Annotated in this window: 44 protein-coding genes, 1 tRNA gene and 1 pseudogene (1 of these 46 running past the window's edge); 28 read left to right on the forward strand and 18 right to left on the reverse strand. The window is 59.5% G+C overall.

Annotated features, from left to right (window positions below):
• Positions 1-333, forward strand: the end of a protein-coding gene (locus ACN0SW_RS07545; RefSeq protein WP_417727304.1) for an alpha-hydroxy acid oxidase. It extends 834 nt beyond the left edge of the window; 333 of the gene's 1,167 nt are visible here — the last part of the coding sequence; the start codon falls outside the window, past its left edge; it ends in the stop codon at positions 331-333.
• A gap of 35 nt (positions 334-368) precedes the next feature.
• On the opposite strand, the gene ACN0SW_RS07550 is transcribed toward ACN0SW_RS07545, so the two are convergent.
• Positions 369-1,397, reverse strand: a complete 1,029-nt coding sequence (locus tag ACN0SW_RS07550; protein WP_417727305.1) for a hypothetical protein — start codon at positions 1,395-1,397, stop codon at positions 369-371.
• A 241-nt stretch (positions 1,398-1,638) separates the two neighbouring features.
• On the opposite strand from ACN0SW_RS07550, the gene ACN0SW_RS07555 reads away from it, so the two are divergent.
• From ACN0SW_RS07555 to ACN0SW_RS07565, 3 genes are all read left to right on the forward strand, one after another.
• Positions 1,639-2,265 carry a 50S ribosomal protein L25/general stress protein Ctc gene (locus ACN0SW_RS07555; protein WP_417727306.1) on the forward strand — a complete coding sequence of 209 codons (627 nt, stop codon included), beginning with the start codon at positions 1,639-1,641 and terminating at the stop codon, positions 2,263-2,265.
• 178 nt (positions 2,266-2,443) lie between these two features.
• The gene (gene pth, locus ACN0SW_RS07560; protein ID WP_417727307.1) at positions 2,444-3,130 is read left to right on the forward strand and encodes an aminoacyl-tRNA hydrolase; all 687 of its coding nucleotides are present in this window, start codon (positions 2,444-2,446) and stop codon (positions 3,128-3,130) included.
• A 79-nt stretch (positions 3,131-3,209) separates the two neighbouring features.
• Complete coding sequence (locus ACN0SW_RS07565; RefSeq protein ID WP_417727308.1) at positions 3,210-4,373, forward strand: serine hydrolase domain-containing protein; 1,164 nt, start codon at positions 3,210-3,212, stop codon at positions 4,371-4,373.
• A 9-nt stretch (positions 4,374-4,382) separates the two neighbouring features.
• Here ACN0SW_RS07565 and ACN0SW_RS07570 read toward each other — a convergent pair whose 3' ends face one another.
• The 3 genes from ACN0SW_RS07570 to ACN0SW_RS07580 all read right to left on the reverse strand — a co-directional run bounded on the left by ACN0SW_RS07570 (position 4,383) and on the right by ACN0SW_RS07580 (position 9,381).
• Entirely contained in the window at positions 4,383-5,330 is a 948-nt protein-coding gene (locus tag ACN0SW_RS07570; RefSeq protein WP_417727444.1) for a hypothetical protein, read from the reverse strand.
• Positions 5,272-8,244 (reverse strand): isoleucine--tRNA ligase, encoded by a 2,973-nt coding sequence (gene ileS / locus ACN0SW_RS07575; RefSeq protein WP_417727309.1) that lies wholly within the window; start codon positions 8,242-8,244, stop codon positions 5,272-5,274. Before ileS ends, ACN0SW_RS07570 begins: the two co-directional genes overlap by 59 nt.
• Before the next feature lie 321 nt (positions 8,245-8,565).
• Positions 8,566-9,381 carry a methyltransferase domain-containing protein gene (locus ACN0SW_RS07580; protein WP_417727310.1) on the reverse strand — a complete coding sequence of 272 codons (816 nt, stop codon included), beginning with the start codon at positions 9,379-9,381 and terminating at the stop codon, positions 8,566-8,568.
• 478 nt (positions 9,382-9,859) lie between these two features.
• Here ACN0SW_RS07580 and ACN0SW_RS07585 point away from each other — a divergent pair, with 478 nt between their 5' ends.
• Both ACN0SW_RS07585 and ACN0SW_RS07590 read left to right on the forward strand, forming a co-directional pair.
• Positions 9,860-10,270 (forward strand): group III truncated hemoglobin, encoded by a 411-nt coding sequence (locus ACN0SW_RS07585; RefSeq protein ID WP_417727436.1) that lies wholly within the window; start codon positions 9,860-9,862, stop codon positions 10,268-10,270.
• Between the two features lie 181 nt (positions 10,271-10,451).
• Positions 10,452-10,718 (forward strand): hypothetical protein, encoded by a 267-nt coding sequence (locus ACN0SW_RS07590; protein ID WP_417727311.1) that lies wholly within the window; start codon positions 10,452-10,454, stop codon positions 10,716-10,718.
• 21 nt (positions 10,719-10,739) lie between these two features.
• On the opposite strand, the gene ACN0SW_RS07595 is transcribed toward ACN0SW_RS07590, so the two are convergent.
• Positions 10,740-11,363: a helix-turn-helix domain-containing protein gene (locus ACN0SW_RS07595; RefSeq protein WP_417727312.1), complete on the reverse strand. Its 624-nt coding sequence runs from the start codon at positions 11,361-11,363 to the stop codon at positions 10,740-10,742.
• 66 nt (positions 11,364-11,429) lie between these two features.
• On the opposite strand from ACN0SW_RS07595, the gene ACN0SW_RS07600 reads away from it, so the two are divergent.
• From ACN0SW_RS07600 to ACN0SW_RS07610, 3 genes are read left to right on the forward strand one after another with little or no spacing between them, the layout of a single operon-like run.
• Positions 11,430-12,956: a class I adenylate-forming enzyme family protein gene (locus tag ACN0SW_RS07600; RefSeq protein WP_417727313.1), complete on the forward strand. Its 1,527-nt coding sequence runs from the start codon at positions 11,430-11,432 to the stop codon at positions 12,954-12,956.
• Positions 12,943-13,578, forward strand: a complete 636-nt coding sequence (locus ACN0SW_RS07605; protein WP_417727314.1) for a DsbA family oxidoreductase — start codon at positions 12,943-12,945, stop codon at positions 13,576-13,578. Before ACN0SW_RS07600 ends, ACN0SW_RS07605 begins: the two co-directional genes overlap by 14 nt.
• A gap of 4 nt (positions 13,579-13,582) precedes the next feature.
• The gene (locus ACN0SW_RS07610) at positions 13,583-13,960 is read left to right on the forward strand and encodes a potassium channel family protein (protein ID WP_417727315.1); all 378 of its coding nucleotides are present in this window, start codon (positions 13,583-13,585) and stop codon (positions 13,958-13,960) included.
• A 31-nt stretch (positions 13,961-13,991) separates the two neighbouring features.
• Here ACN0SW_RS07610 and ACN0SW_RS07615 read toward each other — a convergent pair whose 3' ends face one another.
• The 4 genes from ACN0SW_RS07615 to ACN0SW_RS07630 all read right to left on the reverse strand — a co-directional run bounded on the left by ACN0SW_RS07615 (position 13,992) and on the right by ACN0SW_RS07630 (position 16,705).
• Positions 13,992-14,876 carry a DMT family transporter gene (locus ACN0SW_RS07615; RefSeq protein WP_417727316.1) on the reverse strand — a complete coding sequence of 295 codons (885 nt, stop codon included), beginning with the start codon at positions 14,874-14,876 and terminating at the stop codon, positions 13,992-13,994.
• Positions 14,877-14,956: 80 nt separating this feature from the next.
• On the reverse strand, positions 14,957-15,841 hold the full coding sequence (locus ACN0SW_RS07620; protein ID WP_417727437.1) for a cation diffusion facilitator family transporter: 885 nt from the start codon (positions 15,839-15,841) through the stop codon (positions 14,957-14,959).
• A gap of 25 nt (positions 15,842-15,866) precedes the next feature.
• Entirely contained in the window at positions 15,867-16,283 is a 417-nt protein-coding gene (locus ACN0SW_RS07625; RefSeq protein ID WP_417727317.1) for a Fur family transcriptional regulator, read from the reverse strand.
• An 83-nt stretch (positions 16,284-16,366) separates the two neighbouring features.
• On the reverse strand, positions 16,367-16,705 hold the full coding sequence (locus ACN0SW_RS07630) for an SMR family transporter (RefSeq protein ID WP_417727318.1): 339 nt from the start codon (positions 16,703-16,705) through the stop codon (positions 16,367-16,369).
• Positions 16,706-16,920: 215 nt separating this feature from the next.
• Between ACN0SW_RS07630 and ACN0SW_RS07635 the strand changes: the two genes are divergently transcribed.
• From ACN0SW_RS07635 to ACN0SW_RS07660, 6 genes are all read left to right on the forward strand, one after another.
• Positions 16,921-17,616, forward strand: coding sequence for a M48 family metallopeptidase (locus ACN0SW_RS07635; RefSeq protein ID WP_417727319.1), 696 nt, complete (start codon positions 16,921-16,923; stop codon positions 17,614-17,616).
• Between the two features lie 195 nt (positions 17,617-17,811).
• Entirely contained in the window at positions 17,812-19,128 is a 1,317-nt protein-coding gene (locus ACN0SW_RS07640) for a glutamine synthetase family protein (protein ID WP_417727320.1), read from the forward strand.
• 47 nt (positions 19,129-19,175) lie between these two features.
• Entirely contained in the window at positions 19,176-19,871 is a 696-nt protein-coding gene (locus ACN0SW_RS07645) for a type 1 glutamine amidotransferase (RefSeq protein WP_417727321.1), read from the forward strand.
• Entirely contained in the window at positions 19,855-21,222 is a 1,368-nt protein-coding gene (locus ACN0SW_RS07650; RefSeq protein WP_417727322.1) for a glutamine synthetase family protein, read from the forward strand. The genes ACN0SW_RS07645 and ACN0SW_RS07650 overlap by 17 nt, the downstream gene beginning before the upstream one ends.
• A 48-nt stretch (positions 21,223-21,270) precedes the next feature.
• Entirely contained in the window at positions 21,271-22,575 is a 1,305-nt protein-coding gene (locus ACN0SW_RS07655; RefSeq protein ID WP_417727323.1) for an NAD(P)/FAD-dependent oxidoreductase, read from the forward strand.
• Positions 22,576-22,701: 126 nt separating this feature from the next.
• Positions 22,702-23,910 (forward strand): DegT/DnrJ/EryC1/StrS family aminotransferase, encoded by a 1,209-nt coding sequence (locus tag ACN0SW_RS07660; protein WP_417727324.1) that lies wholly within the window; start codon positions 22,702-22,704, stop codon positions 23,908-23,910.
• Positions 23,911-23,976: 66 nt separating this feature from the next.
• Here the strand turns inward: ACN0SW_RS07660 and ACN0SW_RS07665 are convergent, their stop codons facing one another.
• Positions 23,977-24,552: a YceI family protein gene (locus ACN0SW_RS07665; protein WP_417727325.1), complete on the reverse strand. Its 576-nt coding sequence runs from the start codon at positions 24,550-24,552 to the stop codon at positions 23,977-23,979.
• A 126-nt stretch (positions 24,553-24,678) separates the two neighbouring features.
• Positions 24,679-25,194: a hypothetical protein gene (locus tag ACN0SW_RS07670; RefSeq protein ID WP_417727326.1), complete on the reverse strand. Its 516-nt coding sequence runs from the start codon at positions 25,192-25,194 to the stop codon at positions 24,679-24,681.
• Between the two features lie 229 nt (positions 25,195-25,423).
• Between ACN0SW_RS07670 and rpsF the strand changes: the two genes are divergently transcribed.
• The 5 genes from rpsF (at position 25,424) to ACN0SW_RS07695 (ending at position 28,492) form a co-directional block, all read left to right on the forward strand.
• Complete coding sequence (rpsF, locus tag ACN0SW_RS07675; RefSeq protein ID WP_417727327.1) at positions 25,424-25,831, forward strand: 30S ribosomal protein S6; 408 nt, start codon at positions 25,424-25,426, stop codon at positions 25,829-25,831.
• 29 nt (positions 25,832-25,860) lie between these two features.
• Complete coding sequence (gene rpsR, locus ACN0SW_RS07680; RefSeq protein WP_008282293.1) at positions 25,861-26,088, forward strand: 30S ribosomal protein S18; 228 nt, start codon at positions 25,861-25,863, stop codon at positions 26,086-26,088.
• An 11-nt stretch (positions 26,089-26,099) separates the two neighbouring features.
• Entirely contained in the window at positions 26,100-26,708 is a 609-nt protein-coding gene (gene rplI, locus ACN0SW_RS07685) for a 50S ribosomal protein L9 (protein ID WP_417727328.1), read from the forward strand.
• Positions 26,709-26,853: 145 nt separating this feature from the next.
• Positions 26,854-27,555: an autoinducer binding domain-containing protein gene (locus ACN0SW_RS07690; RefSeq protein ID WP_417727329.1), complete on the forward strand. Its 702-nt coding sequence runs from the start codon at positions 26,854-26,856 to the stop codon at positions 27,553-27,555.
• A 136-nt stretch (positions 27,556-27,691) separates the two neighbouring features.
• Positions 27,692-28,492, forward strand: a complete 801-nt coding sequence (locus tag ACN0SW_RS07695; protein ID WP_417727330.1) for an acyl-homoserine-lactone synthase — start codon at positions 27,692-27,694, stop codon at positions 28,490-28,492.
• A 117-nt stretch (positions 28,493-28,609) separates the two neighbouring features.
• On the opposite strand, the gene tig is transcribed toward ACN0SW_RS07695, so the two are convergent.
• The 4 genes from tig to ACN0SW_RS07715 form a co-directional block, all read right to left on the reverse strand.
• Positions 28,610-29,941 (reverse strand): trigger factor, encoded by a 1,332-nt coding sequence (tig, locus tag ACN0SW_RS07700; protein WP_417727331.1) that lies wholly within the window; start codon positions 29,939-29,941, stop codon positions 28,610-28,612.
• Positions 29,942-30,720: 779 nt separating this feature from the next.
• Positions 30,721-31,077, reverse strand: coding sequence for a MerR family transcriptional regulator (locus ACN0SW_RS07705; RefSeq protein WP_417727332.1), 357 nt, complete (start codon positions 31,075-31,077; stop codon positions 30,721-30,723).
• Positions 31,074-31,988 (reverse strand): DnaJ C-terminal domain-containing protein, encoded by a 915-nt coding sequence (locus ACN0SW_RS07710; protein WP_417727333.1) that lies wholly within the window; start codon positions 31,986-31,988, stop codon positions 31,074-31,076. The genes ACN0SW_RS07705 and ACN0SW_RS07710 overlap by 4 nt, the downstream gene beginning before the upstream one ends.
• Positions 31,989-32,403: 415 nt before the next feature.
• Positions 32,404-32,487, reverse strand: a tRNA-Leu gene (locus ACN0SW_RS07715).
• 174 nt (positions 32,488-32,661) lie between these two features.
• Here ACN0SW_RS07715 and ACN0SW_RS07720 point away from each other — a divergent pair.
• Positions 32,662-33,159, forward strand: coding sequence for a Hint domain-containing protein (locus tag ACN0SW_RS07720; protein ID WP_417727334.1), 498 nt, complete (start codon positions 32,662-32,664; stop codon positions 33,157-33,159).
• Here the strand turns inward: ACN0SW_RS07720 and ACN0SW_RS07725 are convergent.
• Positions 33,156-34,772 carry an NAD(P)H-hydrate dehydratase gene (locus tag ACN0SW_RS07725; RefSeq protein WP_417727335.1) on the reverse strand — a complete coding sequence of 539 codons (1,617 nt, stop codon included), beginning with the start codon at positions 34,770-34,772 and terminating at the stop codon, positions 33,156-33,158. The two genes, ACN0SW_RS07720 and ACN0SW_RS07725, sit on opposite strands and share 4 nt — an antisense overlap.
• Positions 34,773-34,944: 172 nt before the next feature.
• On the opposite strand from ACN0SW_RS07725, the gene ACN0SW_RS07730 reads away from it, so the two are divergent.
• The 5 genes from ACN0SW_RS07730 to ACN0SW_RS07750 all read left to right on the forward strand — a co-directional run bounded on the left by ACN0SW_RS07730 (position 34,945) and on the right by ACN0SW_RS07750 (position 39,496).
• Positions 34,945-35,283: a P-II family nitrogen regulator gene (locus ACN0SW_RS07730; RefSeq protein WP_008282302.1), complete on the forward strand. Its 339-nt coding sequence runs from the start codon at positions 34,945-34,947 to the stop codon at positions 35,281-35,283.
• Positions 35,284-35,313: 30 nt separating this feature from the next.
• Positions 35,314-36,720, forward strand: a complete 1,407-nt coding sequence (gene glnA, locus ACN0SW_RS07735; protein WP_417727336.1) for a type I glutamate--ammonia ligase — start codon at positions 35,314-35,316, stop codon at positions 36,718-36,720.
• Between the two features lie 192 nt (positions 36,721-36,912).
• Positions 36,913-37,788: a hypothetical protein gene (locus ACN0SW_RS07740; protein ID WP_417727337.1), complete on the forward strand. Its 876-nt coding sequence runs from the start codon at positions 36,913-36,915 to the stop codon at positions 37,786-37,788.
• A 93-nt stretch (positions 37,789-37,881) separates the two neighbouring features.
• The gene (locus ACN0SW_RS07745; protein WP_417727338.1) at positions 37,882-38,700 is read left to right on the forward strand and encodes a lytic murein transglycosylase; all 819 of its coding nucleotides are present in this window, start codon (positions 37,882-37,884) and stop codon (positions 38,698-38,700) included.
• An 85-nt stretch (positions 38,701-38,785) separates the two neighbouring features.
• Complete coding sequence (locus ACN0SW_RS07750; RefSeq protein ID WP_417727339.1) at positions 38,786-39,496, forward strand: hypothetical protein; 711 nt, start codon at positions 38,786-38,788, stop codon at positions 39,494-39,496.
• 25 nt (positions 39,497-39,521) lie between these two features.
• Here the strand turns inward: ACN0SW_RS07750 and ACN0SW_RS07755 are convergent, their stop codons facing one another.
• The gene (locus tag ACN0SW_RS07755) at positions 39,522-40,256 is read right to left on the reverse strand and encodes a heme-dependent oxidative N-demethylase family protein (RefSeq protein ID WP_417727340.1); all 735 of its coding nucleotides are present in this window, start codon (positions 40,254-40,256) and stop codon (positions 39,522-39,524) included.
• 9 nt (positions 40,257-40,265) lie between these two features.
• Complete coding sequence (locus ACN0SW_RS07760; RefSeq protein WP_417727341.1) at positions 40,266-40,706, reverse strand: DUF6314 family protein; 441 nt, start codon at positions 40,704-40,706, stop codon at positions 40,266-40,268.
• A 370-nt stretch (positions 40,707-41,076) separates the two neighbouring features.
• Here ACN0SW_RS07760 and ACN0SW_RS07765 point away from each other — a divergent pair, with 370 nt between their 5' ends.
• Both ACN0SW_RS07765 and ACN0SW_RS07770 read left to right on the forward strand, forming a co-directional pair.
• Positions 41,077-42,618, forward strand: coding sequence for a type I secretion protein (locus ACN0SW_RS07765; protein ID WP_417727342.1), 1,542 nt, complete (start codon positions 41,077-41,079; stop codon positions 42,616-42,618).
• Between the two features lie 480 nt (positions 42,619-43,098).
• Positions 43,099-44,135, forward strand: a pseudogene (locus tag ACN0SW_RS07770) (type I secretion protein); the annotation flags it as partial.

Below are 44,135 nucleotides of genomic sequence, written 5' to 3' on the forward strand. Positions count from 1 at the left end.
CGACAGCTTGACGGCGCGCTCTCGGCCATCCGCGCCCTGCCCGCGATCATGGATGCGGTGGGAGACAAGATCGAAGTGCATCTCGACAGCGGCATCCGCTCGGGTCAGGACGTGCTCAAGGCGCTCAGCTTGGGGGCCAAAGGCACCTATATTGGCCGCGCCTTTGTCTACGGTTTGGGCGCGATGGGTGAGGCGGGCGTCACCCGCGCACTGGAAGTGATCCACAAGGAACTCGACAGCAGCATGGGCCTCTGTGGCCGCCGCGATGTCAAGGATCTGGACCGCGACATCCTGATGGTGCCCGAGGATTTCACCGGCCGCTGGATGGTCTGAGGCAGCTAACGCGCGCCTCTCGGGCGCGCGTTGACTCACCCCCGAAAGAGCCGCCGGAAAAAGCCCGGACGCGATCCCCCGTCCCGTGCGGAAACTGCGGCGGCCTGTGTATGCCACACCTCGAGCACGGCGCGGGCTTCTTCGTCCAGTGGCACCTCTGACGCCGGGTCCTGATCAATCTCGACATCAAACGCCAGATGATGCCCCGCCCGCCGTTCCAGATCGCGATTGCTGTTCTTCCAGCGCTCCACCAGTTGTTCGCGCTCCGCAAATGGCAACAGAAACCGCCGTTTGGGCACCTCGACCACGCCCGGCGCTTCGGCAAAGAACCGGTTCAGCGCCGCATCGATCTGCGCCACAGAGCATCCGGCGGCTCGCATCTCTTGCTTGAGCAGGCGCGCAGGCTCAATCAGACCCGTGGGCGGGCTGACATTGGCCATCGGCACAGCCGCATCATCAGCATAGCACAGGTCCGCCGCACCGATCTGCTCCAGCACGAAATTGACCGGATAGCGGCGCGGACTTCCTGGTAAGATCACGGTACTGAACACCCTGTCCCGCCCGACATATTTCGACCAATAGAGCGCGAAGAGCGCATAGTTCAGCACGTCTTGCTGAAGGCGTTTCTCCAACAGCTCCCCGATGCTGCCGCTCCAAGTCTGCCCGCCTTTGACATGCTGCTTGAAATCTGATTCCAGCCAATGGTCCTGCCTGCGAAACACCGCGATCACATAGACCTCAGCACCGCGCGCCCGCAAATCTCTGACCAGATTGATCGCCACCGCCGATTTATAAAGCCCCGAGAGACCTTCGGCGCTCAGCACCACATCCCCCTCACCGCGCAGGAAAAAATCCAGCGCCTCCGAGACCGCCTGCGACCGTTCGCGATAGGCTGCAATCGCCAGATCTGCGGCATTGCCCTGAGACTGCGCCAATTGGACCGCCGGCATGTCATACGAAATCCCAAGATCCCGCAACCGGTCCTGCTGTCGAAACAAAACCGCCTGAATGGTTGTGGTCGCGCATTTCGGCATGCCGACATGCAGGAAAACGCGGCGTTGCATGTCAGTCCTGCTCCTTTGTTATGACGGGGCCCTTCGGATCCGTCGACTGTGCTCGACATCTATCGCAGACGGCGCTATGGGCAACCAGCCCCGAAAGCCGGCGGAATCGACGGATAGGTCACGCATCCCACCCGATCAACAAGATTCCGCTTTTCAATTCGGCAAAATCCGTCTAGTAGCGCAGCTTCACGCGGGGACTACAGCCTTGGAGGAGCCCCGCCCTAACATATGGAGAATTTAAATGGCTGGAGAAATTCCTGATCTTCAAGCCCAGGAACGCGCGGGGACGGGCAAGGGCGCCGCTCGCGCAGCTCGTCGTGCGGGCATGGTTCCGGGGATCGTATTCGGTGGCGACAAAGAGCCGCTGGCGATCAACATTCCGTTCAACACGCTGCTCAAGCGCCTCAAGAAGGGCCGGTTCAAGTCGACCCTGTTCAACCTTCAGGTCGAAGGCCAAGATGATGTGCGCGTGATCTGCCGCGATGTTCAACGCGACGTGGTCAAGGATCTGCCGACCCATGTCGATTTCATGCGCCTGCGCCGCACCACCCGCATCAACCTGTTCATCCACGTTGATTTTATCAACGCGGACGATTGCAAGGCTCTGCGCAAAGGTGGCGTGCTGACCGTGGTGCGTCCCGAGGTCGAACTCAACGTACTCGCAGGCGACATTCCTGATCATGTGACCGTGGATCTCTCGAAAATCGAGAAAATCGGCGATGTCGTCACCATCTCGATGGTCGATCTGCCTGCAGGCGCAGAACCGGTGATCAAGGACCGCGATTTCGTGATCTGCAACATCTCCGCCCCCTCTGCGCTGCGCTCGCAGGGTGAGGACGACGAAGAGGAAGAGGGCGACGAGGAGTAATCCTCGCGCGCGCCCCCGCTTTGACAGAACGCGGCCCCATTCGGGGTCGCGTTTTTTTACGTCCTTCCCCCCGGCGCACAATCCTGACGGTGCCGCTTGGGGTATCCGCGTAGGCCCCCGTTGATTCCGCAGGCCCAAGGCCCTAGACCATCCTCAATCAAAATTGGGGGCATCGACCATGCAGATCTTTGTAGGTCTCGGCAATCCGGGCGCGAAATACGAGCGGAACCGCCACAACATCGGCTTTATGGCGCTCGACCGGATCGCCGGGGAACACGGCTTTGGCCCGTGGCGGTCCAAGTTTCAGGGCATGCTCTCTGAGGGCGCCTTGGGCGGTGAAAAGGTCGTTCTGCTCAAACCCATGACCTTTATGAACCTCAGCGGGCAATCGGTGAGCGAGGCGCTGCGGTTTTACAAACTGACCCCTGCCGATGTCACCGTCTTTCACGACGAACTCGACCTCGCTCCGGGCAAGCTGCGCTGCAAGCTGGGCGGCGGCCATGCAGGGCACAACGGCCTGCGCTCGATCCATCAGCATATCGGCGAGGCCTATGCCCGCGTGCGCCTTGGCATCGGCCATCCGGGGCACAAGGACCGCGTGGCGCAATATGTCTTGCAGGATTTTGCCAAAGCAGATGCTGATTGGCTCGATGATCTGCTGCGCGGCATCGCCAAGGGCGCGCCGTGGCTGGCGCAGGGCAAACCCGACCGCTTTCAGAACGCCGTGGCCCAGGCCTTGACCCCCGTCGCCCCCAAGCCCGCACGCAAAGACACAGCACAGACCGAACGACCGCCAAAGCAAGCAGAAGAGCCGCAGGACGAGACCCGCTCGCCCCTGCAAAAGCTGGTAGACAGGTTTCGCTGATACCCCATGTCCCCAACGTCATGCTTGATCTGTCGCACCCGCGCTGCTCAACTCAACACAGGCAAAACGGAGCCTCGGAATGCGAAACGGATTAAAATGGCTTGGGCGGGTCCTGATCATTCTGCTGCTTGCAACCGCAGCGGTGGGGTTTTGGAAACGCGAGGCCATCGCCCGCCTCTGGGCGGTCAACAGCCTGTTTGACGCAGAGCACATCGTCGGGAATTTCTCGAACATGGACCGCGCGTTTCTTCACATACCGGTCTCGCGCGGCGCGGGTCCTGTCTCGCCGCTGCCCGCAGGCCCCGCCATGACCCTGCCCAAGGTGGCGACGGATTGGATCGCCGCACGCGACGTGACCTCGCTCATGGTGCTGCACCGGGGCGCTGTGGTGCATGAGAGCTATCACCAAGGCACCCGCCCCGAGGACCGCCGGATCAGCTGGTCGATGGCCAAGAGCTTTCTGTCGGCCCTCTTTGGCGTGATCATGGCCGAGGGACATATCGCCTCGCTCGACGACCCGGTGACGCGCTACGCCCCCAGCCTCACCGGCAGCGCCTATGAGGGCGCGACAATTCGCAATGTGCTCCTGATGATGAGCGGCGTGGCCTTTGACGAGGATTATCTCGACTACGAGTCAGACATCAACCGCATGGGCCGTGTGCTGGCGCTTGGCGGGACGATGGACGGCTTTGCCGCCGGCCTCACCGCGCGCGACGCCGATCCCGGCACCCGCTGGAAATATGTCTCGATTGATACGCATATCCTCGCCATGGTGTTGCGCGGCGCCACCGGGCGGAGCCTGCCAGACCTCTTGTCGGAAAAGATCATTCAGCCCCTCGGGTTTGAGGCCGAACCCTATTACCTCACCGATGGCGAGGACGTGGCCTTTGCGCTTGGCGGGCTCAACGTGACCACCCGCGATTACGCCCGCTTTGGGCTGATGGCCGCCAATCTGGGCCGCTACAACGGCCAACAGGTGGTGCCCGAGGAGTGGATGCGCGCCGCCACCACGCCCACCGCCCCCACCGCGCCGGGCGATCTGAAATATGGCTTCCAATGGTGGATGCCCCGCGATGCACAGCCCGGCGAGTTCTTTGGCCACGGCATTTACGGGCAATATATCTACATCGACCGCGCCCGCGATGTGGTGATCGTCGCCACCTCTGCCGACCGCGCCTTTCGCGAACCCGGCGTCAAACATGACAATATCGCAGTCCTGCGCCAGATCGCCGGGGCGATCTGAAGGGCCGGCTCAGCCCCCGAACCGCTGGCGCAGCCGCGCATCCAGACCGGGCGGATAGCTGATAACCTCACCCGTTGAACGCAACCGCCAGCCCCCGTCCCCGGCGCGCAGGCTGTTGCTGCGCCCGTCCAGCCTGCCCTCGCGTTCAAGCGCCTCAACCACATATCCCAGATCGCGCCCACCAACAAAGCGCCCCATTTCCAGAATGCTGGCAACCGGGTGCTCGGCCAACCGCTCGAGCGGCATGACAAAGACATTGGACGGCCCGAACGCCTCCTCGAACACGCGCATGACATGGTCCGTGTCGATCCAGCGTTGCCATGGCTTCAATTCGTCGGACAAGAGCGCCTCGGCACGCTGCGCGAAATCGTGGTTGCAGAAGCTCGCAAAATCCTTCGACGACTCGGCATAGCGCGCGGCAAACCAGCTATCGGGCTTCCGGGTAGTGAGGATGATCCGCACCCGGCCCCCGCCCCAATAGCGGTCCATCGCGGCCAGTTGCCCGGCCACCTGCGCGGGCGTCGCCGCCCGCCCGTTCCAGAACCCGTCGCTGGTCAGCGATATATTCTCGCACGACAACAACCGATCCTCGCCCTCGGGTTGCACGCCGAAAAGGGCATCGAACCCTTGCCGCAGGCCCGGGCGCGGCGGCTCCGGGCGCGCCCGTCCCAACAGTCGCGCAATCCGGCCCCGCCAGCCACCGTCGCCGGCGGGCTTGGTCCCGTGATCCTCATGATGCAAGGCCCGCAGGATGCGGGTGATCTCACGCGCGGTTGCCTCACCACTGACGCGATGAAAGAACGTGATCCCCTGCATCCTGCGAAAGACCAGATGCTGCCAATAGGTCGTGCCCGTCTTGGGCAGACCTATGTGCAGGTAAATCCGCGTCACGGGGTGTTCACCCCAAGGCCGCGTCACAGCGCCCGCAGGTGCCGGGATGCGCGTGCCGCCCCACATCCGGCAAGATCTTCCAGCAGCGCTGGCATTTCTCGCCCTCGGCGCGCTCGAAGACCACGCCAACGGTTTCAACCTCCGGCAGGCGGAACGCCTCGTCTGGGCGCGGATCGCCGGTCAGCATCAAATCCGAGGTGATGCAGATATCCGCAAAATCCACCGATTTCAGCGCCGTCAGCATCTCGGCATCGCGGATATGCACCACGGGTGCGGCCTCCAGACTTGCCCCGATCACCTTGTCGGTGCGCTGCACCTCCAACGCCGCCGTCACCACCCGCCGCGCCTGCCGCACCATCGCCCATTTCGCCGCCAGCGGCTCATTGAGCCAGTCGGCCGGCGTGTCGGGAATATCCGTGAGGTGGATCGAACTATCCTCGCCGGGGAAGCGCGACAGCCACACTTCCTCCATGGTGAACACCAGCACCGGCGCCAGCCATGTTGTCAGCCGGTGAAACAACAAATCGAGCACGGTGCGCGCCGCGCGACGCCGCGCGGTGTCACCATCACAATAGAGCGCATCCTTGCGGATATCGAAATAGAACGCACTCAGATCAAGCGTGCAAAAGTTAAAGATTTGCTGGAAAACCCCTTGGAAGTCATAGGTTTCATAGCCTTTCTTCACCTTATGATCCAGCTCTGCCAGACGGTGCAGCACCCAACGCTCCAACTCGGGCATATCGGCGGGATCAACCCGGTCCGCCTCGGTGAACGGGGCCAGCGCCCCCAGCATGAACCGCAGCGTATTGCGCAGGCGGCGATAGCCATCGGCGACGCCTTTCAGGATTTCCGGCCCGATCCGCAGGTCGGCGGTGTAATCTGCCTGCGCCACCCAGAGCCGCAGAATATCCGCGCCATATTGCTTGACCACTTCCTCGGGCGCCACGGTGTTGCCCAAGGATTTGGACATCTTGTTGCCCTTCTCATCAAGGGTAAAGCCATGCGTCAGCACCCCCCGATAGGGCGCGCGGCCGCGCGTGCCGCAGGCCTGCAACATCGACGAATGGAACCAGCCGCGATGCTGATCCGTGCCCTCAAGGTAAAGATCGGCCAAGCCATCCTCGGACCCGTCTGCGCGGTCGCGCAGCACAAAGGCATGGGTCGAGCCGCTATCAAACCACACATCGAGAATATCATCGACCTTGCGCCAGTCCTCCGGGTTGACGATGCCCGACAGGAACCGCTCCTTGGCACCGTCTTTGTACCACGCATCCGCACCCTCGTCCTCAAAGGCCGCGAGGATGCGGGCATTCACCTCTTCATTCCGCAAAAGATACTCAGGATCGGTCGGCTGCGCACCAATTCTGACAAAACAGGTGAGCGGCACACCCCAGGCGCGTTGGCGGCTCAGCACCCAATCGGGCCGCGCCTCGATCATCGAATAGAGCCGGTTACGACCGGTCTTGGGCGTCCATGTCACCAACTCGTCAATCGAGCGCAACGCACGTTCGCGAATGGTGGTGCCATAGTCATCCTGCCCGTCCCCCACTGGCCGGTCAATCGCGGCGAACCACTGCGGAGTGTTGCGATAGATCACCGGTGCCTTGGAGCGCCAGCTATGCGGGTAAGAGTGCTTGATCTTGCCACGCGCCAGAAGCCCGCCCACCTCGGCCAATTTATCAATCACCGCCTTGTTGGCATTGCCCTCCTTGCCCTTGCGATCAAGGATGAACTTGCCGCCAAAGAACGGCAGGTCGGGCCGGAAAGAGCCATCTTCCAGCACGTTATAGGTGATCACCTGCTCCAGCATGCCCAGATCGCGGTAAAGCTCGAACTCCTCCATCCCGTGCGAGGGCGCGCAATGGACGAATCCGGTGCCTTCCTCGTCGGTGACGAAATCGGCGGCGCGGAAATCGCGCAGATCATCCCATTCGCCATTGCCGCCCTCTGCCCCGGCGAGCGGGTGTTGCAGCGAGAGGCCTGAGAGTTCGTCCGCCGTCACATCGCGCACGCGGGTATACATGCCCTCTTCAAGACGGGCCCGCGCCATCACATCGCCCGCCAGCTTGTCAGCCAGAATAAAGCGGTCGCCGACCTTGGCCCAGCTTTCCTCGGGGGTCGAAGTCACTTCATAGAGACCGTAGGCAAAGCTTTCACCGTAAACCACGGCCTTGTTGCTTGGCATAGTCCAAGGGGTGGTGGTCCAGATGACGACATAGGCACCAAACAAATCACGATTTTGAAGCTTCGCATCGTCACCGGCGATCGGATCTACAACCTTAAACTTCACCCAAACCGTGAAACTTTCCTTGTCGTGATACTCGACCTCCGCCTCGGCCAGCGCGGTTTTCTCGATCGGCGACCACATCACCGGCTTGGAGCCTTGGTAGAGCACGCCGGTCATCAGGAACTTCTGGAATTCCTCCGCGATGATCCGCTCGGCGCGGAAATCCATGGTCAGATACGGCCGATCCCAACAGCCGGTGATGCCCAACCGCTTGAATTCCTCGCGCTGAATGTCGATCCAGCCCTCTGCGAACTTGCGGCACTCCTGCCGGAAATCGACAACGTCGACCTTGTCTTTGTCCATGCCCTTGGCGCGGTACTGCTCTTCGATCTTCCACTCGATTGGCAGACCGTGACAATCCCAGCCGGGGATGTAGCGCGCGTCGCGGCCCATCATCTGCTGGCTGCGCACCACCATATCCTTGAGGATCTTGTTCAGCGCGTGGCCGATGTGCAGATGGCCGTTGGCATAGGGCGGGCCGTCATGCAGGGTAAAGGGCTTGCGGCGTTCCTGATTTTCGCCCGTCCGGGCGAGGGCCGCGTTCTCCCGCAGCTTTTCATAAACCCCGATCCGCGCCCAACGCGCCAGCCACTCGGGCTCGCGTGCGGGCAATCCGGCGCGCATCGGGAAATCGGTTTCAGGCAGATTGAGCGTGTCTTTGTAATCCGGCGTCTGGGTCGTGTCGGCGCACATGGTTTGCGTCCTTGTCACTGGTCTGGAAATTGGGGGGTGCAGCGGCGCGGTAGCCCATACGCCTTGTCCCGGCAGCTCGATTGTCTCAGAGCGCCGGGCATGTAATTCGAATAATGATCGCGGTGCGTCTCATCATGCCCGCCTTATAGGCGCGCGCCCGCCAAGCGTCCAGAGGGCGGGGGCCCGCTTTCTTGAAAAGAAAGCGCTCCGAAATCTTTTCAAGATTTCGCGCCGAACGCATGACAGGACCAGAATGCCTCGGGCCGTCACCCGCCGGTGGCCGGTTGACGCCACTCGCCGCACACGACAGCCTGCCTGCTGTCAGACCTTGACCAGAACCGCAAAGAATTCCGTCGTGTTGCGTCGGGTCGGAAACAGCGACAAAACCTCGAACGGCAGATGTAATTCGGCCTTGATCCGGGTCAGCATGTCGATGAATTCCTGATCCGAGAATTTCCAGCAGTGCACATCGTGGTATCCCGTCTTGGTCACCAGTTTCCGGAGGATACTCAGCGCTCCGGTCGAGCCATGCACAGATGGCGCATTGTCCACATTCAGCCTGCCGTCCCAGATTTCTGCAGGTGTGACCTTGCGGCTGTTCAGGATGTGGTCGCAGATCTGGGTGAAATTGGGTTGCGTGCGTTTCTCGAAATAGGCGGCAATCACCTCGTGAAAGCTGGTCGGTTGTTTGGCCATGTCAAAGCAAAAGCGCCGGTCGGGAAAGGCCAGCGCGATCCGACCCCCCGGTCGTAACAGCCGCAGATTGGTTTCAAGCCAGCCGATGAAATCCGGCACATGCTCCAGAACATGCGACGCGATCACGAAATCAAGGCTGTCATCCGGCACAAAGTCAGAAATGAGCGCCCCACCCGTCACGATGTCGATCTCTGGGATCAAGGACACATCGACATTCGGATCGTTCATGTAATGCGCGGCAAGTTCGTCCCGCGATTTGTAGTCCACATAGCGGACTGTCTTGCAGACCGACCGCGGCATGATGGTGCGGTGCAAAGGGCCGTATTCGATGCCAGACGACTCTGGATCAATTCCGGCAGTGATCCGCATGCGGCGCAGGGATTGGGGGTCGAGGGGGGCCGGCTTGTTCAACTGCGCTCCCATTCGCTCTGTGTCATTCATCCGTATTTTTCCCAATTTTCAAGCGCAGCCCTGACACAGGATTGTCTTTTCGGCCAGATCATTTGCCGTCTGGCATAGCGCCATTCCCGAATTCGCAGAGGGTCTTATCCTCTTCGTCGCCGCCAGGCGCGCCGCCCTTTTTCAAGCGGCCTTCAGGCTGGTCGAAAGATCGCTTAATCCCGCCCTCGGATCAAGCGCTTTTCCGCCTGAGGGCGCGCCGGTTCCCGGAAACGGGCGTGGATCAGGACAATCGCGCCCCAACCGCAGACCAGACCCGATCCGCGCGCGCGCCCTGCACCCTCTGGACGATTCACAAAACCGGTCCCTCGCGGTCATCAACACTATGATTTATCGACAAAAATCATCAAATTTTGGCCACATAACCAACCAGACATCAGCGGAGCACAGGATCATGATGTCGCCCCACCCTGCCACGGGAGGGATTGCCTCGGCCCCTCTGCCACGCCACATAAGGACCATGAACACCGCCCTGCCCCCACGTTTCCCCATCACCCGCCCCGAGATCGAGCGGGTCGTGACCGAATTCTACGCGGCGGTGCGCGCGCATCCGGGGCTTGGGCCGATCTTTGCGGCGCATGTCACCGACTGGCCCGCGCATGAGGCCAAGGTGGCCGATTTCTGGGCCAATTCGATCCTGCATGACCGCGTCTACGACGGCAGCCCGATGGCCGCCCATGTGAATGCCCGCAATGTACAACCGGGCATGTTCTCGACCTGGCTCGCCCTCTTCGATGCGGTGCTGGCGCGCGAACTCTCGCCGGATCAGGCCGCCGCTTGGTCAGCGCTGGCGCATCGCATCGGCCGGTCCTTGCGCGCCGGCGTGGTCGACCGCAGCACCCTGCCCGGCGGCATCCCCAAACTGCGCTGAATCCGGCCTCGCGCGGCCAAAACGCGGCACGGCCACCGGCAATATCGGGGCGACGGCGGAAACCTGCACGCCATCTCATGCCAAAATGGCAAAAACACGCCCGAAACCGCAGTGCCCGGCTCTGTGATCAGCAGGCCCCCCGGTTCTGGTGTATGATGGCGCGACAGCAAAGGAGAACCGCATGCACACTCCCAATGGCGACAGTCACCGCGCCAGCAACCGCGACCTCAACAGATACGACACCCGGCGCCCCGATGCCGGGGCCACCACACGCGGCGGGCTAACCGGGCTTTTAGCTCTGGTGGTCCTGATGGGCGGTCTGGTGGCGTTCAGCATGCTGCGCCCCTCGCTCATCGGCCAGAGCGCCCCATCCGCCGATGATACAGCCCCGCAGAGCGTCATCGACGGCGCGGCCTCGGGCCAAACCCCAGCGACCCCCGTCGAGTGATCCGGGGCGAATACTCCCCGCTCAATCGAGCGAGGTCACCCAGAGGATCGTCGCATCCTCGGGGCTGACCGAAATCACATTGTGACCCATGGTCGCGTCATAATAGGCGCTGTCGCCCCGGCGCATTTCGATGGGCTCATAGAACTCGGTATAGAGCCGCACCACCCCGGTCAGCACATAAAGAAATTCTTCGCCGTCATGGCGCACCCAGCCGCCGAATTCCTCGACCGTGCGGGCGCGAATGCGCGACCGGTAGGGCATCATGCGCTTCTGGCGCAGGGTATCGGCCAAAAGGTCATGCTCATAGGTGGTGGTCGCCTTGGGCGTGCCCTCACCGGCCTTTGTCACCGCCATGCGCCCGTTGATCCGGTCGCGCGACGGCGGGGTAAAGAGCTGCGGCACCGAGATTTCCAGCCCCAGTGCCAGCTTCTTGAGCGCCTCATAGGTGGGCGACATCTGGCCATTCTCGATCTTGGACAGGGTCGAACGGGCCAGCCCGGCCTGCTTGGCCGCCTGCTCCAGCGTCCAGCCGCGCGCCTTGCGAAGACCACGCACCCGCACTCCGAGATCCAGAGGTTCGGGCGCGGCATCAACGCCGGTCTCGCGCGTGACGCGCAGCAGGGGGTGCAGGGCTTGATCAGTCATTGACCAAAGCTATAAGCAGGCGCAGAGCCACTTGCAACCGCCGCGCGGCCCGCCTAAGCCACCCCTATGAACGCTATATTCGATCAGGGGCCAAGCGCCCCCTGCCCCACCCCTTTCAACCTTGCGGCCCATGTTCTGGGCCGGGCCGGGTCGCAGCCCGACAAGATCGCGCTGGCGGTTCTGGGCCTGAGCAAAGCCGAACGCTGGAGCTATGGACGCCTGCTCGCGGCCGTGCGTGGCACCGGCACAGGTTTGTTGCGCGCAGGTGCTGTCCCCGGCGACCGGGTGCTGATGCGGCTGGGCAATACGGTTGAGTTTCCTATTGCCTATCTGGGCGCGATCGCCGTGGGCCTCGTGCCCATTCCCACCTCAAGCCAATTGACCGAACCCGAGGTGGCGGGCATCCTCAAGACCACCCAACCGGCCCTGATCCTGCGCGCGGCGGACGTGGCCTGTCCCGAAACCGATATTCCCATGCTGGAGGAATCCGCCCTTGAGGCGATGCGCGATCTGCCGCCCGCACCCTGGGATATGGGCGATCCGGACCGCCCCGCCTATATCATCTATACCTCAGGCACCTCGGGCATTCCACGCGCGGTGCTGCATGCGCATCGCGCCATCTGGGCGCGGCAGATGATGTTTGACGGCTGGTATGGCCTGACCTCCGAGGACCGGCTCTGCCACGCGGGCGCGTTCAACTGGACCTTCACCCTTGGCACCGGTCTCATGGACCCTTGGACCATGGGGGCGACCGCGCTTATTCCGGCCCCCGGCATCAGCGCCGAACAACTGCCCCTATTGCTCAAACGCCATGACGCTACGATCTTTGCAGCAGCCCCCGGCGTTTATCGCAAGATTGTCACGCCCGGTCAGCGCCTCGCCCTGCCGCATCTGCGTCACGGGCTTGCGGCGGGCGAAAAACTCTCCGAGACCATCCGCCAGCATTGGCAAGAGGCAACCGGCACGCCGATCTATGAGGCTTACGGCATGTCCGAATGCTCGACCTTCATTTCCGGCAGCCCGGACCATCCTGCGGCCCCCGGCACGCTCGGTCGGCCTCAGGCCGGGCGCCGCGTGGCCATCATGGGGGCCACAGGCCCGGTGCCACTTGGCACCGAGGGCACCATCGCCGTGCATAAATCCGATCCCGGCCTGATGCTGGGCTATCTCGGGGCCCCCGAGGCGACCGCCCAGAAATTCAACGGCGACTGGTTCCTGACCGGCGATCAGGGCATGATGGACGATGCGGGCCATATCACCTATCTGGGGCGCGCCGACGACATGATGAACGCTGGCGGCTACCGCGTCTCTCCGATGGAGGTCGAGACGGCGCTGAGCGCCCATCCCGGCATCACCAGCGTCGCCGTCACCGATATCGAGGTGAAAGAGGATGCGCGCGTCATCATGGCATTCTATACTGGCCCCGAAACCCTCGACCCCACCGCCCTCGACACCTTCGCTCGGGCGCGGCTTGCGGGGTACAAAGCCCCACGCGGCTTTTTCCACGTCGCGGCCCTGCCCACAGGGGCCAATGGCAAAATCCTGCGCCGCGCCCTGCGGCCGATCTATGAGGACCTTCATGGTCAAGCTTGACATCATTTCCGATCCGATCTGCCCGTGGTGCTACATCGGCAAAACATTGCTTGATCAGGCTCTGGCACAGCGCCCTGATCACCCGTTCAAGATCGAATGGCACCCCTACCAACTCAACCCCGACATGCCCGCAGGCGGGATGGACCGCCGTGAGTACCTCGAGACCAAGTTTGGCGGAAAAGAAGGCGCAATTCGCGCCTATGCCCCGGTTCTGGAACGCGCCGAGGCCGCCGGGCTGACGATTGATTTTGCGGCGATCAAGCGCACCCCCAACACGCTCGATGCGCATCGCCTGTTGCATTGGGCCGGGATCGAGGATTGTCAGGATCGCATGGCAATGGCGCTGTTCCGGGCCTATTTCAACGAAGGTCGCGACATTGGCGATCCCGAGGTTCTGGCCGATCTCGCCGATAGCCTCAGCCTTGATGGTGCGATGATCCAGCGGTTGTTGACCACCGAGGCCGACCGCGAAGAGATCCGCACCCGCGACGCGCAATTCCGCCAGATGGGGATTTCCGGCGTGCCGACCTTTATCGTCGGCGGGCAACATGCGGTGCCGGGCTGTCAGCCCGCCGCGATGTGGGTCAAGGTCATCGACGAATTGACAGCCACGGCAAGCTGATCCGATGAACCGCGCCAAGGCTCTTACCCTTTTGGCAATGGTCGCCCTTATCATCACCGGCGGTACGGTGTTTTTTCATCTGATCGAAGGATGGTCTTGGCTCGACAGTTATTTCTTTACTGTCGTCACCCTCTCGACAGTGGGCTACGGCAATTTCGTCCCCGCCACCGCCGCAGGCAAGATCGGCACCACGATCTTTATCATGATCGGTCTTGGTATCTTTGCCGTGGCGATCCAGCAATTCGGCTCTTTTGCCGTGCGCAAACGCGAAGAACACACCGAATGGCTGGTGGCCCGTCTGGGTCACCGCCACGATCCGCCAAATCCCGAGCATAGCGCCGCCGATCCGCAGTCCGCCAACCGAGACACCCCGCCGCAATAGCCCCCGGCGTCACGCGCTGCGCATAAATGCCCTAGCCCGACACCACGCGCGCCGCGCGCTGCGCCAGTCGCCGCTCACGCCAGAACGTATAGATCCCCGAAACGATGATGATCGCCGCGCCCGCCAGCGTCCAGACGTCCGGGCGCTCGTCAAACAGCGTCACCCCGATAATGAGCGCGAAAACCAGCCGTGAATAGCGAAACGGCGTGATCACCGCCACCTCGCCCAGCCGCATCGCCGCCACGATGGCGTAATAGGCCGACACCCCGCACAAGAGCGCCAGCACCAGATCCCGCCAGTTCATCGCGGTGGGCCAGACAGGCGCGCCATGAAACGCCAGCAGGATCGCCCCCGTCGGCACCAGCGTGGCAAAGGCATAGGTCGAGAGCTGCATCGACGAGATCGTGCGCGGCACCGCCCGCGTCGCCAGATCGCGCGCGGCCAGACCAAAGACCGCCAGCACCGCGAAAAGCGACGCAGGTTCGAATCCCGCCATCCCCGGGCGGATCACCATCAGGACACCGGAAAAACCCACAAGGATCGCCGCCCAACGCCGCCAGCCCACGGCCTCCCCCAGGAACAGCGCCGCCCCCAAAGTGACCGCCAGAGGTGTAGCTTGCAGAATGGCCGAGGCCGAGGACAACGGGGTGAGCGCAATCGCCGTGACAAATCCCATCGTGCCAAGCAACTCGCCGAAATTGCGCAGGATCACCGGCCGCGATACCAGATCCCGCGACCAGAGCCTGCGGCCCTGCGCCCGCGTGATCCCCCCAAAGACAAGCGCGCCCCCCAACCCCAGCAGGATGATGATCTGCCCCACGGGCAAACTGTCCGCCAGCCGCTTGATGAACATATCCTCCAGCGCGAAACCGCCCATCGAGAGGGTCATCAGAATACTGCCGCGCAGATTTTCCATCCAGAGGGCTTTCTTGCCAAAGTTTCTTATGAGTGAAATCGCGTCATAGCCCGAATCATCCGCCTGAAAAAGCGGCTGGTCTATGACAGCACGACATGGCCGCTATTCTTGGCCTTATGCTCGGGTTCCACATGGATGGTCACCCGCGCTTCGGGCAAGGCCTGCATCAGCGCCGCCTCGATCCGGTCGCACAGATCATGCGCTGCCTCAACCGATGTGGCACCCGGCACCACCAGATGAAAGTCGATAAAGATCACAGGGCCCGCATGCCGCGTGCGCAGGTCATGCGCCTGCAAGGCGGCATCCGCGCTTGCCACGTCGCTGATCACCTGCCGGATCGTGGCCAACTCGACCTCAGACACCGCCTCATCCATCAGCCCGCTCAACGAGTTCTTGATCAGCACCGATCCAGACCAAAGGATGTTGAACGCCACCAGCACCGCCATCGCCGGATCAAGCCAGAGCCAGCCAGTGGCCAGCGCCAGCCCAACCCCGATCAGCACACCGACCGACGACACCACATCCGTCATCAGATGCTTGCCATCCGCCACCAGCGCGGGCGAACGATAGCTGCGCCCGTTGCGGATAAGGATCACCGCCCAGCCCGCATTGATCAGGCTCGCACCGATGTTGATCGCCATGCCAAGAAATGGCGCGTCCATGACCCGTGGGCTCAAAAATCCGTCATAGGCCTCGCGCAGGATAAACAGGGCTGCAATCACGATCAGCACGCCTTCGAGCACCGCCGAAAAGAATTCCGCCTTGTGGTGACCATAAGGGTGATTGTCATCCGCAGGACGCCGCGCCAACCGCAGCGCCGCGATCACAGCCAGTGCGGTGGCGACGTTCACCAGACTTTCCAAGGCGTCAGACATCAACGCCAAAGACCCCGTCACCCCCCAAGCCAAAGCCTTGAGCGCCAGCACGATGAGTCCCACGATCACGCTGCCGATGGCGAGCCGCATCACCCGCACAGAGACCGCCCCCGGCTCACTCACCGGATTTCAACGGCACGCCGTAGAGTTCGAGCCGATGCCCGATCAGACGATAGCCCAGCTTTTCCGCAATCTTGTCCTGAAGCGCCTCGATCTCGGGGTCGACGAATTCGATCACCTCGCCCGAGTTCATGTCAATCAGATGATCGTGATGATCGCGCTCGGCATCTTCATAGCGCGCACGCCCGTCCCCAAACTCCAGCTTGTCGAGAATGCCCGCCTCTTCGAACAGCTTGACGGTGCGGTAAACCGTGGCAATCGAAATGCGCGGATCACGCCCCGACGCGCGGGCATAGAGCTCTTCCACATCCGGGTGATCGTCCGAGCCTTCCAGCACCGAGGCAATAGTCCGGCGCTGATCGGTCATGCGCAGCCCCTTGGCTTCGCAGCGTTCGGTAATAGTATCGCTCATGGGTGGCCTCGTCTGGTCTTGCGGCAGTGCCATAACGGCAGGCGGCGGCACTGGCCAGCCCTTTTGCCATTCTTCGGGGACGCTCAATGCGGTGCTGTACGCGAGAATAGCTGAATGACAATGATCCCCGCAAGGATCATGCCCGTGCCGATGATCGCCGGCAGATCCAGCTTTTGACCAAAGATCACATAGCCGATACAGGCGATGAACACGATCCCCAGCCCCGACCAGATCGCATAAACCACGCCGACCGGCATCACCTTGAGCGTTTGCGCCAGCAGGAAAAAGCTGATGCCATAGGCCACGACAACCAGAACCGAAGGCCACAGCCGGGTGAATTGCTGACTCGCCTGCAGGGCCGTTGTGCCTGCGGTTTCGGCCATAATGGCAAGGAATAGGATCAGATAGACCTGTGGGATCATGGCGCGCTCTCTGGTCTTTGGCAATTGATCCCAGACTTATGCGAGGGCACGCGCGGCGTCCACCGCGAAAGGGCAGACTGGCCTTGAGCAGTATCGCTTACGCCACGCACCGGAACCAACGCCACGCACCGCGCCGCTCAGGATCAATCTCGGGTCCAATCCAATCCCGTCACACGCTGCTTGTCAGCGCCCCCGCCCCGCCCCATATTCCAACTATGTTGAAATTTACCCCGATCCTGCTCGCCCTGCTTTATGCGCTCGCCATGTACCGTTTCTCGGTCTGGCGCACCACGCGCGAGCTTGACACGCAATCAACCGAACTGGCCGACCCCCGGCTCAGGGCGATGACAGACCGTCTTGCGCGCGCGCTCGATCTTCCGCGTGTCCGGGTGCACATCTACGAAATCGACCCGGTCAACGGTCTTGCCGCTCCGGACGGGCGCATTTTCATCACCCGTGGTTTCTATCGCAAGTTCCAGACCGGCGAGGTCACTGCCGAGGAAATGGCCTCTGTCATCGCGCATGAGTTGGGCCATGTCGCCTTGGGCCATTCCCGCCGCAGGATGATTGACTTTTCCGGGCAGAACGCCCTGCGCACCGCCCTTGCGATGGTCATATCGCGGTTTCTGCCAGGTGTCGGCGTCTGGATAGCCAATGCCCTCACCACGCTTCTGGCCGCCCGGTTGTCACGCGGCGACGAATATGAGGCCGACGCCTATGCCGCCGCCCTCTTGACCAAGGCGGGTATCGGCACCGACCCGCAAAAATCGCTGTTCAAAAAACTTGAGGCGCTGACCAATGGCGCAGGCGGCACGATGCCCGCGTGGCTGCTGAGCCACCCCAAAACCGCCGAGCGTATCGCCGCCATCCAGAAACTTGAGGATCGCTGGCAGCACCGCACGGTGACCTGAGCGCCCTCCGGTTTCAAAGCTGCGTCCCCCTCGGGCGCTGTCCGGGCGGCGGGCGTGCGCTTGCTTACAAAATCAGCGTACACAGCTTACAAACCTTACCACACCCTTTGCCCTAAAATTTTTGATCAAATTATCTTGGCAAACCCCCCGACGCCGGGCTAGGCTGTCACAAATCACGATCAGGACCCTATTGAAATGGACCTCACACAGTTCCAGACCTTCCGCGTGGCCGCGTGCGACCTCAATGGACGCATGCGTGGCAAGCGCCTGCCGGTCGCCCATGCCGACAAACTCTCTACAGGCAGCGTCCGCATGCCACTTTCCTCGCTAAATCTTGATATTTTCGGGGCAGACATCGAAAACTCACCCTTGGTGTTTGATAGCGGCGATATCGACGGGGTGCTTTACCCCACCGACCGCGGGCCGGTGCCCCTGCCATGGCTTGAGGTGCCACAAGGCCTTGTGCCGATGGTCATGCACCACGAAGACGGCACCCCCTTTGCCGGCGATCCCCGTCACGCCCTCGTCACCGTGCTCGATCGCTACACCGCACGCGGCTGGCATGTTGAGGCAGCAACCGAGCTCGAGTTCACCTTGGTGGACGGAAAAGGCAATACACTCAAGAACATACGCGATCCGCGCAGTGGCCGCAGAATGAAAGCGCCGGGTATTCTCTCTCTCGGGCAAATGGATGCGTTCGACGGATTCCTCAGCGCACTCTACGAGGCTGGTTTAAAAATGGGCCTTCCGGTCGAGACCGCCGTCAGTGAGGCCGGCATCGGCCAGTTCGAATTGACCCTGCATCACCAGAACGCCCTGCGCGCGGCCGATGACACTTGGCTTTTCAAAACACTTATCAAGGGCTTGGCCCGACAGAACGGTTATGTCGCCACCTTCATGGCCAAACCATTCGAGGACGATACCGGCAATGGCATGCATATGCATTTCTCGGTGATGGACGCCGAAGGCGCCAATGTTTTCAACGACGGCAGCGGCGCAGGCACAGACATTCTGCGCGCAGCGGTGGCGGGATGCCTTGCCGCAATGCCGCCTTCGACCCTGATTTTTGCACCTCACGCCAACAGTTATGCAAGGCTGGTGCCCGGCGCCCATGCGCCCACCGGCGCGGGCTGGGGCTATGAAAACCGCACCGCTGCGGTCCGCATTCCCGGAGGACCGCCCGCCGCGCGCCGGATTGAGCACCGCGTTGCAGGGGGCGATATCAATCCCTATCTCAGCTTTGCTGCCATCCTCGGGGCGGCCATCACCGGCATTGAAGAGGGCATGATCCCGCCCCCCCCCATCAGTGGCAACGCCTATGAGGTGGAAATGCCACAGCTTGCCTCGGATTGGGGCACGGCGATCGACTGGTTCGAGAGCGATCCGCTGATTGCCAAAATTTTTCACCCCGATCTGATCCGCAATCTGGTGATGACCAAGCGTCAGGAACTGGCGTATATGTCTCCTATCCCCAAAGAAGACCACTGGAAGACCTATCTCGAAACGGTGTAGCCTGAACACGCAGCCCCACCTTAATTTGATCAAATCAAGAGAGCGCCATGAAAATCGGCATCCTGAAAACCGGCCACGCTCCCGATATCGTCCTCGACGAATTGGGAGATTACGAAGTGATGTTCGCGCAATTGCTGGACGGGCACGGCTTTGAATTTGAACATTACGACGTTGTCGATGAAGACTTCCCTACCGGACCGGACGCTGCCGACGGCTGGCTCATCACCGGCTCCAGACATGGGGCCTATGAGGATCACCCCTGGATCCCCCGGTTAGAGCAACTGATCCGCGACATTTACGCCACGGGGCGGCCTCTGGTCGGCGTCTGCTTCGGACATCAGATCATCGCGCAGGCTTTGGGCGGCAAGGTCGAGAAATTCAGCGGTGGCTGGCAGGTGGGCGTCACCGAGTATGACATCGAAGGGCAGCGCCTGCCGCTCAACGCGTGGCATCAGGATCAGGTGACACACCTGCCCGAAGGCGCCAAAGTCGTGGGAACCAGTGCATTTTGTGACAATGCCGCCTTGGTCTATGGCGACAGCATTTACACAATCCAGCCTCATCCCGAGTTCGCCGCAACCATGGTGGACCGTCTTCTTCATCACCGCGCCCCCGGCGTGGTGCCCCCCGATCTGATTGAACAGGCGGCAGCCAAACTGGACCAGCCCACAGCCAACGCAATCATTGCCGCCCGCATGGCGGAGTTTTTCAAACGAGGTGCCAGCCATGGCCGATCTGACTGAACTTACCAGCTCTCTGCCCGTCGCTGCGCAGAATTATCTTGAGGATCGTCGCCTCGACGAGGTGGAGTGCATAATCTCCGATTTGCCCGGCATCGCGCGCGGCAAGGCGGTGCCGGCAACGAAATTTGCACGGCAAAAATACTTTCACCTGCCGGATTCGATCTTCTTTCAGACCATCACCGGCGACTGGGGCGAAGCCGCAGGTGACGGCGGGTTCATTGAACGCGACATGATCCTGCGTCCCGACATGTCCACCGCCACCGCTGCCCCCTGGACAGCCGATTGGACGCTTCAGGTCATTCACGACGCCTTTGACCGTGAGGGGGCGCCAATCCCCTTCTCGCCGCGCAACGTGTTGCGCCGGGTGGTCGAGATGTATCATGCCCGTGGGATGAAACCGGTGGTCGCGCCGGAAATGGAATTCTTCCTTGTGGCGCGCAACATCGACCCCGCCCAGGAAATCAAGCCGATGATGGGCCGCTCCGGCCGCCCCGCCGCCGCGCGTCAGGCCTATTCGATGACCGCCGTGGACGAATTCGGCCCGGTGATCGACGACATCTACGATTTTGCCGAGGCCCAAGGCTTTGAAATTGATGGCATCACCCAAGAGGGCGGTGCCGGACAGTTGGAAATCAACCTGCGTCATGGCGATCCGATCAAACTGGCGGATGAGGTGTTCTATTTCAAGCGGTTGATCCGCGAGGCAGCGCTGCGTCACGATTGTTTTGCCACCTTCATGGCAAAACCCATTGAGGACGAGCCAGGCAGTGCCATGCACATTCACCACTCAATCCTAGACATCGAGACAGGTCGCAACATCTTTTCCGGGCCGCAGGGCGGTGAAACCGACGCCTTTTTCCACTTTATCGGTGGCTTGCAGAAACACCTGCCTTCGGCAATCGCCGTGCTTGCCCCTTATGTCAATTCCTACCGCCGCTACGTCAAGGATCATGCCGCGCCCATCAACCTCGCTTGGGGGCGGGACAACCGCACCACGGGTATTCGCGTGCCGCTCTCGGGCCCGGATGCGCGACGGGTGGAAAACCGCATGGCGGGCATGGATTGCAACCCTTATCTCGGCATCGCCGCCAGCCTTGCCTGTGGTCTTCTGGGCATCATCAACGAGGACTGGCCCGAGAAACAGTTCAAGGGCGACGCCTATTCCGGCGAGCCGGACATTCCCAACGTCATGGGCGATGCGCTTGACATGTTCGAAGAAGCCAAGGCGCTGCATGACATCCTCGGACCCGAATTCGCCCGCGTCTACGCCATCGTGAAACGCACCGAATACGAGGAATTCCTCCAAGTGATCAGCCCGTGGGAGCGTGAGCATCTTCTCCTCAACGTCTAAGCTGCGAGGCACGGGCGCAAGAGTGAGTATTTGCAGCAAGAAGAAACCATGAACCTGCTCTATTCCAATGACCGGCGCGGCGCGTATCCGGCAAGCTGGTACGCCGAGACCACGCCCCCCTTGCCCCGCTTCGCACCATTGCGCGGGCAGACGCGCGCGGATGTCTGCGTGGTCGGCGCGGGCTATACCGGCCTCTCGGCGGCGCTGCATCTGGCGGAGGCCGGTCTTGAGGTGGTGCTGCTTGAGGCGCAGCGCGTGGGCTTTGGCGCTTCGGGGCGCAATGGCGGGCAATTGGGCAGCGGACAGCGGATGGAACAGACCGCGCTCGAGCGGCTGGTGGGCACGGATGATGCCGCGCATCTGTGGCGGCTGGCGGAAGAGGCAAAGGATCTGGTCAAGTCGCTGGTGGCGCGCCATGGCATCGACTGTTACCTCAAACCGGGCGTGGCGCATGCCTGTTTCTCCGCGCGGGAAATGGCAGCAGAGCATGCGTATGCCGATCATCTGGCCAATCGCTATGGCTATGATCAGATCGAAAAGCTGGATGCCGAGGGCTTTGCAACGCTCTGCCCCTCGCCCGCCTATCACGGCGGCACGCTGGATATGGGGGCCGCGCATCTGCATCCTCTGGCCTATGCGCTTGGCCTTGCGCGCGCGGCGGCGGCGGCGGGGGTGCGCATCCATGAGGGATCAGCGGTGCATCACATCACGCGGGGGGCATCGGTGCGCGTGGCAACCGATGCAGGCGCGGTGACGGCAGATCATCTGATCCTTGCCTGCAACGGCTATCTCGGCGACCTTGAGCGGAGCGTCGCGGCGCGCGTCATGCCGATCAACAATTTCATTGTCGCAACAGAGCCTTTGGGCGATGCGGCAGCCCGCGTATTGGCGCAGGATGTGGCAGTGGCAGATACAAAATTCGTGGTGAACTACTTTCGCCTCAGCCATGATCAACGTCTGCTTTTTGGGGGCGGTGAGAGCTATGGCTATCGCTTTCCCAAGGACATCCGCGCCACGGTGCGCAAGCCGATGCTCGAAATATTTCCCCATCTGCGCGACGTAAAGCTCGATTATGCGTGGGGCGGCACCTTGGCCATCACCATGCGACGCATGCCCTATCTCGCACGGGCTGCCCCCAACATCCTGTCGGCGTCGGGCTATTCCGGTCATGGCGTGGGCACGGCGACCCATGCCGGACGGCTCATGGCAGAGGCGGTGCGCGGTCAAGCGGCCGGATTTGACTGCATGGCGCGGGTCCCTGCCCCATCCTTTCCCGGAGGCACGGCGTTGCGCAGCCCGCTTTTGGCTCTGGCGATGACGTGGTTTTCGTTGCGGGATCGGCTGGGCCTCTGAACCCCAAGATCGATGCGGAATTTTGCCCCGCCACCCAAAGGCTGTGGGGTTTTCTTTGACAAACTGTCACAATTCGGGCCTATATGTTTCGGAAAACCGAAGGCCAACTTCAGGAAACCCGAAAACATGGCGCTTACTCCCAATGTCTATGACGCGGAACCCATCCCCGAGGCCGCCTGCGCAGAAATCGATCGAATGCTGCAATCGGGCGATCTGTTTCGCTACACCGCACCAGAGAACGCCCCCGTGACCCTGCTCGAGCGCGAGTTTGCCGATCTTCTGGGCTCGAAATATGCGCTTGCGGTGTCGTCCTGCTCGGCTGCGCTATTTCTGTCGCTCAAGGCGCTTGGCCTGCCGCGCGATGCGCGCGTGCTCATCCCCGGATTTACCTTTGCCGCTGTGCCCTCTTCGGTCATTCACGCCGATTGCCTGCCGGTGCTTTGCGAAGTGGGCGAAAATTACCGCATTGATCTTGCGGATTTCGTGACCCGGCTGGACGATGTGCAGGCGGTCATTATCAGTCATATGCGCGGCCATACCTCGGATATGGATGCCATTATGGCGCTCTGCGATGCACGCGGCATTCCGGTGATCGAAGATGCCGCGCATTCGCTCGGCACCACTTGGAACGGGCGTAACATCGGCACAATCGGGCGGATCGGCTGCTTTAGCTTTCAGTCCTACAAGCTGGTCAATGCCGGAGAAGGTGGGATCATGGTCAGCGACGATGCGGACCTGATTGCCCGCGCGGTCATCATGTCCGGCGCATATGAGCATAACTGGGCCAAACACCTGAGCGCGCCCGACACAGCACTCGAGGCCGCCTTTGCGCGCGTCCAGAACCAACTGCCACTCTACAATCTGCGCCTGAACAACCTGTCAGCCGCGATCATCCGCCCGCAACTGCCCGAAGTTGCGCGACGGGTGCGGAACGGGCGCGCCAATCACGATTATGTCGCAGCGCGCCTCAACACCTCTCCTTGGATGCAGGTGCCGGACAAGCTGGCACCAGAAGAGCGCGCACCGGATTCCATCCAGTTCAATCTGGTGGGACTGAACGATGAGGATACCCGCGCCTTTGCTGATGCAGCCGCCGCACGCGGCGTCAAGGTGCAGATATTTGGCCTGAGCACCGACAATGCGCGCGCCTTTTGGAACTGGCAATTTCTGCCGGGCGCCACGCCCGAACTGCCCAAAACCCGGTCCATGCTGATGCGCGCCTGCGATACCCGCCTGCCAGCACGGTTAACCCGCCCCGATCTCGATCTGATCGCTGAGGCATTGCTTCAGGCCGCCGACGAGGTAATGGGATCACGCCGCGCCTACGGAACCTGATCTACAGTAAAAAAAGGGCTGGCTGCGTCGCTTGCAGCCAGCCCTGACAGCATTGATGTTGAAGGCTTATTCTGCCTTGCCTGCTTCGATCGAAATGCGAACTTCGACTTCGTCGCTGACATAGGGGGCGGCCATACCTACCCCGAAGTCGGTGCGGCTGAGCGTGGTGGTGGCGTTGAAGCCGAGCCATGGACGATTCTCCATCGGGTGGGAGTCGGCCTTTTGATTCAGCACCGTGTCGAGCACCACCGATTTGGTAATCCCGTTCATGGTCAGGTCCCCGGTGATGAGCGCGGTGTTTTCGCCAGTCACCTCGATGCTGGTCGAGGTAAAGGTGACCATGTCACCCTCTTTCGCGCCGAAAAGTTCCTCGGACATGAAATGCGCCTCGCGCTTTTCCCAGCCGGTGAACATCGACATCAACGGCATCGACACCGCGACCGAAGAGGCGGCGGGGTCTTCGGCGTCAAACATGATCTCGCCGTCAAAACCAGCGAACATGCCGTAAGTCGTGGAAAATCCCAAGTGGTTGTAGGAAAACACAACTTGGCTGTGGCCGGAATCCAGCGCGTACTTTTCGGGTGCGGCAACTGCACCCGTCGCGGTAAAGGCAAGCGCGGCGGCCAGCAGGGCATTCTTCATTAGAAACCTCCAGAGGGTAAAATGTGACTTACCTGGCGACATTTGGCGCTTCGGGTTGAAATCACAATCCTCTAGTTTCAAACATCTTCTGTGGATTGGCGAACATCTGCCGGTTGTGCCCAGCATTCAAGCGGGGAAACCCAAGGCGCGCCGCAAGGCACGCGCCGTCGCCCGATCCTCAATCTTCAGTGCGACGATCTGACGGCCGCAGGCATCGCGTGCGGTAAGGACCCGGTCTCGCATGGACAGTTCGGTCAAAGAATCCAGATCATGCACCGAGACAGTCGCGTCACGTCCTCCTTCGATCGGGGCTATCACATGCAACCGTCTGTTTCTCACATCCACCTGAATTTCAGGCCCTGTTTGCTCAGGACGACCACGGCTGAGACACATCAGGCCGCTAAAAAGAAGGGTCACGGAAAACAAAAGTTTGATCATCATCATCGCCGAGTCCTGTCCCCCCGCAGAGACCAACCACAGCCCCAGGGACGAACAGATCAGCGCGCTTCCGCAGAGCACCAGCGTACCCCGACCAATATCAAATTCCGCTATCCCAACCTGTTGATCTGCTGCGGTCTCATGATAGTTAAACGGTGCATCAGTGAACTCACGCTCAAAATCTGGCAGGGCGACCATAGTCATTATCCTTCTCACCTCGAACACCACGAAACTGCCCGTCAAAAACGCCCAGATTGCGGCAGGCCCAAGGCAATCTGCAGACCGGATCAATGCGGCTTGCGCCGCCCCCCCGGTCGATGTATACGCGCCCAATCTTTCGCAATCGTTATGAACCGCGCAGTCTCTCGTGGATGGGCAGCGAAGGATTTAGAGCCCGTCCTATGAAATGCGCCTTGATAGAAATGGAGTGAACATGCCGCTTTATGAGCATGTGATGATCGCGCGTCAGGACTTGTCCAGCGCGCAAGCCGAAGGCCTTATCGAACATTTTGGTGCCGTGCTGACCGACAATGGTGGCACACTCGTCGAGCACGAGTATTGGGGCGTCAAGACAATGGCCTACAAGATCAACAAGAACCGCAAAGGCCATTATGCCTTTCTCAAGACCGATGCGCCGTCGAGCGCGGTCCAAGAGATGGAACGCCTGATGCGTCTGCATGATGACGTCATGCGCGTTCTGACGATCAAGGTTGACGCCCACGAAGAAGGTCCGTCCGTCCAGATGCAAAAGCGCGATGAGCGCAGTGATCGTGGCGACCGCGGAGACCGGGGTGATCGTGGGGATCGGGCTGACCGCGGCGAACGCCGCGAGCGTCGCTGATCCGTCACCTGAGAAAAGGAATATAAATCATGGCTACAAAACCGTTCTTCCGCCGCCGCAAGGTGTGTCCCTTCTCGGGCGACAGCGCGCCCAAGATCGACTATAAGGACACGCGCCTGCTCCAGCGTTACATTTCCGAGCGTGGCAAGATTGTGCCGTCGCGTATCACCGCCGTTTCGGCCAAGAAGCAGCGTGAGCTGGCCCGTGCAATCAAGCGCGCCCGCTTTCTCGCCCTTCTGCCCTATGCCGTGAAATAAGGAGACCTCCGATGCAAGTGATCCTTCTTGAACGCGTGGCCAAGCTTGGTCAGATGGGCGACGTCGTCGACGTCAAGCCCGGTTTCGCGCGCAACTATCTGCTGCCGCAAGGCAAGGCGCTGTCGGCCTCGGAAAAGAACATTTCCGATTTCGCCAGCCGCAAGGCCCAACTTGAGGCGCAAAACCTCGAGACCCGCAAAGAAGCCGAAGCGATGTCCGAAAAGCTGAACGGCCAACAGTTCATCGTCATCCGTCAGGCGTCTGACAGTGGCGCGCTCTATGGCTCGGTTAGCACCCGTGATGCGGCTGAGGCCGCCACCGAAAACGGCTTTACCGTCGAGCGCAAGCAGGTTGCCCTGACCCGCCCGATCAAGGACCTCGGCCTGCATGACGTTCTCGTCACGCTGCACCCCGAAGTCGTGGCAACGATCCAGTTGAACGTTGCACGCTCTGTCGAGGAAGCAGCCCTTCAAGCCTCTGGCAAGAGCATCCAGGATGCCGCAGCCGAGGCCGATCAGGCTGCCGACTTCGAAATCGCTGAGCTGTTCGACGACATCGGCGGCGCAGCTTCGGACGAGGATTATGACGACGCGTCACGCTCGGACCGCGAAAACAGCTAACCCATTTGGTTTGCATCAGGGCCGTCCGCGCAATGCGGGCGGCCATTTTTCGCGACAGTCGCCATGAAAATTTCCATCATAGATTGTCAAACACGAATTATTTTAGTTATAGTGCCGTGGCTGCTCTTGTATGTAGGCCACTTGAATGGATCTGATTGATCTCAGCACGATCCCTGATGCGGATGACCGATTTGTCCGCTTCCTTGATGGCGTATGTCAGACGCTGGAATTCGATCACGCCTCTTATGCCACGTTTAATCCCATTTCCGGCGCGGTCCAAGGCTTTGCCAATTACAGCACCGATTGGGTGACCCATTACATGACGGGCGGCTTGCACCGCATCGACCCGACAATTCATGTGAGTCGCAAGGCAATCGCCCCAGTGGACTGGGACAGGCTTGAACGGACGCCCCATTTTAAAACGGTCTTTGCCAAAGCCTCGGATTTTCGAATGTCAGAGCGCGGTCTCACTATCCCGGTTCGCGGGCCATATGGGGATATTGGCATATTCAGCGTTACTCGAAATTGCGGGGATAGCCAGTGGCTGGCGCTTCGCAAGCATGTGATTGGCAATCTTCAGATGGCCGCCGTGCACATGCACGACAATGTGATGAGCTCTAATCTAGCGATGTCCGCCCTGCGCCTGCCATCCCTCTCGCAGCGCGAGCGGGAAATCCTGCAATGGGTGGCCGAGGGCAAATCGCAACAGGATATCGGAGATATCTTGGCGATCTCGCATCGCACGGTTGAGGTGCACCTGCGCTCAGTACGCAGCAAACTGGGTGCGCTCACCACGCCGCAGGCCATTGGGCGTGCGGTCGGCCTTGGCATCGTAAAGCCTAGCTGAACCTAAAAACCTCCCTTTCGGCGCCACTTCCCAAAATCGTGACCACCAACGGCTCCGAATACGGGAAACCCCTAATGGAATTAAAACCCACTTTGCGCGAACGTGTAAGAGGGCCATCACAATTGGGGATAGAACAATGATCATCGTTATAGATGCTCTGAACAGAGATCGCCTTTGCGAACTCGAAAACGAAATGTATCGCCTTAGGGCGCGTGTATTCCAGAACAGGTTAGGATGGGATGTATCCGTCCGCGACGGGCTCGAAAAAGACGAGTTCGACGCACTTGATCCAGCCCATGTCGTGTCGCTGGACGACGCCGGAAACGTCGTCGGATGTATGCGGCTTTTGCAGACCACAGGCCCGCACATGCTGGCTGATGTTTTTGCGAACATCCTTGATGGAGAACCACCACTCCGAAGCCCTCAGCTTTGGGAGGCAACCCGTTTCTGCGTGGATACCGAGCGTTTAGCCTGTGGCGGACGGACCCGTAGCTCTATTTCCCATGTCACATCAGAGGTGATGATCGGGGCATTCGAGTACGGGCGTCAGGCCGGTGTTCTGGATGCCATTGCGGTGATCGATCCGGTGATGAACCGGGTTATGATCCGCTCTGGAAACGCCCCTTATGATTATATCGGCAAGACCGTAGATATGGGAAAGGTTCACGCCCTTGCCGCGCTGCTTGACTGTTCCGACGAGCGGATCGAGCGAATTCGAGCGTTCTCTGGCATCCGTGGCGATGTATTCCTTACCGAAGATCAAGCGCTGTCGCTCTTCGCGAAACGGCCAAGTCAAATACCGGCGAAGACCGCTCTGGAAATTTACTGCGACGAACAGATCGCCGCCGCCAGCACCACGAAAGAACGCGTCGATGCGCTTCGTCTCAAGGCTGCACTAGCCGCCAAGGTTCGTTCACATTCGAATATCAGCGCTTGACCCCCCAATCATGCGCTCATCAGTCGGGCTTTGCCCGCGCCGAATGTCAGAACGGAAAGGGCCGCCCCACTTCTCCCCGGGGCGGCCCTTGATAGTTTCAAGAAACAGCTTTGACGATCACTCGTCGTTCATCGCCTCGATAGCTTTTTCCAGCTCTTCTTTGGACAGTTCCTTATCGGTCACTTCGGCCAGTTCGACAACGTAGTCGATGACCTTATCTTCAAAGATCGGTGCACGAAGCTGCTGACGCATCTGCGGATTCTTCTGCACAAATTCAAAGAATTCCCGCTCGTGGCCAGGATACTGACGCGCTTGGTTCATCACGGCTTGGGTCATTTCGGCATCGGATACCTGAACTTCGGCCTTTTGCCCCAAATCCGCCAACAACAACCCTAGACGCACGCGGCGTTCTGCCAGCTTGGTGTGCTCATCGCTCACGTCGATCTCGGGGTGATCGTGGCCGTGAACATCGGGGTTTTCCTCGTGCCAGAGCTGATGCGCGATCTGCTTGGCCTCGGTTTCGACCATGCTCGGAGGAAGTTCAAAAGTGACCTTCTCATCCAGCTGATCCAGCACATGACGCTTGAGGATCGCACGGGCCGCGCCCGCGTATTCCATTTCCAACCGCTCACCGATTTGCGTCTTGAGTCCGGCCAGATCCTCGGCACCGTATTTCTGCGCCAATTCATCGTTGATTTCAGCCGCAACAGGCTCTCGAACGGACTTGATTGTGCAATCAAACACCGCTTCTTTGCCCGCCAGATGTGCGGCCTGATACGCTTCGGGGAACGTGACCGTAACAGCCTTTTCTTCCTCGGCCTTGACGCCGACCAGCTGCTCTTCGAAGCCGGGGATAAAGCTGCCCGAGCCCAGAACCAGCGGATAATCCTCGGCGCTGCCACCTTCGAACGCCTCGCCATCGACTTTACCGACAAAGTCGATCACAACCTGATCGCCATCCTTGGCTTTGGTGCCCTTCTTGCGATCTTTGAAATCCTGCGCGTTCTCAGCAAGATTCTTGAGCGCCTCGTCGATCGCCGCGTCATCCGCCTTGGCAACCAACCGCTCGAACTTGAGAGACTTGAGATCGACCTCGGGGATCTCGGGCAGAGCTTCATAGCTCAGCTCGATCTCGACATCGTCGCCCTCTTTCCATTCCTGATTGGCCATCTTGACGTCAGGCTCGAACGCGGGGCGCTCGCCTTTGGCCTCAAAATGCGCCTTCATAGCGTCATCGACGCTCTCTTGCATGGCCTCGCCCAGCATGCGCTGACCGAACTGCTTCTTTAGCAGCGGCAGCGGCACCTTGCCTTTACGGAACCCTTTCAGCTCGATGTCAGGCTGTGCTTCCTTGAGCTTGGAATTTACCTTGTCGTCCAGAATCTTGGCCGACAAGATCATCTTGTAGCCGCGCTTAAGCCCTTCGTTGAGGGTCTCGGTGACCTGCATGTTCGTCCTCTCATATGCATCGGGCCGCGGAGGCGTCCGCGGCGGTCAAAATCACGCGTGTTCTATTGAGGCCCCCACAAACCTGCAAGTGAAATCCGGCATCCCCCGGCCTGCCGAGTGTGTTTTGGGCAAAAGACCTTGCGGCGCGTTTATCTGGCGACAATCACCACCTCACATGGCGGTTTGTGGCCGTGTCATAGCCACGGAGCCGGGTTAAATACCCCAGAAATCAGAGGTTATGGGCAGATAAACGCGGACGCTTCCCTGATGCCTGCCTCTTGTTCGGGTCAAACCGTGACCTCAGTGTCCCGGCACTCCCCTTAGTCCAGTTGCGGCACAGGCCGACGGGGATGTGCGGCCCCGGTTCAAGTGGGTCCATCGCGTTGCATACGACTTATCGCCGCCACAAACCTAGGACCAATTAGCCAGAGTAAGAGATCAGCAAAATCGGGCGGTCGCATGCGTTCCGGCGTGTCGCGGTCAATCTGCGTCTTGCAGCATCGAGTTTGCGCCGCGCGGCCTCCAACTGAAGCAAAGCCTGTTCGCGCCGCTCATACAATCGCCTTATGGGTGAACCCGGGTCTCCGATCACCCAACGAGCCGGTCGACTGTTCAATGGAAACCATCGCTTTACATCGTCCAGTGCAATGTTCCACGCCCGGTCCGCGTCTACGTACCGCCTGTAGGTCAACATCAGAACGCGGCGTCTTGTCAAAAGATCAGCATGCATGTCTCACTCCTTTCCAATCTGGGTTTGGGGCTTCGGACCGGTTTGATCCCTAGCGCTCCTCCTCCGTGGTATCTGCGGATCCGTGAATGTCGCGAAATCTGCAAACGACGGAACGCCGCACGTCCTCAGGCTGTTCGTCTAGGGCTTTGGCCAGAGCACGAAACTCGCGACGGGTCTGGTGCAGGTGGTCAATTAGGTTGAGAACGACCGGCAACACATCGTTTGAAAGCGATAACTCTTTTCTAAGATCGCACAACAGCCGGATACGCGCGATGTCCAATTCGTCGAAAACCGGCCCCTGCGTGCTGTAGGCCGGGCGGAGCCAACCTTGCCGCACCCAAAACCTTAGTTCTCTGAGGTTCAGGCGTTCAATGCGGGCAACAACCGTATGTTCATCAAAGCTCATGTGTTCCTCCGCAGCTCTTTTCGCGGATCAAAACCGGAGTGTTCCCGCCAACTCCGGGCAAGGTCCTCCATCTGACCATCAATCTTCTCCGGCAGGACGATCCTGATGTGTACATATTGATCCCCAGCCGGACCTGTGCCTGCTTTGATCCCTTTACCCTTGAGCCGAAGACGGTGGCCTGAGGACACGCCCTTGGGAATGGTCATGGACACAGGCCCTGATATTGTAGGCACTTCCACTTTTCCACCAAGCACCGCCTCGTCAAAGGTAATCGGCAAAACAACCTCTATACTATCGCCGTCCCGCACGAACACCGGATGGGGACGGACCGCGATTGTGATCAGTGCGTCCCCCGCAGGCCCCTCTCCAAATCCTGCGCCACCCTTGCCGCGCAGGCGGAGGGTTTGACCATCTTTCAACCCAGCGGGAATTGTGATCTCGATACTCTTTCCGTCCGGCATCGTCACACTGCGTCCAGCACCGCGCGCCGCATCTAAGAAGTCGACTTCGAGATGGTAACGGGCATCGGGACCGCGCGCATGAAATTCTTGCCGATATGCTCCGCCACCGCGGTGCTGACGCCGACCAAACAACTCGGAAAACAAATCCGAAGCGTCGTGAAACTCACGCCTGTTCGCCGCTGGGTCATAACGTCGTCCGGCATCCTGATCGGCGTATTGGTGGTAATACTGCCGTTCCTGCCGCTCCTGCCCGCTCGCGTCGATCTCTCCCGCATCAAAGCGTTTCCGCTTTTCGGGATCTTTCAACAGATCATGAGCCGCCGAGACAGCTTGAAATTCCGCGCTCTTCCCGGCGTCGCCGGGGTGAAGATCCGGATGCAGCTTCTTGGCAAGCTTGCGGTAAGCCTTCTTGATCTCTTCTTGCGTCGCTGTCGTCTCAACGCCCAACACCTTATATGGGTCTTCACCCATAAATCAGCCCCCCTCATGACACGTCTGTGGTCTCATGGCCTGATGATAAGGACCACCAGACACAGGTACCGCGTGTGATTCATGGTCAACCTGCCATTAGGATAGCACGCCATGGTCAAGATCGTCTTGCTTTGTATCAATCTCGTCCGGGACTCGTTGATGCTTTGACAGACCTATGGGCGGCGCAGCTTGCCTTGGCCGTGCGGCTGCGCATGTCTGCGCTGATCTGAACATACCCATCACGCGACGCGGAACCTGCGTTGAGAGGATAAAAGAAAAGCCTGACTTCGCAGGTGCCAAAAGACTACGAAAGCGCGACCTACAAGCCACTGACACACACGGCGGCACAGGCGCTTGGCCTTCTATTCACACGCTGTGTTTCAAAAGGTCAGAGTGGTGCGGGTGAAGGGACTCGAACCCCCACGCCAAAGGCGCCAGAACCTAAATCTGGTGCGTCTACCAATTTCGCCACACCCGCATCAACCGCGTACCTTTAGGGCCGCTGGCGCGTTCTCTAGCAAAGCCCAAAAGCAGATGCGAGCGGAAAATTGAGGCAAGCTTTGCAGGATCATGGCGAAAAAGGGCACGACATTAACCCATTCTTGCCATATTCTAGGTGTTGAGTTGAGGCAGAAAACAAGCGAGACACGCCATGAAACCGAAAACGGTCGGGCGGACGGACGGCGGATTGGCCGTGTTTCCACCTATGGATGTAGGCGGCCTTTGGGCCGATAGCATAATACTCACCCTCGACGGAGAACGTCGCGTGTCCGATCTTCAGGTCGGTCAGAAGGTGATAACACGTGATACAGGTGTGGCGATTCTCAAAGGCGTCACCCGACACATGCGGCGCACTGAAGCCGTGCGTATCATGGCTGGTTCCTTGGGTCATACGCGGCCCGAACGCGATGTAACCCTGCCTGCAGGGCAGCGGCTTTTGGTGCGCGACTGGCGCGCAAAGGCGCTCTTTGGCAGCACTCAGGCACTTGTGCCAGCCGCACGGTTGATTGACGGCGAATTCATCACGTCCGAGCCTGTTCAGGATATGATGCTCTTCGTGCTCGAATTTGCCGTGCCGCATATTCTCTATGTTGATGGGCTAGAACTGGCCAGCAGCGCGGACATGCACCTGAACGCCTGCGCCGCCTAGCAAGGCAGCGCGCGCAACACGTCAGGCAAAATCTCAGGCAGGTCTTCGGCAATCAGGCCGGGACCAAAACGGCGGGCGCATTCGACATGCAGCCACGCAGCGGTTTCGGCCGCCTGCATCGGCTGAAATCCCCGCGCCAAAAGCCCGGTGATAAAGCCCGCCAGAACGTCACCGGATCCCGCCGTCGCCAGCCATGGCGCGGCACGCTCATATTGAGCCGAGTTGATGCTACAACGACCGCTTGCATCCGCAATCACCGTATCCGGCCCTTTGAAAAGCACCACACATCCCGCCCGCTTGGCCGCCTCGCGCACCGCATCCACCTTGGAATAGGCGGGGCCCTGGGTGGGCACAACATTCAGCTTTTCGGCAATATCAGGAAACAACCGCGCAAACTCTCCCGCATGCGGGGTCAGCACACAGCGCTCGTGCAACATCCCAAACAGCGCGTCATCCTGCGCCAAAAGCGTCAATGCATCAGCATCCAGCACAACCGAGCGGCCGTCGTAGGGTGGGCGAAACCCACGCCTATCCAACGCCGCCGCGATCAGTGCCTTGCCCCGATCATCCATCCCCATCCCCGGCCCCAGACAGAGCGCATTGATCCGCTTGTCTTCAAGCATCTCGGCAAGGGCGGCGCCGTCCTCAATCCTTTTCAACATCAGCGCCGTGATATGCCCCGCCACCTCCATCTGCGCGGCGGGCGGCACACCCAGCGTCACCACCCCTGCCCCGATCCGGAGAGCGCCGCGCGCGGCAAGACGGGCCGCACCGGTCTTGCCAGCACCGCCAGAAAGGACAAGGGCGTGACCGTGGCTGTATTTGTGGCCCGCGTGCTTTGACACGGCACAGGCTGACCGGGACGTCACCACAGTCACGACTTCGGGCCGGGTCCCATACGCGAGGCCGATATCCTTGACGACGACTTTGCCACAGACAAATGGACCGTCCTGCATCACATGCCCCAGCTTTTGATCATGAAAGCTGACCGTGAGATCGCTAAGCGCGCTTGCGGCTTCATGCTGTTCCGGGTCTCCGACAAAATCCTCGGCCACAAGCACCCGGCCGCTGTCACTGCAAAGCCCACTTGGCAGATCGACCGACACGATCACCGGCATCCTGTCCGATCTCTGCTCCGCAGACCTCCCCGCCCCCCGGCTGTTGTGAAGATCAAGCAGCACGGCTCCAAGCCCCTGTAACGGACGGGTAAGCCCCGTGCCGAATAAGGCGTCGACAATCAAGTCCGCGCCGCGCGTCGAGGGTTCGAGAGTGGGATCAAGCGTCTGTACCTCCCCCATCTCCTTCCACCGCTGATAATTCACCTTCGCATCAGGCGGCAGCCTCTCTGCATAACCATAAAAAAACACCTCGACCTCCCAGCCCCATTCCCTCAAGAGCCGGGCGACCACGAACCCGTCACCGCCGTTATTGCCGGGCCCGCACAGAACAACTGCCCGATGCGGGGCCTTGGCCAAATCGGGCCATTCCTCGAACACTGCCTCGACCAGCGCGCGCCCGGCGCGCTCCATCAGGTCCAGCCCCGTGACCGCACCCGACTCAATCGCAGACTGCTCAAGGCTGCGCATCTGGGCGGCAGTCAGCAATTCGGTCATGTCTTCAATCTCCACGATTCAATTTTGCCCATTCGGTGTGCAAAATGCCTATTTTTTCAGCACTACCGATTTTCACCGCCTTTTACCCAGCATTCCAGACCCTAACCGATTGAGCCCCCGGCTGAGAAGTGGTCTGCACGTTCCGAAACGTAACTGCGAGAGGCCCGAGCCGATGAAAAAGATTGAAGCGATCATCAAGCCCTTCAAACTCGACGAGGTGAAGGAGGCGCTTCAGGAAGCGGGCATTCAGGGCCTTTCGGTCATCGAGGTCAAGGGGTTTGGTCGCCAGAAAGGCCATACTGAACTTTACCGTGGTGCCGAATATGTGGTCGATTTCCTGCCCAAGGTGAAAATCGACGTCGTGCTTGATGATGATCAGGTGGACGCGGCCATCGCAGCGATCATCGACGCGGCCAAGACCGACAAGATTGGCGACGGAAAAATTTTCGTCAGCCCTGTCGAACAAGCCATTCGCATCCGTACCGGGGAATCCGGCTCGGACGCGCTCTGATATCTACTCCAACAAGAAAAGGACAAGAGAATGAGCAAAGACGCAGTTCTCAAGCTGATCAAGGACGAGGACATCGACTATGTCGATATCCGTTTCACCGACCCGCGCGGCAAGCTGCAGCATGTGACCGTGGTCGCGGACTTGGTCGATGAGGATTTCCTCGAAGAAGGCTTTATGTTCGACGGCTCGTCGATCGCAGGCTGGAAATCGATCGAATCTTCCGACATGAAGCTGATGCCCGACACCGAAAGCGTCTATATTGATCCGTTCTATGCGGAAAAGACGCTCTGCATTCATTGCTCTGTGGTTGAACCCGACACAGGTGAATCCTATGCGCGCGACCCGCGCGGCACAGCGGAAAAGGCAGAAGCATACCTGAAGTCTTCCGGCATTGGCGATGTCGCCTATTTCGGACCCGAGGCTGAATTCTTCATCTTTGATGATGTGCGCTTCTCGAACACGATCAACAAGGTCTCTTATCAGGTTGATGCGGTTGACGCCTCTTGGAATAGCGACACCGAATATGAGATGGGCAACACCGGCCACCGTCCGGGCCTCAAGGGCGGCTATTTCCCTGTAAATCCGATTGACGATGCTCAGGATCTGCGCGCCGAGATGCTCTCGACCATGAAGCGCATCGGCATGAAGGTGGATAAGCACCACCACGAGGTTGCAAGCTGCCAGCACGAGCTCGGTCTGATTTTCGGCACACTGACCAAGCAGGCCGACGAAATCCAGAAGTACAAATACATCATCCACAACGTGGCACATGCCTATGGCAAGTCGGCCACCTTCATGCCCAAGCCGATCTATGGCGACAACGGCTCTGGTATGCATGTGAACATGTCGATCTGGAAGGACGGCAAGCCGCTCTTTGCAGGCGACAAATATGCTGATCTCAGCCAGGAAGCCCTGTATTTCATCGGCGGCATCCTCAAGCACTCCAAGACGCTGAACGCTTTCACCAACCCGGCGACCAACAGCTACAAGCGTCTGATCCCCGGCTTTGAAGCCCCTGTTCTGCGCGCCTACTCGGCCCGCAACCGCTCTGGTTGTGTGCGTATTCCGTGGACAGAATCGCCCAAAGCCAAGCGCGTCGAGGCCCGCTTTCCCGATCCGGCCGCAAACCCCTACCTGGCGTTCGCAGCACTGCTGATGGCCGGTCTTGACGGGATCAAGTCCAAGATCGACCCCGGCGAGGCAATGGATAAGAACCTCTATGACCTGCCTGCTGAAGAGCTGAAGGATATCCCGACGGTCTGCGGTAGCCTGCGTGAAGCGCTGGATTGCCTGGCGGCGGATCACGACTTCCTTTTGGCCGGCGACGTGTTCACCAAAGATCAGATTGAGAGCTATATCGCGCTCAAAATGGACGAGGTACATAAATACGAGCATACGCCGCATCCGGTTGAATTCGGAATGTACTACAGCTGCTGATCATTCAGACTGCTGGACGATACTCGGGGCACCCCAAACGGGGTGCCCTTTTTCATGTCCCATTCGCCGTTGGGTGGGGCCAATGGCAAAATTTCTTAAGACTGCCTAAATTAATCCTCATTTGAAACAAACCTGCTCCACCTTCGGTTGTCAGAAATAGAACACTCACAACGCTGAAAATGGAAAAAACCCATGGCTAGTTCCACACACAGAATTACCGCAGGGCTAGTATTTCTCGGTACGAGAACCTTTGATATCGTCCGAATCGGCAACCGGATTAGCATGACGCTGGACTGGCTGGACGAGCAAACTACCGGTTTGCGCGTGATTTCTGATTCCGAGGCAAATCTGCACTCTGATCATTTTGTTCTCAAGATTGAGATCAAGCAGGATCATAAACTCGCGGCGCTGGATCAGGCGGCTGAACATTTTCTGGCACTCACCCTCTCACAAACTGACCCCGAGGCGCTGCCAGACGCGGAATTGGCACTATCGGTGGTGGCACATGTGCTGCGGTCGCTACATGCCTCGCTGGCCCCGGACTATGTGCAGTGGGTCCATCCCCTCGCGCTGCTCAGCCATGCAGAGTTTCTGGAAGCCGTGACCTTGCAAGATGAGGAGACAACCCATCACGCGCCGCAGGCCGAGATCATACCGATCACTCAGGCACAAGCCGGACGTGACCGTCTGCCCGACATCGAAAGCACCAATCAAACCCTGCAGGCGCGGTTCGTGTCCAGACAGGAGAACGATCAGGATGCCGGGGTCGCAGGCGCCTTGCGGGCCGTGTTCCGCGAACCATCCGAGCAGAGCGATACAGCCGCTCCGCAGGTCGATGACGTAAGAGAGAGTTCTGAAATTTTGCGCCTCGCCGTTTGGATGATGACGATCACATTGGCCCTCTTTGCCCTGCCAATCGCGGCATCCCTCACCGTGATTAACCTCCTGCGCGGTGAGAACCTGCGTTTGGCCTCTCAAACTGCGGCAATGACCGGCTTGTTCCTGACGTTGCAGGTGCACGGCGCAACGGCACAGGCGCTTCAAACGGTACAGGCTCTGCTGGGATGATCCCGTCCGACAAGATCCCCTCGTTCAGCGCTCTTGTGGCGCACGAGGAGAGCGTTACACTCCACCCGAAAGTTGTTTCTCGGGAGGTTTGTAATGTTCAAAACTGATACCCTTGGTCTTCGGCCTTTGGCCGTTGCTGCTTGTTGGGGTTTTGTCGCCACCAGCACCGCCGCCGCCCCTTGTGGCAACACCGCTGAGGGGTTCTCGGCATGGAAAGCCGCCTTCGCCAAAGAAGCTGCGACCGAAGGTGTGAGCCAACGTGGGCTTGAGGCCCTCGCCGGAGCAAAATATGCCAGCAGCACCATCGCAGCCGATCGCAACCAAAAAAGCTTCAAATACAGTTTTGAGAAATTCATGCAGGTGCGCGGCGCCTCTACCATCGTGGCCCAAGGTCGAAAGCGGCGCATAAGAGATGCCGCCTTCTACGACGCGTTGGAGCAACAATATGGGGTGCCGGCTGGCGTCTTGATTGCAATTCACGGGATGGAAACCGGATTTGGTGGGTTTATGGGAGACAGCGCTGTGGTTTCGGCCATTGTGACACTCACCTATGATTGCCGCCGCTCGGATTTTTTCCGCCCACATGCCCTTGGCGCACTCAAGCTGGTGGATCAAGGCACCATCACAGCCCAGACCAAGGGGGCAAAACATGGCGAACTCGGCCATACCCAATTTCTGCCGGGTAACGCCCTGCGCTACGGGGTCGATGCCAACGGTGACGGGCATGTGGATTTCTACAACCTCACCGACGCCTTGGCCTCAACTGCCAATTTCCTGCGCCAAAAAGGCTGGCAACCCGGACAAGGCTATCAGGAAGGCGAACCGAATTTCACCGCAATCCAGCAATGGAACGCAGCAGGCGTCTATCAAAAAGCAATTGCCTTGATGGGCCTTCAGATCGACGGGGGCTGACGGCACGCCGTCCTCTCTCAGAGTTGTCAGTATTCGTACCAAGTATGTCCAGTTTCATCCGAACCCTCACAAGAATGGGCTTGAAATGAGCAGACAGAATTTCGGTCAGATCGCCGCATTGGAATTCTTCGATCCGCCGACGATGACCTTTCCCGACATTGTCGAGGAATTCGACATCGCGTCGCAACGCCTTGCACCACAGCTTCGCCGCCTGACGTGGGATGGCGAGGATATCGCTCTCATTGACCGGGATGCCGTGCGCATCGCGCTTGGCTGGCTGCCTGCCGATACCGAGGACCAGCCAAGCTATCTGGTTCTGGCCGTCGGTCCGCGCAACGCCAAGCGCGAAATCCAGTTGGAACCCGGCACATATGAGGTGCTGACCCGGCATCTGGTCGAGAGGGTGCGCAGCTATCTACCGTTTGACGCGGTTCTGCATGGCGCCGCCAACCGGCCTATCGGCAGCACCCTTTTGGACATCACATTCGAGCTTTTGTCCGGTTGCGCGGGCGACGCTGCACGAACCCGCCGCCCGGTCCACAAGGCAGACAAAGCAGACGAACCAACCGCACGACGCAGACCGGACGCGCCCGAGACCAACGCGGGGACCAGTTCACGCCGCCGCCCCCCACCCGAAGCCGAGGAGGCAGTACTCGCCGTGCCAAGCGCCTCCATCCCGATGCGGTTAACTATTGTGACATTCGGCCTTACGCTTTTTCTGCATGCGCCCCCGCTTGGGGCGGCTCTTTTGACCTATACCACCCTGCGCGAGGCACAGCCGCTCTTGACCTCATAGGCCCCGGATTATCTGGCGTGGCACATCACAGCTGCGATGCACGCGCCAATACATAGGTGTGAATTGAAAATACACACGCTCGGGTTTCCGGCAACCGCAGCACGCATTGCCGTTCAGTCCGCAGATAGGGGTAATCCGCGCGCGCACCCGGCTGCACCCGTGGTCGAGGCTGATGCAGCGCCGCATCCGCATAGCGCAAGGCGTTAAACCGCCAGAGCGGTCGCCCCGGTTGCACCCCATCAAAGAGCCGCTGAACCCGCCGCGCCAGTCCCGCATCATAGGCTTTGACCGGCACATGAATGGTCGTCAACGGACGGCCAATCTTCTCCGCCAGATGCCAGCTTGCCGGAAAGCAGAGGACCGCAGCCGTCAACACATGCTCGTCCCCCCGCCGCTCCATGATGCACAGGTCTTCTTGAACAAGATGGCCCAGTGTTCCCATGGGATCTGTGCTGTCCAGTGGGACAATCACCCCATCGGGGCGTCGGATCTCCTTTGCAGAAACATGGTAGCCATGACCGTTCTCGGCCAGCCAGTTCACGACAAACTGCAAGAGCTCGACCGCAGCAGGGCCAGCCCCTTCCGTTACCGCCAGCACCTCATCGCGCTGTGTGGACAACAGGCGCGCACGTTCCGCCATCTGCCCCGCAAAGGCCTCATCGACCAGCAACCAATCGGTTATGTTGAGCGGTGCAATCCCCGGCAGGGCATGTGCCGCCTCGGGGTCATAGGGAAGCCGTGTCTGAAGAATCTCTGTCATGGCAGAAATTTAACCAAGCGTGCCGCGCTCTGCATCCGCAAAATCATTGGCGCGGGTATAACATGTCACCATGCGGTAATCCTTGCGCGGGCCACGTACCCGCCACGCGACCGTGAACACGGGCCATGAGGCAAAATCATAGCGCCCCTCGTAATGATCCGGATCGCACCAATGTCCGGTTTCTCCGCCCATCGGCGGCACCTTATGGAAAAAACGGCCATCCTCGAACCGGACCGATAGATCCTCAGCCCAGAGATACCGGCGCTCGCCCGCGAAGCGCATCCCGCTGTCCAGCACCATTTGCCCGGTCTCGTGATACGCCAATCCGCCCGGATCGGGACGCCAACACGCGCGCCCGGCAAACCGCGCCACCATGCCATCGGCATGACGTATGTCACGCTCGACCAGCCACACACCTTCAAAATCGCTCAGGGTGACAGATTTCCTCATTCCCTAGGCCTGCGGCAGCGCGTCACGATTCGCAAGCCAGACCGCATAGTGCGCGCTCACGACTCAGGTTCCGCGAATGGCCGTGCGCCGACGGCTCCGGCATAAAGGGGCATTCGGGTGATTCATGAGATTTCTGTCGATTCCCGTGCCAATGGATTTCCAGTGATGCCATTGGAGCGAACCAATTCCCCAAACGCCGCATAAGCCCTATCTTTTCGGATTGGCTATCCGAGCGGATAATATACTGTTTTATATAATTTTACTACCCATAGCGGGTCATACGTCTGACAGGTATTCTACATAGATTGCGCAAAACACCCTCTGAAATCGCCACATGTCGCCAAACATTTTAGGCTTAAAGGAAGTCCCCATGCGTTTCCGGCTCCGGGCAGAATCATTATCCGATCATGCCTATTCGGAGGCGCATTTTGGTGCAAATCTTTTGGGTCTTCGGGATCGCATCGGTGAGCAAGGCACATTCGATGACGTCGCGGACTACCTCTCAGTGGATTACATCCGCTATCCCGGTGGCAGTCTCACCGAAGACTGCTTTAGCATCATCAATCCCGATAGTGACATCGCAACCAGCCGCACAACCGGTGAAGACCTCGAAATAATACCGATCAGCAAGGTTTTTGGCTATGCACAAACGCAAGGTATTGGCCTAACGCTGGTCTTGCCAACCCGTATCTTCATCGGTGACGAGGTTGACGCACACGGCAACCGCCTGCCAGATATCGACGAAGATACACTGCGCGGATTTCTACGCGATGTTTTCGACGGGAAATACGGGTCCCCAAGCTTGCAGGCCATCGAGCTGGGCAATGAATACTGGGGCGGCGGAGGTATGAATACGTTCGAATACGGACGCCTCGCCGCAAAGATGGCGGTCATCGTCAAGGATGAGCTGACAACCCACCCGAAAGCAGAGATGTTCGACGAAACTGATGTGCTGGTTCAGATGGGCCTGAATTATGGCTCGGCCAATCTCTCGAACAGCTTTGAGGGCACCGGGAAAGAGCAGCTTGCCGCTCTGAACGAGACCTACGGTCTAAATCTCTCACCCGATATCTACATCTATTCCTCGGGTGAGGTCGCATGGGCCAAAGTGGCCAATGCTATAATCATCAACGAATTCAACACCGCTGCAAAGCAAAATGCGATAGACGCTGTTGTTGGCCACATTTATTCCAAAGGCGCGGATAATCCCAACAGCCGCTATTTCGTGTTATCGCAAATCAACAACACTTGGGGCGTGGATCTCCCCGACCTCGATCTCTACATCTCCGAGTGGAACCTCAAGCGTAACGTATCGGAGGATAACGAAAGCGAGTTTGGCCTCAAACAGGCGCATGAAATGCTCAATGTCATCGAGGCCTTTGCCTGGGGTGGTGTTGATGCCGCCCATGTCTGGCCGCTCCAAATGGACAGCCGCACAAGCCTTGCAGATAACGATGGCGATATCCGCGTTCCCGGCGAAATGTTTCGCATAATGGAGAATACATTGCCCGGCATGCGCCCCCTGAGGCTTGCGGGCAGTCAAGCGCGCGAAACCGAAATCGAACACGAGACCGCCGATGCACATGTGTTTTACGCGCCGGACAAACTCGTGACCTTTCTTGCTTCCACAAGCGATGCACCGAGCCAAGAAACCGTGGATTTCTCAAATCTGGTGCGGGATGTGGGAGAGGTCAAAATAACCCGCCTTGGCGTGGCCAACGGCGCGTCCCCAACCTTTTCGGCGGCCACGCCGAGTTTGACAGACGAGGACTCGGATTCCCTTTATCACAACGGCATCCTCATCGCCGATCTCGAACCCTACGAGATACTGATGGTTAAAATGTTAAACCCGGTTTTCTCCGCGCAAGTCGAAACCCTGGCTGCATCCTTGGCGTTCACCCCAGATGATTGATCCTGGATTTAAACACGAAAAGCCCCCGGCAGCGCCACGGACGGCAATTCGCCTACGCCTGAGAACACATATGATTCGGATTACACAAACACAGCGATCTCACGAAATGCCAATAGGTAGTATTGAGACATCTCAGCGATTGTCTGCGCCCACAGTGTCAAATCAAAGCAACTCATTCCATCTACTGTTTTGATTTTATTTAACAATTAAAAGAACAAATCTTCGGAAACCCGCAATCGTCGCGCAAAAAGGGACAGGGAGTGCAAGGTCCAGACCAAAATCTCAATCACGGTTAACACCCTATACGAAAGCGTTAGCACCCTATACGAAAGCATCGGCTATCCGCCCGGGTAGTATTATAACCATCTGTTTTCTTTAAAAATTACCTAGCAAGCAAGGGTTCTGTTCCTCTTTGGTTTAGACCGTCCGTCAAAGATCAACGGCACAGCCTCCTTGCGGTTTTCGTCGCTGGGGATTGAGATGCCATTTACTATTTCCGCAGGTTCATTATCTGATACAGCCTTCTCTCAGGCGCATTTCGGAGGGAACTTTCTCGGAACCAATGACCGCGTTGGAGAAGAGGGCACGTTTGATGATGTGGTCCGCGCGCTCGGCGTCGAACACCTGCGGTATCCGGGTGGTAGCCTCACAGAACTCTACTTTGACATCAGCGATCCGGACCGTGACACCGTGATCGACCGCGTGACCGGCGAAGAACGGTCTTTTTTGCCAATCAGCGATGCGCTTGGCTATGCCGAAGATGAAGGGATCGCAATCACGATCGTTCTGCCCACGCGGAACTTTCTGAGCGATGAAGAAGATGCCCAAGGCAATCGTCTGCCCGAAATCGACGAACAGGCCCTGCGTGGCTTTTTGCGTGACCTGTTCGATGGACGTTATGGCGCGCCTGACATTCAGGCAATCGAGTTGGGCAACGAATACTGGGGCAGCGGTGGTATGAATACGTTCGAATACGGACGTCTTGCTTCTGACATGGCGGTAATCGTCAAGGATGAGATGAACAATCATCCGAATGCCGAAGAGCTTTCCGAGACAGATATACTGGTCCAGATGGGCACGAACTATGGCGAGTTCAGCCTCTCGCACAGCTTTTCGGGCACAGGCGAGCAACAACTTGCTTCGATGAACGAAACCTACGGCCTGAACCTCTCCGCCGATGAATACATCTACTCGTCGGGAAACGTGGCGTGGGCCAAGGTTGCCAACGCCATCATCGTCAATGAATTCGACACAGCCGCAGAACAGAATGCCATCGACGGCGTTGTCGCGCATATCTATTCCAAAGGGGCCGAAAACCCCGGCAGCCGCTATTTCGAATTGTCCCAGATCGCCGATACTTGGCTCCAAGAAATGCCGGGGCTCGACATTTACGCCACCGAATGGAATCTAAAGCGCAGCGTCTCAGAGGACGAGCAGGCAGAGTTTGGCCTCAAACAGGCGCATGAAATGCTCAATGTCATCGAGGCCTTTGCCTGGGGTGGTGTTGATGCCGCCCA

It is taken from the genome of Roseovarius sp. (assembly GCF_048262375.1).
Taxonomy (GTDB): domain Bacteria; phylum Pseudomonadota; class Alphaproteobacteria; order Rhodobacterales; family Rhodobacteraceae; genus Roseovarius.

Bases quoted from the DNA above. Each gene is read 5' to 3' on its own strand.
- ACN0SW_RS07550 (WP_417727305.1), bottom strand. From the start codon at position 1,397: ATGCAACGCCGCGTTTTCCTGCATGTCGGCATGCCGAAATGCGCGACC.
- ACN0SW_RS07555 (WP_417727306.1), top strand. From the start codon at position 1,639: ATGGCTGGAGAAATTCCTGATCTTCAAGCCCAGGAACGCGCGGGGACG.
- pth (WP_417727307.1), top strand. From the start codon at position 2,444: ATGCAGATCTTTGTAGGTCTCGGCAATCCGGGCGCGAAATACGAGCGG.
- ACN0SW_RS07565 (WP_417727308.1), top strand. From the start codon at position 3,210: ATGCGAAACGGATTAAAATGGCTTGGGCGGGTCCTGATCATTCTGCTG.
- ACN0SW_RS07570 (WP_417727444.1), bottom strand. From the start codon at position 5,330: ATGTGGGGCGGCACGCGCATCCCGGCACCTGCGGGCGCTGTGACGCGG.
- ileS (WP_417727309.1), bottom strand. From the start codon at position 8,244: ATGTGCGCCGACACGACCCAGACGCCGGATTACAAAGACACGCTCAAT.
- ACN0SW_RS07580 (WP_417727310.1), bottom strand. From the start codon at position 9,381: ATGAATGACACAGAGCGAATGGGAGCGCAGTTGAACAAGCCGGCCCCC.
- ACN0SW_RS07585 (WP_417727436.1), top strand. From the start codon at position 9,860: ATGAACACCGCCCTGCCCCCACGTTTCCCCATCACCCGCCCCGAGATC.
- ACN0SW_RS07590 (WP_417727311.1), top strand. From the start codon at position 10,452: ATGCACACTCCCAATGGCGACAGTCACCGCGCCAGCAACCGCGACCTC.
- ACN0SW_RS07595 (WP_417727312.1), bottom strand. From the start codon at position 11,363: ATGACTGATCAAGCCCTGCACCCCCTGCTGCGCGTCACGCGCGAGACC.
- ACN0SW_RS07600 (WP_417727313.1), top strand. From the start codon at position 11,430: ATGAACGCTATATTCGATCAGGGGCCAAGCGCCCCCTGCCCCACCCCT.
- ACN0SW_RS07605 (WP_417727314.1), top strand. From the start codon at position 12,943: ATGGTCAAGCTTGACATCATTTCCGATCCGATCTGCCCGTGGTGCTAC.
- ACN0SW_RS07610 (WP_417727315.1), top strand. From the start codon at position 13,583: ATGAACCGCGCCAAGGCTCTTACCCTTTTGGCAATGGTCGCCCTTATC.
- ACN0SW_RS07615 (WP_417727316.1), bottom strand. From the start codon at position 14,876: ATGGAAAATCTGCGCGGCAGTATTCTGATGACCCTCTCGATGGGCGGT.
- ACN0SW_RS07620 (WP_417727437.1), bottom strand. From the start codon at position 15,841: ATGCGGCTCGCCATCGGCAGCGTGATCGTGGGACTCATCGTGCTGGCG.
- ACN0SW_RS07625 (WP_417727317.1), bottom strand. From the start codon at position 16,283: ATGAGCGATACTATTACCGAACGCTGCGAAGCCAAGGGGCTGCGCATG.
- ACN0SW_RS07630 (WP_417727318.1), bottom strand. From the start codon at position 16,705: ATGATCCCACAGGTCTATCTGATCCTATTCCTTGCCATTATGGCCGAA.
- ACN0SW_RS07635 (WP_417727319.1), top strand. From the start codon at position 16,921: ATGTTGAAATTTACCCCGATCCTGCTCGCCCTGCTTTATGCGCTCGCC.
- ACN0SW_RS07640 (WP_417727320.1), top strand. From the start codon at position 17,812: ATGGACCTCACACAGTTCCAGACCTTCCGCGTGGCCGCGTGCGACCTC.
- ACN0SW_RS07645 (WP_417727321.1), top strand. From the start codon at position 19,176: ATGAAAATCGGCATCCTGAAAACCGGCCACGCTCCCGATATCGTCCTC.
- ACN0SW_RS07650 (WP_417727322.1), top strand. From the start codon at position 19,855: ATGGCCGATCTGACTGAACTTACCAGCTCTCTGCCCGTCGCTGCGCAG.
- ACN0SW_RS07655 (WP_417727323.1), top strand. From the start codon at position 21,271: ATGAACCTGCTCTATTCCAATGACCGGCGCGGCGCGTATCCGGCAAGC.
- ACN0SW_RS07660 (WP_417727324.1), top strand. From the start codon at position 22,702: ATGGCGCTTACTCCCAATGTCTATGACGCGGAACCCATCCCCGAGGCC.
- ACN0SW_RS07665 (WP_417727325.1), bottom strand. From the start codon at position 24,552: ATGAAGAATGCCCTGCTGGCCGCCGCGCTTGCCTTTACCGCGACGGGT.
- ACN0SW_RS07670 (WP_417727326.1), bottom strand. From the start codon at position 25,194: ATGACTATGGTCGCCCTGCCAGATTTTGAGCGTGAGTTCACTGATGCA.
- rpsF (WP_417727327.1), top strand. From the start codon at position 25,424: ATGCCGCTTTATGAGCATGTGATGATCGCGCGTCAGGACTTGTCCAGC.
- rpsR (WP_008282293.1), top strand. From the start codon at position 25,861: ATGGCTACAAAACCGTTCTTCCGCCGCCGCAAGGTGTGTCCCTTCTCG.
- rplI (WP_417727328.1), top strand. From the start codon at position 26,100: ATGCAAGTGATCCTTCTTGAACGCGTGGCCAAGCTTGGTCAGATGGGC.
- ACN0SW_RS07690 (WP_417727329.1), top strand. From the start codon at position 26,854: ATGGATCTGATTGATCTCAGCACGATCCCTGATGCGGATGACCGATTT.
- ACN0SW_RS07695 (WP_417727330.1), top strand. From the start codon at position 27,692: ATGATCATCGTTATAGATGCTCTGAACAGAGATCGCCTTTGCGAACTC.
- tig (WP_417727331.1), bottom strand. From the start codon at position 29,941: ATGCAGGTCACCGAGACCCTCAACGAAGGGCTTAAGCGCGGCTACAAG.
- ACN0SW_RS07705 (WP_417727332.1), bottom strand. From the start codon at position 31,077: ATGAGCTTTGATGAACATACGGTTGTTGCCCGCATTGAACGCCTGAAC.
- ACN0SW_RS07720 (WP_417727334.1), top strand. From the start codon at position 32,662: ATGAAACCGAAAACGGTCGGGCGGACGGACGGCGGATTGGCCGTGTTT.
- ACN0SW_RS07725 (WP_417727335.1), bottom strand. From the start codon at position 34,772: ATGACCGAATTGCTGACTGCCGCCCAGATGCGCAGCCTTGAGCAGTCT.
- ACN0SW_RS07730 (WP_008282302.1), top strand. From the start codon at position 34,945: ATGAAAAAGATTGAAGCGATCATCAAGCCCTTCAAACTCGACGAGGTG.
- glnA (WP_417727336.1), top strand. From the start codon at position 35,314: ATGAGCAAAGACGCAGTTCTCAAGCTGATCAAGGACGAGGACATCGAC.
- ACN0SW_RS07740 (WP_417727337.1), top strand. From the start codon at position 36,913: ATGGCTAGTTCCACACACAGAATTACCGCAGGGCTAGTATTTCTCGGT.
- ACN0SW_RS07745 (WP_417727338.1), top strand. From the start codon at position 37,882: ATGTTCAAAACTGATACCCTTGGTCTTCGGCCTTTGGCCGTTGCTGCT.
- ACN0SW_RS07750 (WP_417727339.1), top strand. From the start codon at position 38,786: ATGAGCAGACAGAATTTCGGTCAGATCGCCGCATTGGAATTCTTCGAT.
- ACN0SW_RS07755 (WP_417727340.1), bottom strand. From the start codon at position 40,256: ATGACAGAGATTCTTCAGACACGGCTTCCCTATGACCCCGAGGCGGCA.
- ACN0SW_RS07760 (WP_417727341.1), bottom strand. From the start codon at position 40,706: ATGAGGAAATCTGTCACCCTGAGCGATTTTGAAGGTGTGTGGCTGGTC.
- ACN0SW_RS07765 (WP_417727342.1), top strand. From the start codon at position 41,077: ATGCGTTTCCGGCTCCGGGCAGAATCATTATCCGATCATGCCTATTCG.